Below are 56,333 nucleotides of genomic sequence, written 5' to 3'. Positions count from 1 at the left end.
GGATTCTTTGTCCATGCGCTGACAGCCTCATGGACTATTCGCCCCTGAGTCAGGGCGCACGTCGCTTTAAAAACCGTATGTCATTGCCGGAGATTGCCAAATGTTAATTTCAACGTTCTCGTACCTGTGGTCGCACTCTGCGATCGATGCGATAGCTGAACTAAGTCAAGCTGGGTACAGCGAATTTGAGGTGCCCATCAGCTCGCCGCATTGCTGGCCGGCGGACATGTCGCCCTCCGTGCGGTCCGAAGCAAAGCGACGATTGCAGGACTACGGTGCCAGAGTGAGGTCGCTCAACGCAGGTGGATATGACATTAATTTGGCAAGTCCCGCAGAAAATATGAGGCGCAAGAGCATAGATCACATCAAGGATGTGATGGATCTCGCCTTCGAATGGGGTTCGACCGAAGTGGTGATTTCGCCGGGAACCCGACGTCCAATGATCTCGCCGCCGCTTTCGAAAGCGCATGACTGGCTGAACGAGAGTTTGGAAGTCCTACTGCCTAGAGCGGAGCAGGCCGGTGTTCGATTGCTGCTCGAAAATACGCCGTACTGCTTCCTGCCAACCTTGGATGAGATGATGGGCGTCGTCAAGCGGTTCCGTAGTGACAAGCTGAAGATTGTCTACGACGTGGCCAACGCGGCATACATCAACGAAGATCCTGTTAAGGCTTTGTTGGCAGGGAGCTCGGAAATAGTACTCGTGCACATCTCAGACACGGGCCGCGAAGAATGGGGCCATGATCCGATTGGCACGGGGGTGATCGATTTCGAAGCGCTCGGCAAGGCAGTCGACGCTACGTGCAAGACAGAGAATGCCGTCCTCGAAATTATTCGAGAAAAGGACCCTTTGAAGGAAATGCACAATGGTATTCTTGAGCTCAAGAAGCGAGGGTGGAGCATCAACTCCTAACTTTGACGGGTGGTTGTCCACTACAGTGCAGTCCACCGCGTCAAAATAGTAGTCGCCGCAATGAAGGGCAGCCTCAACTTTGAGGCGCAACACCTTCACCCGTGTAAGGTGCTGCGACGGAATAACAACGAACAACGTACAAGCAACTCAAGCCTGAGGAGCGAATGGTGATCGCGGGCATGAGGCTTTAGGGCGCGCGACGCATGGCCGCCAAGCCGCCGGCCAAGCTCGAAGTGGGCGGCGTCACCTGGGGCGTCATGCTGACCCTACTGAGCGGGAAGTGGTCGCCGCAGCAGATTGCCGCTACGCTCAAGCGCGTGTACCCCGACCGGCCCGAACACCACGTCTCACACGAGACGATCTACACGGCCATCTACGCTCAGCCACGAGGCGAGCTGCGCCGCCAGCTCATCGCCTGTCTTCGCCAGGGCCGCAGCACGCGCATCCGTGCAGCCGCGGCATGGATCGGCGCGGGCAGATTCCCGACATGGTCAGCATCCACGTGCGACCGCCCGAGGTCGACGTCCGGCGGCCAGCGCCAACGTGTCGCGATGGGCCGCGCCATCGTGCGCGACCCGCAGGTCTTCCTGTTCGACGAGCCGCTATCCAATCTGGATGCCAAGCTGCGCGTGGCGATTCGAGCCGAGATTCGCGAGCTGCACCAGCGCTTGAAGGCCACCACCGTCTACGTCACGCATGACCAGATCGAGGCGATGACGATGGCGGACAAGATTGTGGCGATGCACGACGGAATCGTGGAACAGGTGGGCACCAGTAGCTTTGCACTACATGATGTATGCCATGACGCAAAGATGAGTACTAATTAGCGATTGCCTTCTCGTCATCGGCCCGGAGCTCGCTCAATGATGAGCGCACCGGACGCGGTGCACCGAGATGCAGATAACGTAGTTCATCCATCAGGGCACTCCAAAGTGGAGGGCCGCCCTTTTCCAGCAGTTCCGCGCGCAAAGACGCCTCCTTACTCGGATGTGTATGCCGAAGACCCCAGGCAGCCATATAGGCGAGCAGAGGCACAAGCTGTATGGCCGCTTCGGTGAGGCTGTAGATGCCTTTCTGCTGATGATTCGGATCCGGACATCGTGTCAGCAGGCCAGACGCGGTCAAGTGCTTTAGCCGGCTTGCGAGGATGTTCGAGGCGATGCCTTCCTTGTTTTGGTCCAGCAGTGCGCCATAGCTGCGCCTGTTCTCGAACACGACATCGCGGATAACGATCAGGCTCCAGCGGTCGCCGATCTGCTCAAGCGTCAGGTTGATCGGGCAGCCCGATCGTTTTGTTTGCGTCACAGTCATGCTCCTTAAATTTCCACTTGCATTATGCAAGCAGTATAGGTATTATTGGACCACTTGCAAAATGCAAGTGCTATAGAGGTCTTGGCAGATCAACAGAGGAATCGAACATGCGTGCGGCTTTCATCACGGGTTACGGTGGCAATTCAGTAGTGCAGGTGACCGAAAAGATGGCAACAACAACATGACCCGATGGGCTGCGTTCGGCTAAAGATCATTACGTATGTATGTACATACCCCATCACACACACATTGGTTAGGAAACACTATGAAATTCTCCACCTTCACTTCGCGCACCGTGCTCGCGGTATCGTTAGCATTCGCCAGCACCTTCGTTGCTGTAGCCCCGGCCCAAGCTGAAGCGCCGATGCAGCTCAAGCAAGTTCCTGGCTTCTATCGCACGATGATTGGCGACTATGAAGTCACCGCTCTGCATGACGGCAGCGCCGGCATTGACTCCAGCCTCCTGCATGGCGATCCGGCGCTCATCCAGTCCCTCCTGGCGCGCTCCTTCCAAAACGATCCCAAGAATGTCTCGGCCACCGTCCAAGGCTACCTCGTCAACACCGGCTCCAAGCTCGTTCTCATCGATACGGGTGCGGGCGGCCACTGGGGCCCACCCGCGCTGGGCAAGCTCGTGCAGAACTTGAAGGCCTCCGGCTACAAGCCGGAGCAGGTTGACCTGGTGCTGGTGACCCATCTTCACGCTGACCATGTCGGTGGAATCTACAAAGACGGGAAACGCGTCTTCCCGAACGCGACCGTGATGATGAAGAAGGCAGACGCCGACTTCTGGCTGTCGAAGGAAATCACCGCCAAGGCCCCGGAAGAGGCAAAAATCTTCTTCACGGTGGCACAGGATGCCGCCGCGCCTTACATCGCTGCAGGCAAATGGAAGCCGTTCGAAGGCATGGACGAAATCGTCCCCGGCATCGCACCGTATGCCATTCCCGGCCATACGCCCGGTCACACCGGCTACATGATTTCTTCCAAGGGTCAGTCGCTGCTGGTCTGGGGTGACACAGCCCACGTCCTCGCCGTCCAGATGCCGCATCCGGAAATCGGCATCGCCTTCGACTCCGACGGCCCGATGGCCATCAAAACGCGTGAAGACCTTCTGGTGAAGCTCGCTGCGGACAAGACGATGATCGCCGCCGCCCACATGCCGTTTCCTGGCTTGGGCCGTGTTCGCAAGGTGGACACTGGCGCTGGCTACGACTGGGTACCGGCGACCTTCCTCAACCTGAAGTGAGCTGAAGCATCACTTGCGCGGTAGCGACTACCGCGCACATCCGACAAAGCGCAGCGGCGCTTTTTAGTCCGCGCCATCGGGCACGCCCTCTGCGAAGACGCAGACATTAGATAGGAGACTGCAATGACTACTGACACCAACCCGCCGGGAACGGCATGGATGCAAATCGTCAAGAAAAAGGGAACGAGCGACTTCGCGACGTCGTTCACCTCTGACGCCAGCCTTCAGACCACAGCCCTCAGCAAGGCCGTGGTCGGCCCGACACTCATCGGGGCATTCTTTGCCGCGACGAGCACGATGTACGAACACTTCGTGTTCACTGCGGAGACGGTTGACGGTGTGAAGACTTACCTTGAGTGGGATGCCATCCACGGTGGTAAGCCAATCGCCGGCACCACCATCATCACCCGGAATGCGTCTGGCCTGATCAACAACATCAAGCTCTTCCAGAGCCCGTTTCCCGTCGTTCGTGAGTTCTCGTCTGGCCTCAAGGAGCGGCTCGCAGGAACACTCGGCCAGGACTTCTTTAGCTAAGCCGGGAAGACAACCAACGTTATCGCCTCGTTCAACCTGAACAATACAACCGAGCAACTACTTATGCCAATATTTCACGCCCATATTCCGGCTCAAAAGTTCTCCAGCGAAGAGAAGCGGGCTCTGGCGGATGCCTTAAATCTCGCTCTTCATGAAGCCATGGATACGCCTATGGATGATCGTTTCATCATCATCAGTGAGCACAAGGAGGATGAATTCTTCATCCATCCGACTTTTCCTGACTTGACGAGATCCGACAAACGCATGGTCGTAACGGTGACGTTCGGTACGAGCAGGACGGTGGAGCAGAAACGCAAGCTGGCGGAGTTGATCACCCGATACGCAGTCGAAAAGGTTGGCGTCAGCCAGGACGATGTCACCCTGATGATGTATGTCCTTCCCTTGGAGAACATGAGCTTCGGTGGTGGAAAGCTGGTCTCTGACATCGACCTTTCTATGCCTTGGGTAAACAAGTAAGAACGACGAAGCTGCTCTGTTCTTGGAAACGGGGCAGCGAAATTGACTTGAAACGGATGTCTCGTTCGTTTCTCAGGCGTGGGGCTGATATGGCTCCGATCCGACACCATTCTCTGGACGGGTATCGGGATGAATACAGCCACCACTCCGGCCCCGGTGCTGCGGACGCACACCAAGCTGAAGACGTTGGAGGCTGCGTTCCTTGCGCCCGTACCAAAAAAGGTAAAGCTATGACCGACTGGCATTTCTACGAACCGGCGCAGGGGCATTCCCTGCGCCACGATCCGCTCAACGCCATCGTCGCTCCGCGACCGATCGGCTGGATCAGCACAGTCTCTAACGACGGCGTGCGCAACCTTGCGCCCTACAGCTTCTTTAACCTGTTCAGCTACAAGCCGCCGATCGTCGGCTTTTGCTCGCTTGGTGCGAAGGACTCGCTCGCCAACGCGCGTGACACCGGCGAGTTCGTATGGAATCTGGCGACGCGAGAGCTCGCCGAGGCGATGAACGCCTCCGCGGCGATGGTGCCAGCGCACGTCGATGAGTTCGAGTTGGCCAGGCTGGAGACGCTGCCCTCTGCCAAGGTGCGGCCATCGCGCGTTGCGGCCAGCCCGGTGCAGTTCGAGTGCGTGGTCACCCAGATCGTGCAGCTTGAGGCGCAGCGCGGCGCGGCGCTCCCAGCGTGGCTGGTGTTGGGCGAAGCAGTAGCGATCCACATTGACCGGCAGCTGATCAAGGACGGCGTATACCAGACTGCGCAGGCGCGCCCGATCCTGCGCGGCGGTGGGCCGGCCGACTACTTCGAAATCGGCGCGAGGCAGCTCTTCACGCTTGAGCGACCGGGCGATTGACCGCGGCAAGGTCGATGCCTGTCACTTTTACGGCACCGCCTGACATCTTTCTACAAGGAGAACTTCCATGTTTCAACGTACCGATATCGCATTCGAAGCAGAAGGCGGCGTCACGCTGCGCGGCTGTCTCTATGTGCCCACCGGCGGCACCGGCCCCTATCCCGCCATCACCATGGCGCATGGCTATGCCGGTGTGAAGGAGCACGGCCTGGAGCCATTCGCCGAGAAATTCGCCTCCAGCGGCTTTGTCGTCCTCCTGCACGATCACCGCAACTTCGGCGCCAGCGACGGCACGCCGCGCCAGGATATCGACCCATGGCGTCAGGTTGCCGATTGGCGGCGCGCGATCAGCTTCCTCGAACGCCAGGACGTCGTCGACGCAAAGCGCATCGGATTGTGGGGCACGAGCTATTCCGGCGGCCACGCGCTGGTGCTTGGCGCAACCGAACGCCGCTTGCGCGCAGTCGTCGCGCAGGTGCCGACCATCAGCGGCTTCGAGCAAGGACTGCGCCGCATTCCACCCGACGCCGTCGCCGCCATCGAGGAGGCCTTCTCGGCGGACGAACGCGCGCAGGCGCGCGGCGAGCCACCACGCAGGCAGACGATCGTCAGCGCCGATCCGGCCATCCCTGCTTCATACCGCGCCAAGGACGCCATCGAGTTCTATCTGCAGCCCGTGCCCGACGGCGCCTGGGACAACAGCGTCACAGTGCGCTCGACGCGCGCCGCGCGCATGTACGAACCGGGCGCGTGGATTGCGCGCGTGTCTCCCACGCCGCTGCTGATGGTCGTCGCGCTGCAGGACACCATCACACTGACCGATCTCGAGTTGGCCGCCTACGAGCGCGCCCTTGAGCCGAAGCGCCTCGTGACGATCCCCGGCGGTCATTTCGATCCGTACATCACCAGATTCGATCAATCCAGTGCCGCCGCGCTGGACTGGTTCAAGGAACACCTCGCGTAACCTCAACTTGCGACAACACAGGAGCACGACATGCCTCATCTCACCCATACCATCGAGCATGGCATTGCCACGATCATTCTCGATCGCTCGCCGCAAAACCGCATCGACGACCAGATGGTTGACGAACTGGCCACGGCGATCAACGCGATCGAACGCAGTGACGCGCGCGTCGTGCTGGTGCGCGCCGAAGGCGAGAACTTCAGCTTTGGCGGCGACATCGGGCCCTGGCCCGACGACACCCCTCGCCAGTTGCGTTCGCGCTTCGAGGGTTACATGGACGCCTTCAATCGCTTCGAACGCCTGCCCTTGCCTGTCATCGCGGTGGTGCACGGCTTGTGCGCCGGCGGCGGTTTCGAACTGGCGTTGCGCGCGGATGTCATCTTTGCCGCTGAAAGCGCAACGTTCTGCCATCCGGAACAGTCGCTTGCCCTCGTGACCCTGCTGGGCGGCATCTACCGCGTCGCCGAACGCGCAGGGCGCGCACGTGCCATGGAATGGGCACTGACTTCCGAGCGCGTCCCCGCCGTGACGATGGAGCGCTTCGGCGTGATCAACCGCGTCGTCGCCGATGCCGAGCTGCTTGCAGAGGCGCATGCCTTCGCCGCGAAGTTCGTGCACGGCCCGACACGCGCCCACGCCGCGCACAAGGCCTTGCTGCGCACCTGGGCCAACGGCGGTGTCCAAGCGGCCGACGATGTGATGTTCAACATTGCCATGCCCTTGTTCGAGACCGAAGACGTGAAGGCCGGGCTTGCTTCGGCCACCCAGGCCTTGAAGGCCGGCACGCCGCGCCCGGTGCTCGAATTCAAGGGCCGTTGATCCGCCGCGCAAGCCTTGTCACGGAGCGGAACATGCACGAATTGCGGGGCGAGTAGTCGAGGCGCATGGGGGATGGGCGCGCTGGAAGTGGGATGAAACGCTCAGCGGCACTATCGTGACGGGTGACTTCCGAAACTCGTGCCGTTCCCATCCTGGGTGCTCCTTAACGTAGGCTAAACAACGTCGCCGGTATTCCGCAGCATGTTGCGGCGGGCTCAGCATGTGCGTGCCTATGTTTTCTCGGGTTGCAGGAGAATCGAGCGTGCAATCAACCGCACTGAAACGTGACCATTCGTTCGAGAGGGACCTCACGAGAAAAGCCCCCCAAGACACCTCAACGCGACGGTGAACGTCCGCTTTTCGAGTAGCGGGGGCAGCTAAGGGCACGGACCGGGCGTAGCGATCAACGAGCCGAATTTCCGCTTCTGGCCGGTAGTACCTATTCGGCATGACGCGTGCCAACGTCTGCAAGCAGCCTATTGCGGAATTCGGCCTCGGTGAGGCGGACCGCCGGAAAGCGGACGTTCAACGCTCGACGTAAGGAGCGCCTTACCCCACCAAGAAAGTTTTGAAGGGCTGGTGCCGCGCGTATCAGCAGCGGCGCGACCTGCCGGTGGGGTATGCACGCCGGGAACCCAAGTTCCCGTACCGAGAACAGGGTACAACCAGTCCTGGCGTCGTAAGGGGGAACGCCCAGCGCGGCGGACTGAAGATCAGGTGCGCCGTGCCAAATGGTCCGACGCGGTGGCCGGCGGCAGGCGCTCGCGCAAGAACTCTGCAAACGTAGCGACACTTTCGGGCAGCGTGCGTCCCGCCAGCGTCTGCAATTCGACGGATCGGCTTCTCATGCCAGGATCGCGGATTTGCGCGGCACGCAGCTCGCCACGTTCGAGCCGGCCACGTACGGTCAGTTCGCCGGAGATCGACAGCCCACCACCATGCAGCACGAAGTTCGTGAGCGTTTCGAATTGGTTGCTGCTGAGCACCGGCTGGAAGACCAGACTTCGTTCGCTGCAGCCAATGTCGAAGAGCTGTCGCACCGTGTTCTCCGGCCCCGGCAGTGCGATGGGGTAACCGTGCATCTGTGCTAGCGTCACAGTAGCGTGGTGCGCCAACGGATGGTCGGGTCGCATGATGGCCATCACGGGCGCGTTCTGCCGGTGCAAGACATGCAGGTCCTGCTCAGCCGAGCGACTGTAGGTCAACCCCAGGTCGACCTCGCCGTGCACGACCAGCGTGCCAACGGCTGCTGGGCTGGCTGTCTGCAAATTGAACTGCAGACCCGGATAACGTCCATGGAACTCGGCGATCACGCGTGGGAGGAACTCGAGCGCGAAACCTGCGGAACTACCGATACGCACACGACCACGCCTGAGGCCCCGTAGCCCCTGGATGTCGGAGACCACGCGGTCCGCCTCCAGTTCGCCGCGGCGCACGTGCGCGGCCAGCAGTTCGCCTGCTGCACTGGGCACCATGCCGCGCGGCCTGCGCTCGAACAGCGGTACGTCCAGCAGTTCCTCCAACGTCGCCACCTGTCGACTGACGGCGGACGGTGTGACGTTCAACTGCACGGCTGCGTCACTGAGCGAGCCGGTGCGAACGACAGCAAGAAAGTAGCGCAGGGCGGCGCCTTGCAGGCCGCGAGAGATCAGAGGAGAGTCGCGTCTGGTTTGCATAAAGCGCAAAGGTATCACAATAAATCGTCGATGGTGGAAAGGGTGATGGCTGCATATGCTTAGGCCATGCCGACATCTCAAAACTATGCTAAGGGCCAAGACATCGTCGAGCTTGACGCTGTTTCGCTGTCCCAGGCCATTGCCAGCCGCGCCCTTTCCTGCGTGGAGGTCCTACAGGCCTACCTCGCCCAAGTTGGGCGTTTCAATCCTCTCGTCAATGCCATCGTGGCTCCCCTGGAGGCCTCGGACCTGTTGAAACAGGCTCGAGGCCTCGATGAGGAACTGGCGCGTGGACACTGGCGGGGGCCGCTGCATGGTTTTCCGCAGGCACCCAAGGACATCATGCCCGCCGCCGGCATGGTTACCACACGGGGCTCCCCGATCTTCGCCGGACAGGTATCGGGCACGGACGCGGTGGTCTTCGAGCGCATGCGCGCAGGCGGTTCGATCTTCATAGGGCGCAGCAATTCACCCGAGTTCGGTCTTGGGGGGCACACCTACAACACCGTTTACGGCGTGACGCGCAATGCGTTCGATCCCAGCCGAACAGCCGGTGGAAGCAGCGGCGGGGCGGCAGTGGCCGTTGCGCTGCACCTGCTGCCGGTGGCAGACGGCTCGGACATGATGGGTTCGCTGCGCACGCCGGCCGCATTCAACAACGTTTACGGCTTTCGTACCTCGTTCGGGCTGGTGCCGCACGGGCCCACCGAGGAGGTCTTCTTCCAGCAGTTCAGCGTGGCCGGGCCGATGGCACGCAACGTTCCGGACCTGGCGCTACTGTTGGGAGTGCAAGCGGGCTTCGATGCTCGCCTGCCGCTGACGCGCCGCGGAGAGGGGACGGGCACCTCGTTCGCACCGACGCCGCGCGACTGGCGTGGCGTGCGCATCGGCTGGCTGGGCGACTTGAACGGCCACCTGCCGATGGAAGATGGCTTGCTGGACGTCTGCCGCTCGGCACTCATGCATTTCGAAACGCTTGGCTGCCAAGTGGAGGTAGTCTCGCCGAAGTTTGACTTCGAGCGTCTCTGGCGGTCCTGGATCGACCTGCGCAGCTTTAGCGTGAGCGGCGCGAACGCGGCCCTGCATGCAGAGGCGCGCACGCGTGCGCTTCTCAAGCCCGAGGCGGTCTGGGAAATCGAGCGCGGTCTGCAACTGACCGGGCCGCAGGTGTACGACGCCATGAGAACCCGCAGCGCCTGGTATCAGTGCTTGCGAGGACTTTTCGAACAGGTCGACTTCCTTGTGATGCCCACCGCGCAGGTCTTCCCCTTCGACGCCGAGCTGGACTGGCCCCACGCCGTTGCCGGCCGCGAGATGGACACGTACCACCGTTGGATGCAGGCCGTGATTCCTGCGAGTCTGGCCGGGCTGCCAGCGCTCGCGGCGCCAGCGGGATTTGATCCGCAGGGGTTGCCCTCCGGTATCCAGATCATCGGTCCAGCGCAGGCTGATGCGGCCGTCTTGCAAATTGGTCAGGCGTATGACCAAGCCAGCGGCTATTCGCGTGTTCGTAGCCCGCTGCTCGGCTGAGTAACCACCTTCCGTATCGCGTCCCTTATCCCCACTCACCTCAGGAACTATCGCCATGACCACACTCTCCCGCAAACACTTCCTCCATTGCCTCGCTCTGAGCGCGCTGACCCTGTCTGCCACCGGAGCCTGGGCTCAGTCGGCCTGGCCGGATCGCCCCCTGAAGCTAGTCGTGCCGTTTGCGCCGGGCGGCGCCACCGATGTGCTGGGACGCCTGTTGGCGACCGGATTGAGTGAGAAGTTGGGCCAGCCCGTGATCGTTGAAAACCGCCCCGGTGCGGGCACGGTGGTGGGAGCCTCGATGGTGGCCAAGGCGCCGCCCGATGGCTATACCCTGATGCTGGGGTCGAACTCCACATTCACGCTCAACGCCGCTATTCGTTCCAACCTGCCATACGACTCGCTCAAGAGCTTCGTCGCGCTGGGCACGGTGGCCGACATGAGCCTGCTGCTCCTGGCGAACAACGATAGCGGGGTGCGCAGTGTGGCCGACCTGGTGCAGCAAGCAAAAGCCAAGCCGGAGAAGTTCTCATACGCATCTTTTGGCACGGGTTCGTCGGTGCATTTCGGTGGCGAGATGCTCAAAAGCGCTGCCGGCATTCACATGGTGCACGTTCCTTTCAACGGCAGCGCTCCTAGCCTCACGGCGCTGATGGGTGGCCAGGTTCAAGTGTCTGTGGACACCGTCGTCGCAAGCTTGCCGCAGATCAAGGCCGGCAAGGTGCGTGCGCTGGCCACACTCTCGAGCCACCGCCTGCCCAGCCTACCGGACGTTCCGACCGTGGCAGAAAGCGGCTATCCGGGATTCGAGGCGGGCTCCTGGTTCGGCCTAGTCGCTCCGACCGGACTGCCAGCACCCGTGGCGCAGAAGATCGAAAGGACGCTCGCTGAGGTGCTGAAGCCCGAGGCCATGAGGAAACGCTTGGTCGATCTAGGCCTGACACCCGCTTACGCCGACTCTGCCGCAATGCGAGCGCGTATCGAGCACGAACTGCCGGCAATGAGGGCGGTGGCGGCGCGCGCGGACATTCGAGCGGATTGATCAAGGCGGCGATGCTTCAGTCGCCGGTCGAGCTCCGCCCGGGCGAAAAACGCGCTTGCCAGTTTCAGTATCTCGTTGGCTCGACGCAGTTCCTTGACCTCGCGCTCCAGTTCCTTCATTCGTTGCGCTTCAGTGGTCGTGACGCCCTCACGCACGCCTGCATCCACCTCAGCGCGCTTGACCCATTCGTTCAACGTCTGCGGCACACAACCAGTCTTGGGGGCTACGGACTCGATGGCGTCCCACAGAGATGGATACTCGCCTCGGTGCTCTTGCACCATGCGTACGGCACGCTCGCGCACCTCAGGTAAAAACTTGTTCGACTTCGTCATGGCTCAATCCTCTCAGAGTGTTGAGCCTCCTCAAAACCCGGGGCGATTCACTTGCTAGTCCCAGTCTTTGTCCGCATTCTCAACTGGTCAAGATTGCATCGGCACTAGCAGCACCCAGTGACTGGACCCGGCTCTGCTGCATGCGCCGACATCAGCGAGGCACACAGGAGTGAGAGCGTCATATCAATGCGGAGCAGCAGCGTTCTCAGGAGTTGAACATCGAGTTCCTCCGAGATAAAACGTTGGGATCATGGCCGGCGGATTTGGAACGCGGCGTTCGCACCCCACGTCGCCACCATCAGGCTACCATCCGGAGCAACCGCCAGGCCCACCGGGCTGCTCAGACCATCCGCAATCACCGTGCGAACGCCTTGGCGGTCGACGCGACTGACCGTGGTGCCGCCATAGTCCACGACATAGACGGCGTCCGCGCCGGCAGTAACGATGCCGGGGCCAGGACTGCCCAGCTCGGTATTGACCATCCTGGACTTCTTCCCACCCGACACCAGGGAGATGCCACCTGCGATGTTGCTCACGAGTAAATCGCCATTGGCCAGTTCGACTGCACCTACCGGTGTTTGCAAGCCCTCCGCTGCGATCTCAACCTTTCCGTCTGGAGACGCGGCGAGAATTTGATTGGTCCTGCGATTCGCGATCAGCAAGCGACCGCGCGCATCGAAGAACAGCCCAGCAGGTGTTGCCAACCCCCGGACGAAAACAGTTTTGTCGCCATTCGGCGTGAAACGCCACACGAGGTCTTCGTTGTAAGAGGTGACGTAGACATCTCCTTTTGCCGAGACGGCCAGCCCTGATGGTCCGCTGAGGCCGCTGGCAAAGACCGTCCGCTCGCCCGTGGGGGTGAAGCGCATCACGGTGCCCGCAGACCAGTTCGCTACGTAGAGGTTGCCGCCTGCGTCGTAGGCCATACCGACCGGCGAGCTGAGTCCTTCATGGCTTGCTGTGCGATTCAGCTTCCACATGCCCGCCGACTGCTGCTGGGCAAAGACAGGCTGATCCAGCCAACCTGCCATCAGGAGCACCAAGCACATGGAGTAGCAAAGTTTCTTCATGCTGCGGCCTCTTGAGAGAAGATTTCTTTGGCCACGAACAGCCCGTTGAGCGCCACGGGGAAGCCGGCATAAACGGCCATCTGCATGATGACTTCGACTATCTCTTGCCGGGAGCAGCCGACATTGCGGGCGCCTTGGATGTGCACCTTGAGTTGCGGCGCGGCATTTCCCATGGCGGTGAGTGCCGCCACCACGGCAAGTTCCCGCATCTTGAGGTCGAGACCCGGCCTTGAATAGATATCGCCGAACGGAAACTCGATCAGCAGCCGCGCAAAGTCAGGCGCGATGTCTTGCAAGCTTTCGATAACGTTCTCGCCAGCCTGACCATCGATTTCCTTGAGCTTGGCCCAACCTCGAACATACCTGTCGTCATTCATATATTTACCTTCGCATGAGTTAGTCAGGTGACTGTATGAGGGGCCTGAAGATTCATCCAATACCTTTTTTGTGATACCTTTTAAGTATGAATGGAACCATCGACCTGCGACAATTCCGGTATTTCGTAGCCGTCAGTGAGGAGCTCAACTTCGGGCGGGCGGCGGAGCGCCTCTACATTTCTCAACCCCCATTAAGCCGGCAGATTCGTCAGTTGGAAGAGCAGCTTGGCGTCGAGTTGTTCGTACGGACCAAGGTGGGCGTAACGCTGACAAATGCAGGGGCGGCATTCCTGCCGGAGGTCAGGCGGACACTGGCTCAAGCGGGTAAGGCCGTGGCGGCCGCGCAGGCAGCACGACCTGCCGAGAGCGGTCAGTTCGTCCTCGGCTACACGACGGTGTTCGACCGAAGTGCCATTCCCGATGTGTCTGAGCCCCTGCAGAAGTGCTTTCCGAACTGGCGGATCGTCACCAAGGGCAAGCATTCGATCAGTCTCGTCCGAGACATCAAGAATGGAACGATGGACGTTGCCTTCATCGGCTTGCACACCGAGGCCAGAGGCCTAAAGGTGGAGACGCTGCTGGAGGAGCCGCTCATGGTTGCCTTGCCTGCAAACCATGCGCTTGCTCGCAAGCGGAGAATTGGCTTTGATGAACTCCGCGAAGAATCTGTATTCCGGTTTGAACGGAGGCTGAATCCGGGCTTCTACGACTACTGCCAGGCGTTCTTCGAAGGGATCGACTTTAAGCCTCGCACGGTTCCGGAACCCGACGACCACCACATCCTGCTCGGGCTCATCGCCGAAGGACAAGGCATCGGGTTGATCTCTGCCTCCCTGCAGAACGTCAAGCGGCAGGGCGTTGTCTTTCGACCGCTCAAGGAAGAGACTCGAAAGCTAACCAGCGGCATCGCCATGGCTTACTCGGAAAGCAACCCGTCAGCCGTTTTGGCTCAGTTTCTTGAGCTTGCGAGGTCGCAGGCGCGACAACCTGGACGGATTCGGTGAGAGAAGCTCCGCGCCTATCGAGCAATACGAGCACCATTTCGATGCGTATGCCACGTCTGCTTCTGGCCGACTGTAGCCTATTGGGCGAGCTGCTCAATTGGGAAAGTTAGGTCGAGAAAGTTCGGGCCGGGAGGCTGTCAGTTTGGATACGGGTTGCTATCTGAAGACTGGTGCCGTCGTGCCAAGGCCGCTCGCTGCAGCTCAGCAGCGTAACGTGTCTGCAGCGCCATACATCGCTGGTTGTCGAGCGCCCCTCTATTGTGAATATCGTGGAGCCGCTGCACAAAAAGAGGTACAGGGCTGCTAGTTCCTCAAGTCGGACGGATGCCGACTCCACCTCAAAGAGTGCGAGGTCGTTTTGTGGGGCGGTGATGGGGTTGGTGCCTCCCAGTTCGTCACGGAAATCCTGCCTCGCGTCGCCAAGACTTTTGACTTCAACCGGTTTGGCTACGATTCATTTACCGCAGACGAATCGACCGTGAACGCCTTCGTTTACGCGGGTTTATCTGGTCAGGAGGACGTGACTCGCTTGGCAGAAACCTGGACGGTTCAAGACGGAAGATTGACCAGTCTGCGGGTCTTCTACTATGACCCGCTGCTGGTTATCAACGCTGTTCGCCGGCGCGAAGCACTGTCAGCATGAGTCTCATTGAACTCTTACTCGCCATGTTCTGGCGCTGGGAATTGTCCGATTTCAGGGCATCCATCGCGCTGTCCGTCCAGAACATGGTCGCCATCTCCAGCGCAAACCCCGATCAAAAAACCCACTAACCTCTACCTCGTTATGGCACATATAGGAAACGGAACTGAGTACGGCTTGCACTGCCTGCTCCTGCTGGCGCGCCCCGACGCCAAACCTGCAAGCAGCCGCGATTTGGCGGAGCTGCAGGGTATCTCTACAACGTTCCTCGCGAAGATTTTTCCGAAATTGGAGCGCGCCGGCCTGGTCAAGGCCACCGCCGGAATTCGGGGTGGGTACCAGCTCGCGCGCCTGCCTGAGCAGATCTCTGTGCTGGATGTCGTCGACGCGATTGAAGGCGCCAAGCCGCTGTTCGACTGCCAGCAGATTCGTGGCAAGTGCACGATTTTTGAGGGAAACCCACCGCCGTGGATGACGCGCGGCATTTGTGGCATTCACGCCGTCATGCTGAAGGCTGAGAAAGCCATGCGCGACGAATTGGCGCGCACCAGCATCCGGGACTTGGTCGACGGTGTGGCGAACAAAGCACCACCCGACTTCGGGGTCAAGTTAGACAGCTGGTTTTCCAACCGCATCGGCGTCCGAACGGAAGCGCAGATCGCTGCCGTGACCGGCCCCAAGTCCCGGCGAAAAACGAGCGGCTAGTCGCCGACCAATCCCCCATTCACTTCAGCGTAATTCCGGCGCCATTTTGCACCGGCGGATTCGCTCGTCCCTGCATTTTTCAAGGAGAACCCAAATGCAACATCCCACCCCCCAACGGATACTCGTTATCGGCGCCGGCTTCGCCGGTATGTGGAGTGCACTCGCCGCTGCTCGCAGAATTGCCCTGGAGGCAAGTCCAAACCGGCCCGTCGAGGTCGCGCTCATTGCACCGCAGCCCGTATTGACCATTCGCCCAAGGCTTTACGAAGCCGCGCCTGCGGGCATGGCAGTTTCGCTCCGCGACCTCTTTGATGCGACAGGCGTGCGTTTCATCCCTGGCTCTGTCCGTGCGATCCGCACCGACACCGACGAGGTGGACCTCATCGATGGGAACGGTCACAGTTCGACTGTTCACTATGACCGCCTGGTCCTCGCAGCGGGAAGCAGCCTGTTTCGCCCAGACATTCCTGGACTGCGCGAACACGCATTCAGCGTTGACGAAGGCAATGACGCTGCAGACCTTGAAACGCATCTGCATGCGCTTACCAATGAGCCATCGTCGATGGCGCGAAACACGGTGATCGTAGCCGGCGGGGGCTTCACCGGACTCGAGATAGCGACCGAATTGCCTACTCGGCTGAGAGTCATCCTCGGTGAGAGCGCCACCATCCGCGTGATCATTGTGGAGCGGGCGGATACCATTGGACCAGACCTTGGACCGGGTCCGCGTCCCGAGATTCTTCAGGCCCTGGCTGACCTCGGCATTGAATGCCACTTAGGTTCAGCCGTCGCCTCAATTGACGCCGGAGGGCTGACCACCGTAAACGGTGAGCGCATCGAGGGTGCAACCGTGATTTGGACTGCAGGCGTTCGCGCCAGCGAACTTACCCAGCAGATTCCAGCGGAGCGTGATGCCTCGGGACGGTTGCGCGTAGACCACGATCTTCGGATTCCAACGGCACGCAAAGTATTTGTCGCTGGCGACGCGGCGGTCGCGCCGACGGACAACCAAGGCAATCACACCCTGATGTCTTGCCAGCACGCCATCCCGTCGGGTAAGTCGGCCGGCGACAACGCGGCGGCAGACTTGCTTGCTCTGGCCACCACCCCCTACAGCCAGCCGGATTACGTTACCTGCCTCGACCTTGGCGGCTATGGGGCTGTGGTAACCAAAGGATGGGACCGCAAGATATGGCTAACGGGCGCAGAGGCCAAGCAAATGAAAGTCATGATCAACAGCAAGTTGATTTACCCGCCGGTAGGTCGAGAAGCCGCCTTCGCCGCCGCCAATCCCGCCCAAGCGCTGGCTCTCTAAGCGAACAAAGTCCCCCCATGACACAAAGACTCGACTACATCAAGGGGTGCACCTACTGCATCGACTCACATTAAAGATCTGAACCCAAATGAACATGAACCAAGCCCAATTTCCCAGGCCGAAGATCGTCGTCATCGGCGCCGGTTTCGGCGGCATGGCGGCGGTCAAGGCGCTGGCAGGCTGCGACGCCGACATCACCTTGGTTGATCGCACCAACCACCATCTCTTTCAACCCTTGCTCTACCAGGTCGCAACCGCCGTGCTGTCGCCGGCTGACATAGCGACCGCCAGCCGGGTCTTGCTGCGGGACCAGAAGAACGCACAGGTGTTGATGTCGGAAGTGGTGGGCGTGGATGCCGACCGGCAGCGCGTCCACCTCGCCGAGGGGGAGGATCTGCCCTACGACCATCTGGTGCTGGCGACGGGTGCAGCCTACAGCTTCTTCGGACACGACGAATGGGCGAAGCACACCCAGGTCTTGAAGACGCTCGATGATGCCCTGGCGATCCGCACCCATCTTCTGGCCGCCTTCGAACAAGCCGAGCAATCCAACGATGCCGACACGGTCCGGCGCCTGCTGACCTTCGTCGTCATCGGTGCGGGTCCCACGGGCGTGGAGCTGGCAGGCACCATCGCCGAGCTGGCGCGCACGACCCTTGCCAAGGACTTCAAGCACATCGATCCGAGAATGGCGCGCGTCGTCCTTTGCGAATCCGGCGACCGGGTCTTGAAGGCGTTTCCGGAGAAGCTGTCTGCCTATGCGAAGGGCGCGCTTGAACGACTCGGCATCGACGTGTTGCTCGACCAGCCTGTCAGCGAGATCGATGCCACCGGACTGAAGGTGGGCGATCTCCGGATCGACACCGGGAACATCCTCTGGTGTGCCGGCACTGCGGCGCGCCCCGCCGCAGGCTGGGTCGGGGCCGAAGCCGCTAGCAACGGTGCGATCAAGGTGTTGCCAGACTGCTCGGTGCCCGGGCGACCCGAGGTCTTCGCGATCGGGGATGTTTCCCGCTTCGAAGATGTGTCGGCCGTACCGCTGCCCAGCTTGGCGGCTGTGGCAAAGCAGCAAGGCGCCTACGTGGGGCATCTGCTGAAGGCGCGCATCGCCGGTGCCGCCGCGCCGGCAGCGTTTCGCTATAACGACCTCGGAACCATGGCCGTGATCGGCCGTGCGCACGCGATCACACACCTTGGCCGCCTCGATCTCACGGGCTTCATCGCCTGGCTCGCCTGGTCGCTGGTGCACCTGATGTTGCTGGTGGACTTTCGCAGTCGGCTCATGGTCTACGTCAACTGGTCGTGGGCCTGGTTCACCCGTGGTCGCGGTGCTCGCTTGCTAGCAGCGGCGCCGGTCAGTCCGGCCATCGTCGCCAGAAAGTTACCAGGTCACCCATGAAAAGCGCACTTGAAGAACCAACCACAACCACTCCGCGCGACTTTCCGGCCGTAACCCTTCCGGATATTCTTGGTATTGCGCTCACGATCTGGGCATGGCGGGCGCGGCGGAAACCGACATTCGCAGAGGCAGCTTGATCGATGGACCAGATCCAGGCCATGCGGACCTTTGCCCGGGTTGTGGAGTCCGGCAGCTTCACGCGCGCCGCGGATTCGCTGGCAGTCCCGAAGGGCACGGTCACCAAGCACATCCAAGCACTGGAAGCCCTTGTGCACACCAAGCTGCTCAACCGCACCACGCGCCGCGTGACGGTGACGTTGGACGGCGCCGCCTACTACGAGCGCACGTCGAGCCTGCTCGCTGACCTCGACCATCTCGGCTCCAGCATGGTCGATGCACAGGCGACACCGCGAGGACGCCTGCGCATCCATGTCGGATCGGCCACAGCAAGTCTGGTAATCATTCCTGCACTACCGGCCTTCTACGAGCTTTACCCCGACATCCAGATCGATATCGGCGTGAGTGACCATATGGTCGATCTGATGGCCGACAACGTCGACTGCATGATTCACGTCGGCGAAATCGCCGACCAGTCTCTGGTCGCGCGCCGCATTGCCAATCTTCCCTTCGTGACGGTAGCTTCGCCCGCCTACCTGGAGCGCCATGGCACGCCGTTGCATCCGCTTGACCTGGGGGCAAAGGGCCATTCGATGGTGAACCAGTTTTCGGGCCGCACGCGTCGCATGGACGCGCACGAGTTCAGCAAGGACGGCAAGCGCGTTGACGTCGCAGCGCCCTACAAAGTCGCGGTCAACGAGAGCCATGCACTCACCACCGCCGTGCTCGCAGGACTCGGCATTTCGCAGATGATCGGCTTCATTGCGCACCCATTTCTCGAGTATGGCCAATTGGTGGAGGTGTTGCCAGACTGGACCCGCGAGCCCCTGTCGGTGTACGCCGTCTACCCGCCGAACCGACATCTCAGCGCCAAGGTTCGCGTCTTCGTCGACTGGGCAGCGCAGCTTTGCGGCAAGCACCCGCAGCGGAAGCTTCGGAGCGACCGCAGATCGTCTTCTTGAGCTTGGACGTTGTCTCGCGCCGATGCCGCGCCAAGATGCGCTATCGCAGTCGTGCAGTAATAGAGGTTAACTGGTGGCCGGCTTGGACTCAGTCCAGAGGATTGGTGTTCGTTCAGGCAATGCCTGCAAACTGCTCTTGAGCAGTCGTAGCCGGCGTCTGAGCGACCGGCCGCTCCTGGCCGCATTCTGCCGCATGTCAGCTGCATCAAATAGGGACTACACCGACACTCCACGACTGTGGGGGCGAAGTTCGGGACGGACTGCCAATTGCGCCAACACATCACGGAATTCATCGCGGCCCCCATCGGGTCCACCTCCGTAACCCATTTCGAAAATATCGAGGGTGGCGTCCAACCTGGAAAAGGTTAACTGAAGGTCTTCGCTTTGCTCGGTGGACCGGGCGATTTGGACAGCCTGTCGCGAGATGGTTCTGTGAGCATCCACTTCCAAAGTGGTGGTCAACAGGTGGAGTAGGTCCCAGAGAAGCCACCGGCCCGCGAGCTGCAGGTTTCCATTCCCGCTAGCGATGTCCTTCAAATTCGCGTGCAAGTTCGCGGTTCCCCGACTGGCTAGAAGTTCAACGACCTCTGACGGAGGCATGTTGAAGGAATCGACTATCTCAAGTGCCCAGTCTCGCACCTGCGCTTCGGTCAAAACACTAGCTTCCAAACCAAAACGAAAGTAGAGCGCTACGGTAGCGAAGTCTGGCTCGTTCATACTTTTTGAACGATCAAGGTAGTTGAACAGATGTCAGCTTCTGGCCGACTGTAGCCGAAAGGCTGGCTGGTCCATTCGGGCCCAAAGCTGCCGCCCACGGGTTTCACTGAGCAGTCACCAGAAGTCCGCATACTCAACTCAAATATGACCATCCCGCAGCCCCAAGGCACCCGCCTGCTAGAACCACAAAGACCCAGTAGAGTCCAGGAATCCCGCCCACAGCGGTGAACTTATTGCTTTGCAGTGCCTGCTGTTCACGCAAGGAAAGAGGGTCTGTGCCAACGGCTCGTCCCGAAGTTGACGGTACAGCCCATATTTGGTGCCGGGAAGTACGTTCGAATTGATGTGCATCTATGGCCAACAATGCGAAAAACCCAGCTAGAAGAAGAAATCCCAACGTAGTCATAAAAATCTAATGCCCTGCTTCTGGCCGACTGTAGCCGAAAGGCTGGCTGGTCCATTCGGGCCCACAGCGGAAGTTCACCATCCTCCGAAGCTGACGGTCAAGTCATCAGCAGTTCCGACCATGGAGAACTCTTTATCTCCGAAATTGCTTCGTTTGCTCCATCTTGCCGGTAGACCGCAACTATGGCGTCTTTCGCTAGGTTTAGCTGAACTAACTTTTCGCCAGTAGGCCACTCTCGGAGGCGAATATGTTCACATGGGTAAGCCGGAAGCGTTGCTCCAATTGCCCTAATCAGTGATTGATGGCCGCCCGATTCGGGGGCTGCACAACCTTCGATTTCACGAAGCGCCAAATCAACCAACCATTGATTGTGGGGGACGCCATCCCTGGCTATTCGCAGGTAGGCGGCGAATTGCGCCATGGGACGGAATGCAGCGAGAAAGGCCGCATAGACCACTCCTCGCCAACCGAAGTTAGAGGTTAGGTCGGATATCAACTTTTCATTCACTGCTGCGATGGCCTTAGAAATCGCGTAGTGCATCTCCAGTGGTTCATACTGAACGTCCGGAAACTGGCTCAAGACACTCCTCAATTCCTGTCCATCGCGATGCACCTTTTGGAGGAACCATAGTGCATTGTTTTCACGTGCGAGGTGCACGCAAGGAATCGGCTCCAGCAAAGCCCAAACATCCGATTCGACGTAAAAAGGAATTGGCATTATTTGGAATGAGACGGTAAATCGAAAGTCTGCAGTTGGCCGACAGTACCTATTCGCCAAACACCTGCCAACGGCAGCAACCAGCCTGAAGCCGCCGTCGGAAGGGACGACTTTGCAACGAAGGCAGTCACCTGGCCTGCCGTCGCCACAAACCACTCTTCTCCGTGTCTTGCCGCAAGCACCCCGGTTTTTTCGCCCAAGCTTTTAACCTACTTAGCGCTACCCACAGGTCTGTCAAATCTGCATGGCGTGGTGACCAGTTGTACTCAGCACACGCGAGTAAAGGCTCACCGGCGCCACGACGAGTTGCATCTTGCATCAGCGCTAAACTGCGCGCCGCATGATCAAGAAGAAGCCTCGTAAGCATCGCAGCGCCAAAGCCCATCCTCGTTACAACCAGAATCTCCCTTCGGCCACCGTACGGCGCTTCGGTATCGCGCTGATCACCGCCGGAATTGAGGCATTCCAGACCACCAGCTGCAGCCTGCAGCCTGCAGCCAACGGCCACGGGATCCTGTACCAAGCACAGCAAGTCCATAGCATCCTCGCGATTTGCCGCCTGCCCCCCTTCGCAGTCCACTCAGGGCTCCGCCCCGAGACCCTAAGCGGGGCGCACGGCAAGTTCAGTTGTCAGTTCAAAAGGACAAATCCGGCCGTTTCAACGCTTGAGCGCCCGACATTTAGATATATCTAAATTTTCAAATTGACCTCTATTGGGTCTCGGGGCGGAGCCCTGAGTGGACTGCGACGAGCGCGAAGCGATCTAGCTGGCGAAAACCTAGATTACGGCGTCAGCCGTACATCTGGCATCCTGCCCTGGACTTTGGTCGACTTGCGACACAGGTCTGGCACAGGTTTGGCAATGGTCTGGCAGTTGTTTGGCAGTGGTTCAGATATAGATCTCCAACAGATTTCAGGCACATGTGGAAAGCTCTGGCAGTGGATTTGCAGCTTTTCGACAGCGATTCCAAAGCAGGTTGACCGCCCTATGGTTGAGATTGCCCAATCAGCAAGGGGCAGTGAGATGGGGCTGATAATCCATGCAGAAAATCGGAACAATCCCCCTGAGAAACTGCGACTGAATGCTCGACGACATCAAAAAAACCTTGTGGGCCACCGCCGACAAGCTTCGCGCCAACATGGACGCCGCCGAATACAAGCACCTGGTGCTCGGCCTCATCTTCGTCAAATACATCTCTGACACCTTTGCCGCCCATAACGCCAGCCTGGCCCTGCGCCTGGTAGACCCGGACGACGAATACTTCTACGGCCAGGCCAGCGCCGAAGACGTGGCCGCCGAGCTGGAAGACCGCGACTACTACAGCGAGGCCAACATCTTCTGGGTGCCCGAAGCCGCCCGCTGGGAGGCGCTGCGCGCTGCCGCCAAGCAAGCCACCATCGGCAAGCACATCGACGATGCGCTGACCCTGATCGAAGCCGAAAACCCGCGCCTCAAAAACATCCTCGACAAGCGCTACGCCCGCGCCCAGCTGCCCGACGGCAAGTTGGGCGAGCTGGTCGATCTGGTGTCCACCATCGGCTTTGGCGACACGCCCGATGTGGCCCGCGACACCCTGGGCCAGGTGTACGAGTACTTTCTGGGCATGTTTGCCAGCGCCGAGGGCAAGCGCGGCGGCCAGTTCTACACCCCGGCCAGCATCGTCAAAACCCTGGTCGCCATCCTCAACCCGCACACCGGCAAGGTCTACGACCCCTGCTGCGGCTCGGGCGGTATGTTTGTGCAAAGTGAAAAATTCATAGCAGCCCACGAAGGCAGGACGGGCGACGTGGCCATTTACGGCCAAGAATCCAACCCCACCACCTGGCGCCTGGCCGCCATGAACCTGGCCATCCGCGGCATCGACTTCAACCTGGGCAAAGAGCCCGGCGACAGCTTCACCCGCAACCAGCACCGCGACCTGCGCGCCGACTTCATTTTGGCGAACCCGCCCTTCAACATCAGCGACTGGTGGCACGCCAGCCTCAGCGGCGACCCGCGCTGGGCCTATGGCGAGCCGCCCGCCGGCAACGCCAACTACGCCTGGCTGCAGCACATGCTGTACCACCTCAAGCCCACGGGCCGCGCCGGCATTGTGCTGGCCAACGGCAGCATGAGCAGCAGCCAGAACAGCGAGGGCGAAATCCGCGCCGCGATGGTCGATGCCGACGTGGTCGAAGTCATGGTCGCCTTGCCCGGCCAGCTGTTCTTCAACACCCAAATCCCCGCCTGCCTGTGGTTTCTGGTGAAGCAGAAAAAGCAGCGTAAAGGCGAGGTGCTGTTCATCGATGCCCGCAAGCTCGCCAGCATGATCAGCCGCGTGCAGAGCGAGTTCACCGACGCGGTGATAGATCGCATCGCCGCCACCGTCGCCGCCTGGCGCGGTGAAACCGGTGCCGAGACGTACGCCGACCAGCCTGGCTACTGCCGTAGCGTGAAGCTGGCCGAAATCGCCCAGCACGGCCACGTGCTCACCCCGGGCCGTTACGTGGGCGCCGAAGAGGTGGAAGACAACGACGCGGACTTCGCGACCAAGATGCAGCTGCTGACCGAGAAGCTGGGCGAGCAGATGGCCAAGGGCGCGGAGCTGGACCAGTTGATCCGTCGGAAGCTGGGGGGGCTGGGGTATGAGTTTTGATTGGACGACTACCACCCTCGGTCAAATTTGTGACGCCCAGGGCGGCGCAATTCAGACCGGCCCTTTTGGCAGCCAACTGCACACGTCGGACTACACCGAAACAGGTATTCCGGTGGTTATGCCAACCAACATTGGTGACGGTGGCATCGTGGAAGATGGCATTGCACGCATTGCCCAAGCCGACGTAGATCGTTTGTCGCAGCACATTCTGCGGTTGGATGACATCGTGTTTAGTCGTCGAGGCGATGTGACCAAAAACGCGTTGATCCGCCCGCATGAAGTAGGATGGTTTTGTGGCACAGGTTGCCTGAAGGTAAGGTTGGGCAGCGGGGCTGTTGCGGATGCCAAATTCATTTCGCATTGTTTGCGTTTGCCCGAAACCAAGGACTGGCTGATTCGCCATGCCGTGGGGGCAACGATGCCGAACCTGAACACCGGCATTTTGTCGGCGGTTCCTATCTTCTTGCCACCGTTGCATGTTCAGCTTGACATTGCAGCCATGCTGGGAGCCTTCGACGACCGCATCACCCTCCTGCGCGAAACCAATGCCACGCTGGAGGGTATCGCCCAGGCGCTGTTCAAGTCGTGGTTCGTCGATTTCGACCCCGTGCGCGCCAAGATGGAAGGCCGCACCCCTGAAGGCATGGATGAGGCCACGGCGGCGCTGTTTCCCGATGGCTTGGAGGATTCGGAGCTGGGGTTGGTGCCGAAGGGGTGGCAAGCCGTGCGGTTGGACGACTTATGCAAAAGATACGGTGGCAGTATTCAAACGGGTCCGTTTGGGAGCCAGTTGCACGCGTCCGACTATGTTGAAACAGGTATTCCTGTTGTCATGCCGAAAGACATCCAAAACCGAAGAGCCATGACCGATTCAATTGCGAGAATTGGTGTCGCCGATGCCGATAGGTTGTCTCGACATAAGGTGATGGCTGGCGATATTGTGTTCAGCCGACGGGGTGACGTTGAAAAACATGCCTTGATGACCGAACGCGAAGTAGGCTGGATTTGTGGCACCGGATGTTTGCTTTTGCGGCCCGGAAAAGCATGGCCATCTGCGACATTTCTTTCCATGACCCTGGATGCACCTAGGGCACGAGTTTGGTTAGTCCAGCATGCTGTTGGTGCGACCATGCCAAATATCAACACGGGCATTTTGGGTTCTGTGCCCGTGATTCTTCCGTCGGAGGCTGTTTTGATGGTGTTCGAGGATGTCATTGCTGCATGCGAGCTGCAAAGAAGTCACAACGCATCAACTGCGGAAACCCTCGCCACCCTCCGCGACACCCTGCTCCCGCGTCTGATCTCCGGCCAGTTGCGGCTGCCTCAGGTGCATCAAGAATTGGAAGCTGCTTTGCCATGACTACCAAACCGGGCACGCAGTACGCACTTTTCGAGGTGGCAGAAGCCACTCCGCTGGAGACACCATTGGCCTCCACCGCGGAAAAGCGGTTCAGCGATTACGTGGTGTATGTCGATGAAAGCGGTGACCATTCGTTGGTCAGTATTGATCCGAGCTACCCGGTGTTTGTATTAGCACTGTGTGTGTTTCACAAGCGGCATTACAGCGAGCAAATCATTCCGGCTGTCGAAAAGCTGAAGTTCAACTACTTCGGACACGACAGCGTGGTTCTGCATGAAAACGAGATCAGCAAGCAAAAGGGTGCTTTTGCCTTCTTGAGCCATCGGCCTACGCGCATCGGGTTCATGGAGCAGCTGAATTCGATCATGGAAGCGAGCAATTTCATTTTGATCACTTGCGTGGTGGACAAGGCGCGGCTGTCGCGTAGCGGCGGCACCAGCTCCAACCCGTATCACATTGCACTCAGTATTTGCTTGAATGCGCTGCACGGCTTTTTAACCGAGAAGGGCCAGGAGAACCTGCGAACCCATGTGGTAGTGGAGTGCCGTGGCAAAAAAGAAGACAGCGAGTTAGAGCTGGAGTTCAGGCGGCTGCTGGATGGCAGCAACTCTGGCGGTCAACGCCTGCCATTTGAAATCGTTTTTGCAGACAAGAAGACCAACCTGACCGGCTTGCAACTTGCTGATCTGGTTGCGCGACCTGTGGGTGTGAACTACCTACGGCCTGCTCAGGCGAATCAGGCATTTGAATTGCTGAAGCGCAAGTTTTACTGCGATGGCGGTCGAGCCGGTGTTGGTATGGGTTACGAGAACGTGGGGTTGATGGTGTATCCGCCCCAGAAAGCGAAAAGCCCCGATGAACCCACCGAGGCTATAACGCCGACCAGGAACCCCCAATCCACTTGACCATTAGTTTAACCTAATGAAGCTTTGCGATGGGTTGAATGGCGCCCGACGCGCAAAAATGATGCGGGCTTTGCATCTTATCGGCAGTTACAAGGGGGGCATGGCAGGTGAAGGGGAGTAAAACCCGGATCGCTATTATTTCAATAGCTTATAGTGCAATGAATATATGCTCTAGAGCCTATTTTCACACATGATTTCCCAACGAATATCTCATGCTTTTGGCGTAGAGGACATGTATAGAAATCAGCGTTTTCTATACATGTCACGGCTAACATGCATAGAAAGTTACATTTCTTGAACATGTCGCCACCATCTGCTGAGGGCGCCTCTATGTCTTAAAACCGGGCTGCTGCCTCCACCCATGACCGAAGACCAGCTCGAACGCGAAACCCTGGCCTGGCTGCAAGACGTGGGCTACACCCACGCCTACGGCCCCGATATCGCCCCCGATGGCCCCGCACCCGAGCGGAGTAATCACCGGCAGGTGCTGCTGGTGGGCCGTTTGCGCTCGGCGATTGACCGGCTGAACCCTGCTGTGCCTGCGGGTGCCAAGGAAGACGCGCTGGCCCAACTGCTGGACCTGGGCCTGCCGGTGCTGCTGGCGGCCAACCGGCAGTTCCACCGCCTGCTGGTGACCGGCGTGCCGGTGCAGTACCAACTCAACGGCGACACGCGGGGCGACTTTGTGCGGCTGGTGGACTGGGCAGACCCTGCGCAGAACGACTGGCTGGCGGTCAACCAGTTCAGCATCCGAGGGAAGAATCGTCCGCGCCGGCCGGACATCATCCTGTTCGTCAACGGCCTGCCGTTGGTGCTAATGGAGTTGAAGAACCCCGCCGACCTGAACGCCGATGTGTGGAAGGCCTACGAGCAGATCCAGACCTACAAAGAGCAGATCCCGGATGTGTTCCAGACCAATGAGATTTTGGTCATTTCCGACGGTACCGAGGCGTTGCTGGGCTCGCTGAGCGCCGACCCCGAGCGCTTTATGGCCTGGCGGACTATCGACGGCGCCACGCTGGACCCGCTGGGCGAATTCAACGAGCTACAAACCCTGGTGCGCGGCGTGCTGGCGCCGGCCTATCTGCTGGACTATCTGCGTTACTTCGTGCTGTTTGAAGACGACGGCGCGCTGGTGAAGAAGATTGCGGGCTACCACCAGTTCCACGCGGTCCGCGCCGCCATCGGGCAGGTGGTGGCCGCATCCCAGCCGGGCGGCAGCCAAAAAGGTGGCGTGGTCTGGCACACCCAGGGCAGCGGCAAGAGCATCACCATGACCTGCTTCGCCGCCCGGGTGATGCAAGAGCCCGCCATGCAGAACCCGACCATCGTGGTCATCACCGACCGCAACGACCTGGACGGCCAGCTGTTCGGCGTGTTCAGCCTGGCGCAGGACCTGTTGCGCGAGCAGCCGGTGCAGGCCCGCACCCGGCAGGAGTTGCGGGCGCTGCTGGGCAACCGGCCGTCGGGCGGCATCGTGTTTGCCACCATCCAGAAGTTCATGCCTGGGGAAGACGAAGACACCTTTCCGGTGCTGTCCGACCGGCACAACATCGTGGTGATTGCCGACGAGGCGCACCGTACGCAGTATGGTTTTGAGGCTAAATTAAAAGAACGAAAAGTGCCTCTGGCGCAGGTTCTATCTGCGCAAGAAGCTGCGAATGTTATAGCAACGGGCGATGGCGCTCGGTCTGCCCATCACGCTGCATTCGAGCCCCCGCCCTTTACCACCCAGCATTACCAGGTTGGGTATGCCCAGCACCTGCGCGACGCACTGCCGCACGCCACCTTCGTGGCCTTTACCGGCACACCGGTCAGCAGCACCGACCGCGACACGCGTGCCGTGTTCGGCGACTACATCCACGTCTATGACATGCAGCAGGCCAAGGAAGACGGCGCCACGGTGGCCATCTATTTTGAAGCCCGCCTGGCCAAGCTGCGCCTGAAAGAAGGCGAGCTGCTGCAGATAGACGACGAGGTAGACGAGCTGACCGAGGACGAAGAAGACAGCCAGCAAGCCGCCCTGAAAAGCCGTTGGGCTGCGTTGGAGAAAGTGGTAGGCGCAGAGCCGCGTGTGGCCAGCGTGGCGGCAGACCTGGTGGCGCACTTCGAAGCCCGCAACACGGCGCAGCCAGGCAAAGCCATGGTGGTGGCCATGAGCCGTGACATCTGCGTGCACCTGTACAACGAGATCGTGCGCCTGCGCCCCAGCTGGCACGATGCCGACCCCGAGAAGGGTGCCATCAAGATCGTAATGACTGGATCTGCCAGCGACCGCGCCCTGCTGCGCCCGCACATCTACAGCCCGCAAACCAAGAAGCGGCTGGAGAAACGCTTCAAAGACCCGGCCGACCCGCTGCAGATCGTCATCGTGCGCGACATGTGGCTCACCGGCTTTGACGCGCCCTGTGTACACACCCTGTACGTGGACAAACCCATGAAGGGGCACAACCTGATGCAGGCGATTGCCCGCGTCAACCGGGTGTTCAAAGACAAGCCCGGCGGCCTGGTTGTGGACTACATCGGCATCGGCAACGAGCTCAAAGCCGCCATGAAGGAATACACCCAGGCCCAAGGCCGGGGCCGCCCCACGGTGGATGCGCACGAGGCGTACAGCTTGCTGATGGAGAAGATCGACGTGCTGCGCAGCCTGCTGCACGGCTTTGACTACAGCGGCTTTTTGACCGGTGGGCATAAAACCCTGGCCGGGGCCGCCAACCATGTGCTGGGCCTGCAGACCGGGCCGACCCGCGACGGCAAGAAGCGCTTTGCCGACAACGCCGTGGCCATGGCCCGCGCCTTCACCCTGTGCTGCACGCTCGATGAGGCCAAGCTAGTACGTGAGGAAGTGGCTTTCTTGCAGGGCGTGAAGGTCATCCTGACCAAGAAGGACGCCACGGCCCAGAAGCGCAGCGACGAGGCCCGCGACCTGGCGGTACGGCAGATCATCAACCAGGCGGTGGTGTCGGATGCGGTGGTCGATATCTTCGATGCCGTGGGCCTGGACAAGCCCAACATCGGCCTGCTGGACGACGCGTTTCTGTCCCAGGTGCGCAACCTGCCCGAGCGCAACCTGGCGGTGGAGCTGCTTCAGCGCCTGCTGGAGGGCGAGGTCAAAAGCCGCTTTGCCAGCAACGTGGTGCAAGACCGCAAGTTCTCCGAAATGCTGGCGAATGTGATTACCCGCTACCAGAACCGATCCATTGAAACCGCGCAGGTGATGGAAGAGCTGGTGCAGATGGCCAAGGAGTTTCGCGCAGCGTCGTCGCGCGGCGAGACCTTGGGCCTGACGGAAGACGAGCTGCGCTTTTACGACGCCCTGGCGGCCAACGAGTCTGCAGTGCGCGAGCTGAGCGACGAAACCCTGAAGAAGATCGCCCATGAGCTGACCGAGAACCTGCGCCAGAACCTCAGCGTGGACTGGTCCGAGCGCGAGAGCGTGCGGGCCAAGCTGCGACTGATGGTGAAGCGCATTCTGCGCAAGTACAAATACCCGCCTGACTTGCAAGACAGCGCGGTGGAGCTGGTCTTGCTGCAGATGCAGAACATCGGCGAGGAATGGGCCGGGTGAACTAAAGGCGCCGACCCGCTGGCGCGCTAGGTGATTGACGGTCAACCACCCGGTTCTACGAGCCAGCGAGCTCCTGCTTAATCTGGATTTGCTCAATCAGCTTGGCGTACGCCTCGAGCAGCAGCCGCTCCACCACGCTTTTGTTGGTGACGCCGTAATAGTGGGCAATCGCGTCCAGCGCCTGCTTAGCAGGCTGTTCCAGAATCACGTTCAGACGCTGGTCTGACCCTTCTTTGAGGCGGCGCTTGCGGTAAGCCGCTTGCCGCCTGGCATTGTCTTTTTTCTTTTCTTCATTTTCCATGCGCTTTTCCGTATTCACTGCGTTACATTGTAACGCAGTGAATGGGAGAGAGAAATGTCCGAAGCTTTGGTCAATCGTTCGATATATCCGCCAGAAGTCGCCCTCCAGATCGAGGCCATGGGGTCGATGGCCGTGACCATCGCGAATCGTTGGGTGCTGGGTTGGCCGGATCGAGTTCAGGTGCTTTTGACCGCGCGCGTCTATCTTTCCAACCTGGCAGAGCAGCTGGACCAGGAGAAAGAGATGCTGGTGAACGAAGCCAATTTCCGGCACCTGGCTCCCCGCGAGGTCCTGCAGTTGTATGAAATCAACCCTGCACCACCGTTCTTGAGCGCTGCAGAGAGAGCGGTTGCCCCGCCGGCAGTGGACGAAGCCTACAAACCTGTGACTGACTTCTTCAAGGCGCACCCGTCCCGGGGACGTGCGGAGTTAAACCATATGGAAATGCGAGCGCTGGCCGGGATTGGTGCGGGCCTTTTGATGCGGCACCAGGGCGACCCAGCAGCAATCAGAAAGCTGTGTCGTTTGGCTGTGCCCATCGACTCGGCCCATTCCAACTGGAGTGCAAAAGTAATGGGAATGCTGCGAGAAGATGCTGAGCATGGCCCCTACGTCCATTCGCACCAGGAGCGATGCTGATGCTCATTTTTCTCGACACTGAATTTACGAAATTTGGGCGATCCGATCTCATCAGCTTGGCGCTGGTGGCTGAGGATGGGCGCGAGTTTTACGCCGAGCGTACAGATTTTTATCCCAAGCAATGTAGCGATTTTGTGCACCAAAACGTGCTGCCTCTGCTGGGTCGTGTGCCGGATGCGGCCTGTAGTCGTTCAGAACTGACAAACCGCGTGCGGGATTGGTTCGCGCAGTTTCCGGAACTTCCAACCGTCGTGTATGACTACGAGACCGACTTTTGGTTGCTAGCGGTGGCCATGCTGGGACGCCCCAAATTGCAGCCGCCTGGCGATTTCTGCAAGCAGCTGCTTATAGACAGTGCCGCCTTCGCGCACCCTGCGTTTGAAAAGGCCGCCGACGCGGTTTACACCGCAGCGATGCCCAGGCACCATGCCTTGGCCGATGCGCGGGCGCTGATGGACGGTTACCGTGCCTGGCGCACGGCACGGGGAGAACGATGAAGGTCGCGACCGAAGGGAAAGGGATGCCCTTGCCGGTCTGGGTGAGCGAGGCGGAGCAGCAAGTCGCCGCCGCGCTGGCCCATCCCAAAATCATCGAAGAAGATTTGCTGTTAAGTTTTGGATCGGTACAAACAGGCCGCACAGTTCGAATTGCCGCAACGCGCCCCTTGAGTTTTTTCGCTTGCACTTTGTGAAGCCGACCTAGTTAACCCACTTGTTGAGACGCTTTATTCGCCAGCGCGCGGACCAGCTCAGGGTCCATACCGGCCGCGTACGCCATTTCCACTTGTCGAACTTGAGCGCGGGTCGCGGACCTCTTTTTTCGACTGAACGACGGTTTTCTATTCACGATCAGCTTGGTCGCAATCATGGGTTCAGTCGCCGAAAAAATCTCATGTTTGTTCCGACCGGCTTTGAGTCCTACCCGGCGCAGCATTCCGTAGCCTTGAGCAATGACCTAGGTCTGCGTTTCCTTGCTGACGCATGTACCGCGCGGCCCGTTTGCTCTTTTTCGACCTTTTGGCGCTCATTTTCTCTAATTCCCGGTAGCTGGAAAACAGGCATGCAGGGGGAATTCACCCGAAGGCCTCCCCTACGCACGAGGTGTGAATTTTGGAGAGGATTTCACCCCTCTAGAAACCATCGCGATCGAAAATGGCCACGCGCTCGGTGCGAATCTCAAAATTGAAATTTTCGCGCAATTCTTTGATCAGTGTGCGGCACTGGTAGCAACCGATGCGACGCAGGTCATAGGAGGTTTCGGTCGCCGGCGCAGCACCTGAATAATCCGCTTGTGCTGGGCATTGGCGCTGGCAGACTTCGCGCTGTTGAGTGCTTTTCTAGATTCCTTGGAGGCAGTACAAGAAATTTTTCATTTCCGGGGTTGGCTTCTGGATGGCTCATTCGACACCTCCAGCACACGGCCCAGGTTGATCAATACCGCCTTGACGAAGGCATAGGCTTCATGGTGGTTTGCCGCACCGTGCATTGCCCTGGTGGCCAGATCCTGCGCCACAACCATCAGAGACTGCTTCGGGGCTGTCAGGTCACCACGTTGCCCCGAGCCGATGCCCACCACGCGGTTAACCAGCTTGTTCAGATTCATGTGCACGAAACGCTCATTCGGCGAACCAACGGCCAGGGCGTGGAATTGATCGTGCAGCTCGTGGTAGCCGGGCAGGTATTCCGTGGTGTGCACCTGGGCGGCGCGGCGGGCCTCGGCGAATGCCTTCACCAGCTTGCCTTTCAACTCCACCACGCGTGGGGTATTGCGGGACAATGCCACAAGGAAGAACGCCTGGTCCTCGTTGAGCAGAGCAACGCGTTCTTTCTGCCCGGTCTTGCCGTCGGCCGAAGGTGCGATTTGAAATAGCACCTTACCGAATGCAGCAAGGTTTGGTTGGTATTTGTCGATCAACGCCACCGTGGTTCGGTGCTGGTTGTGCATGTTGGCAGCCAGCAAGCGGCTATCGACGCGGGGCATGTCCTTGATGACCAGCGGTAGGGGTTGGATGGTGATCGCGTTCATGCTGCTACGCCCAGCAAAATGCGGAGCTCGGCCACAGGCCATGCAAGACGACCATGGATACGCATCGGGCGCAATGGACCATCTTCACGCATTGCCCACAATCTAAGCGTTTGCTGCGCTCTGCTTAAGTGGAATGCGGCCTCTGGTGTAGGTAATGCGGAGCGGGTCTCATGCTCCAGCGCAGTGGGTTTAAAAGTGATTGCGGCCATGGCGTAAACCTCTCGGTTTGTTGAACATGGTTGCATTTCGAAGTCAGGGTTTTTTAGTGCGTCAATACCCAGTCGAGACGGTCCCCCCTACCATTGGGAAAACCCTGTCCGATAGCTTGCGTCCGGGTTTGTGTCACCCGGTCAGTTCTCAGTTAACCCCTGGTCCGGTCGCGAGGGTCGTGGTTTTCAAATGTTGCGTAGACCTTTGGAAATTTGTGCTCTAGCGTTCGCCACGCTGTATCTGGTTGCAGGCGCTTTTCTTTACGGACTTTTCTAATCAATCCATTCATCACCTCAAACGGGCAAAACAAAGGTTCGATGGTGTGTCCACGTTGGCCTTGGCCAGTTCGGCGGCGCGAGTCGTGTAGCCATTTACGGCTGTTAAGGTCACTAAACCAGGCGGCTTGCATTCCCCATTTTCCAAATGCGTCTAATAATTCGGCCGGGGTTGCCAGTAGCGAATAGTCAAGCCCCACCGCAGGCGCGGGCGCTGCGGAGCTCTGTGCTGACGCGGGTATCGTCCCAACTTCCAACGTAAACCCAGCTTGCTCCAGGTAGGCTTTGGCCTCTGCAACTGGCAGTAACACACCTGGTCCCATCTGACGCGTCTCCACACGGTCTTCCGAAATCCCTCGGGTCTCGCCAGACTTAAGCCTGCCATCCAATACCCAATAATGAGTATTGAACACGTTACTACGCTTAATTTGGTCTGTTCCAACTTGGTCTACGAAGATAGCCGCAGGTCTCCAAGGCGGTGCATCTTCCGGGTTGGCCTGCTTCCATCGCTCAAAGGCACCTTTGTATGCCGGCCATTCCAACTGATCGACGCTGAGCACGTCTGGCAAGCCCTTCCATACGCGATCCAATATCGCCCAGTCCTCAAGCGCCAGCGGCTGGTCCTGCCAATGGTCCAAGCCCTGATCATTTCTTCCGAGAAGCATCTGTTTTGTCAGATCCCCCAGGCTTGAAGGCACTTCAACTACAGGTATCACTTGTTCGGCAATCCATTGCAGCAGTTTGCCTACAGAAATAACTGTCGTACCAACAGGAACCGTATATACCGACATCCGCACCCCTTCAAGGTGTCACTTCAAATAGAAGCCCCAGCAGGCGGGTGAAGGTTCCCGCTTTTCAGCCGCTAAACCTAGCTGGGGCAAAACATTAAGCTACAGCACGCAGTTTGCCCGGCTCAGCGCCGGCCACAAATGCCACCCCTGCCTGTTCAAGAATGTGCGATTCGATACAAGCCAGGAACGGGCGCAGAGCATCCACACTACGCGGGCGGTAGCCCTCGGCGGTGGCGCTTGGCTTGTGCCCCATGACCTGGGCAATAGCGCCAGCCGGCGCACCCGCGGCTTCGCCGAGCAGCGAGAACGACCGACGCAACCCGTGGATGGTCAAACTTTCAATACCAGCGCTTTGCAACGCCTTGGCATGGCTGGCGCGAGTATCGGTCAACCTACCGGACTTGCTGGCACTGGCGAAGACATACGGCCCGACCTTGGGCAGGCTGGCCAGCAGCCACGCCAGATAGTCGGTCAACGGAATCGTCCGGGTCGCATCGACCTTGTCGGCAATAGTCAGTTTGCGCCACTGAAAATCCACGTCTGCCCATTTCAACGCGGCCATTTCCTCGCGGCGCGCGCCGGTGAGCAGCATGGCACGCAGATAGGCGCTGGCTGTAACGTTGCTCAGCTGGGTCACACCCGACCACCAGCCCGGCAACTGAGCAGCCTCAAGAGCATCAGTACGGCGAGTGTTACCAGGTAGCACTTCGACAATGGCAGCAGCTTTGCCCGCATCGCGATCCACCATGGCGCGATATTCAGGCCGGGCAGAGGCCCAGCGCAGGAAACCGCGGAACATCATCAGTGCACGGGCAGCTTGGTGCTTGCCGGCCAGGGCCTCACGGTCATACCAACTTTTCAGCGCGTCCTCGTCCACCTGGGCCAGCGCCAACGCCAACAGCGGGAATAGCGGCCCCGGACGCGTTAAGCCTTTGCCTCGCTTTTTCCTTTGACCACCGGGCGAAGCCATCGCTTCAAGGTCGGCACGGTAACCAGGCTTGAATGCGTCTTTGCGCTTGGGCTTGCCCTCTGCCAGGTAACGCGGCCAAACGTCGCCCACAGTCACCGCCTGGGCAGCGGTAGCGGCTTTCGTCGCGGCCAGGTCTGCCAACTGTTGGCGCTCCACCTCGCGGGGGTCTGTACCTCCGTCCAACGTGACGCGCAATCGGTTCGCCTCGGTACGGGCAGCCTCAATGCTCCAGGCGCGCACGTCGCCAATGGTGCGGCGGATGGTCTGTCGGTTCAGCTTGGCCTCGAACACAAACGATTTGGCGCCCGCTGCCGTAACGCGCACACGCAAGCCGGGGGACTTGGCATCACGTAGGAACGCCTGGGCTTTGTCAGCCGGGCAGGTCAGCCGCTCGATTAACCCAGCCGTAAGCTCATGCGCATCTCGCAGATCGACTACTGCGTCCTTCTTTGGTCTTGCCATCACTTGCCCCTTTGTCGATCCATGTAGCCACCATGTAGCCACCATGTAGCCACCATGTAGCCACTTTTGCACTATTTTGACGAATATCGATCAACACCTAGACTGTTAATTTGACCAGTTAAAAGTCTATAAGCTGTTGATTTATATTGATTGTAGCAACATCAATCAACAAGGGAGAATATGCGTATCCCATCATTCGTAATGAGAAGGTCGGGTGTTCGATTCATCTCTCCGGCACCACATACCAAGAAGCCCGTTACCCCAAAAGTAGCGGGCTTTTTCATGCCAAAAATCATGCCCCCAAGCCAGTTCAGCAAGAATTTCCCGGACAAGGCTATAATCGTGGGCTTTACTGAATTTGGCTGGTGCTTTCGGGCGCCAATTGGGCTCGGTAAATTACTTTTACCGCCACCGCTTAGGTGGCGAGGTGCGGCGATTCGCCGTTAATTGGCCGGGGTAGCTTTCACGCCACCACGGCTCTGATTGGAGTGTCCTCATGGCACGCGTATGTGAAGTCACGGGCAAAGGCCCAATGGTTGGGAACAATGTCTCCCACGCCAACAACAAAACCAAACGTCGGTTCCTGCCGAACCTGCAATACCGCCGCTTCTGGGTCGAAACAGAAAACCGTTGGATCCGCTTGCGCATCTCCAACGCCGGTCTGCGTTTGATCGACAAAAATGGCATCGACTCTGTGCTCGCCGATTTGCGCGCACGTGGCCAAGCATAAGGAGCTGAATCATGGCAACCAAAGGCGGACGCGAAAAAATCAAGCTGGAATCCACAGCAGGTACGGGGCACTTCTACACCACGACCAAAAACAAGAAAACCATGCCCGAGAAAATGTTGATCAGCAAGTTTGATCCCAAAGCTCGCAAGCATGTGGACTACAAGGAAATCAAGCTGAAGTAATTCAGCCTGGTCTTCCAGTCGCACGAAAAAACCCGCTCTTACCCGGCGGGTTTTTTTATGGCCCGCAGATTTGGCGCCACCGGGGGCAGGGAAAACCCATAGCGCCTAAAATCAGATTGTGACCTCCATACTCAACGCCGACCTCCATTGCCACTCGGTCGTCTCCGACGGCACCTTGACGCCCGAACAACTCGCCGCCCGCGCCAGCGCCAACGGAGTCGAGCTCTGGGCTTTGACCGACCACGACGAAGTGGGTGGCCAGCAACGCGCTGCCGCCGCCGCCAAGGCCCACGGCATGAAGTACCTGACCGGCGCCGAGATTTCCGTCACTTTTGCCGGTGAAACCGTGCACATTGTTGGCCTGGGCTTTGACGCCAGCAGCCCGTTGATGCAGCAAGGCCTGGAAGCCACGCGCGGCGGCCGTGGCGCGCGGGCCATGGAAATGGCCGCCGGCCTGGCAACGGTGGGCATTCGCGATGCCTATGAAGGCGCACTCAAATTTGTAGGCAACCCCGCGTTGATTTCGCGCACCCATTTCGCCCGCTTTTTGGTGGAGTCCGGTGTCTGCAAAGACACCTACGAGGTGTTTCGCAAATACCTGACCGAAGGCAAACCCGGCTACGTGCCGCACCGCTGGGCTACCCTCAAGGATGCGGTCGGCTGGATCACCCAGACGGGTGGCCTGGCAGTGATCGCCCACCCGGGCCGTTATAAATTTTCCGCCAACGAAGAGTACGCGCTGTTCAGCGAATTCAAGGCCCATGGCGGCACAGGGGTCGAAGTCGTCACCGGCAGCCATACCGTAGCCGAATACGTGGAATACGCCGACATGGCGCGGGAATTCGGCCTGGCCGCATCGCGCGGCAGCGACTTCCACAGCCCGGATGAGAGCCATACCGACCTGGGCACCCTGCCCTACCTGCCGGGCGATCTGACGCCGGTATGGGAGTTGCTCGCGGACCGCATCCAGTGAGCCGCCCGGCATCTGCACTGGCCGGCATTGCGCTGGTCACAGTGGCGGTCGCGTGCTTTGCCACCTTGGATACCACCACCAAATGGACCAGCGCCAGCGTGCCCTTGCTGATGGCGCTGTGGGTACGCTATCTCTTCCAGGCCTCGGTCACCACCGCGGCCATGCTGCCGCTGCGCGGTATGGCGCTGCTGCGCACCGCGCACCCCAGGTTCCAATGCCTGCGTGGCGTGCTGCTGCTGACCAGCAGTCTGCTGTCGTTCCTGAGCCTGAAGCACATGCCGGTAGGCGAATTCACCGCCATCGTGATGATCACCCCACTGGTGATCACCCTGGTGGCAGCCCTCCTGGGCGACCGCGTATCGGCCCTGCGCTGGATGCTGGTCGTGGGCGGCTTTGTGGGTACGCTGATCATCATCCGCCCCGGTGGCGATACCTTCCGCTGGGCCACCCTGCTGCCGCTGGGCCTGGTAGCCACCAATGCCTGGTTCCAGGTGCTGACCAGCCGTCTCGCCAAAACCGAAGACCCGTTCACCATGCACTTCTACACCGGCTGGATCGGCACCGTGGTGGCGTCCATCGCGGTACCGTTCTTCTGGGTTCCCATCCACGATTGGCGCCTATGGGGCGGCATGCTGCTGATGGGTTTGATGGCCACGGTGGGCCACTTCCTGCTGATCCTGGCCTATGCCCGCACCCCGGCTGCCACCCTGACCCCGTTTTTGTACGGGCAGATCGGCTTTGCCATGCTCGGCGGCTGGCTGGTGTTTTCCCATGTGCCCGACCAATGGGCGACCCTGGGCATACTGCTGGTAGCGGTCTGCGGCGCTGCCGGCGCCTGGCTGACCGTGCGGGAAAGCCGCATTTCTGTCCAACCGGCTGAATCCTGATAATCGACCCATGGCACAGTACTTCGAAATCCACCCCGACAATCCCCAGGCCCGCCTGCTCAAACAAACCGTGGCCCTGCTGGGGCAAGGCAAGCTGGTGGCGGTGCCGACCGACTCCAGCTATGCCTTGGTCTGCCATCTGGACGACAAGGCCGCGGCCGATCTGCTGCGCCGCACCCGGGGAGTGGACGACAAGCACCACCTGACCCTGCTGTGCCGCGACCTCAGCGAGCTGGCCAACTACGCCCGGGTCGACAACAAGCAGTACCGCCTGCTCAAGGCCGCCACGCCTGGCCCCTACACCTTCATTCTGGAAGCCAGCAAGGAAGTGCCACGCCGCCTGAGCCACCCCTCGCGCAAAACCATAGGCCTGCGCGTGCCCGACCACAAAACCCTGCAAGCCCTGCTGGAGATGCATGGCGCGCCCCTGCTGGCGACCACCCTGATTCCTCCGGGTGAAACCGATCCGCTGAACGACGCCGAAGCCATACGCGAACGCTTCGAACACCAGATCGCCGCCGTGCTGGATGCCGGTGCCTGCCCCCTGGAGCCCACCACCGTCATCGACCTGACCGACATGGGCACCGGCGGCGACCCGGTGCTGGTGCGCCAGGGCCGGGGCGACCTGGCTGCTATTGGCCTCTAAACCCTAAGCCCTGAGACATACGCTCCGTGGATATCCAATACCTGATCCAAACCGTCCTCATCTACGCCCTGCCCGTGCTGTTTGCCATCACGGTGCACGAGGCCGCTCATGGGTACATCGCCCACCATTTTGGCGACAACACCGCCTACCGCATGGGGCGCATCACCCTGAACCCGGTCAAGCACATCGACCCGGTGGGCACGATTCTGATGCCGCTGCTGCTGTACTTCGCCACCTCCGGCGCCTTCCTGTTCGGCTATGCCAAGCCGGTGCCAGTCAACTTCGGCAACCTGCGCAATCCCAAGCGCGACATGGTCTGGGTGGCCTTGGCCGGCCCGGGCGCCAATCTGATCCAGGCCTTTTTGTGGGGCGTGCTGCTGTATCTGCTGGTCGGTGCGGGCATCACCGAGCCATTTTTCCTCAGGATGTGCAAGGCCGGCATGCTGGTCAATGTGGTGATGTTCGCCTTCAACCTGTTCCCGCTGCCGCCGCTGGACGGTGGCCGCATTCTGGTCGGCCTGCTGCCCTACCGCCAGGCCGCCCTGGTGTCACGCATCGAACCCTGGGGTTTCTTCATCGTGATGGCCCTGGTGATTTCGGGCATCGTCAGCAGCCTGTGGCTGCAGCCGGTGATGGGCCTGACTTTCGGCCTGCTGGATATCCTGCTCAGCCCCCTGACCTTCTTGATCCGTTGATTAATTGTTTATGACTTCCTCACGTGTTTTAACTGGCATCACCACCTCGGGCACGCCCCACCTGGGCAATTACGTGGGCTCCATCCGCCCTTCGGTACGCGCCAGCCTGGCGCCGGGGGTGGAGAGCTTCTACTTCCTGGCCGACTACCACGCGCTGATCAAGATCGACGACCCGGCACGCATCCAGCGCTCGACGCTGGAGATCGCCGCCAGCTGGCTGGCCGCCGGGCTGGACCCGAACCGCGTGGCCTTCTACCGCCAGTCCGACATCCCGGAAATCCCCGAGCTGACCTGGCTGCTGACCTGCATGAGCGCCAAGGGCATGCTGAACCGTGCCCATGCCTACAAGGCCTCGGTCGACAAGAACCTGGCCGCGCAAGCCGACCCGGATGCCGACATCAGCGCCGGCCTGTTCATGTACCCGGTGCTGATGGCGGCTGACATCGTGATGTTCAACGCCCACAAGGTACCCGTGGGCCGCGACCAGATCCAGCACATCGAGATGGCGCGCGACATCGCCCAGCGCTTCAACCATGTGTATGGCGAACATTTCGTGCTGCCCGAGGCGCTGATTGAAGAATCCGTGGCCACCCTGCCCGGCCTGGACGGCCGTAAGATGAGCAAGAGCTACGACAACACGATTCCGCTGTTCACCCCGCGGGCCGAGTTGCGCAAGCTGATTGCCGGCATCCTCACCGATTCGCGCGCACCCGGCGAGCCCAAGGACACCGAGGGCTCGGCCCTGTTCCAGATCTACCAGGCCTTCGCCAGCGAAGCAGAGACCACCAGCCTGCGCCAGGCCTACGCCGACGGCATTGCCTGGGGCGACGCCAAGCAGGTGTTGTTCGAGCGCATAGACCGCGAGATCGCGCCCATGCGCCAGGCCTACCAGTCCTACATGGACAACCCTGGCCAGGTGGAAGACATCTTGCTGGCCGGTGCCGCCAAGGCCCGCCAGACCGCCACCCCGTTCATCGCCAAGCTGCGCCACGCGGTGGGCCTGCGCGACCTGCGGGCCCAGGCGGTGCAAAAGTCGGCCAAGGTGGCCAAAGCGGCACTGCCCAGCTTCAAGCAGTACCGCGAAGCCGACGGCAAGTTCCACTTCAAGCTGGTCGATGCGCACGGCCACCTGCTCTTGCTCAGCGCCGGCTTCGAGGCGCCCAAGGACGCCGGCCGGGCGATTGCCCAGCTGCAAGCCGAAGGCCTGGCCGCCCTGGGTAGCCTGCAGCCTGCCGAGGGCGTGGGCCTGGATGAAGTCACCCAGGCGCTGGAAGCCCTGAAGAACGCTCAGTAAGTGCCGGGGTAGGCGCCGCCATCGACCAGTACGTTCTGGCCGGTGATGTAACCGGCCTGGGCGCTGCACAGGAACGCGCAGACCGCGCCAAACTCTTCCGGCGTGCCAAAGCGCTGGGCCGGAATCGTCTTGCGCCGGGCGTCGGCGACCGCGTCCACGCTGCTGCCGGTTTTGGCCGCCGCGCCCTGCATATTGCCGCGCAGGCGGTCGGTGTCGAACGCGCCCGGCAGCAGGTTGTTGATGGTCACGCCCTGGCCGGCCAACGGGCTGCGCGCCACGCCGGCCACAAAGCCCGTCAGGCCGCTGCGCGCGCCATTGCTCAGGCCCAGCACGTCGATCGGCGCCTTCACCGCGCTGCTGGTGATGTTGACGATGCGGCCAAAGCCACGCGCCGCCATGCCGTCCACCGTGGCCTTGATCAGTTCGATCGGCGTCAGCATGTTGGCGTCCACCGCTTTCAGCCAGGCTTCGCGGTCCCAGCTGCGGAAGTCGCCGGTGGGCGGGCCGCCCGCGTTGGTGACGACGATATCGAAATCCTGGCGGATCGCGAACACCGCCGCCCGGCCTTCGGGCGTGGTGATATCTGCAGCACAAAAAAGCACGCTAGCGCTGCTAGTACCTTCGTTGTCAGCTACCAATTTCGCAGCAGCCGTGGCCAAGACTTCGGCACCGCGGGCGACGATCAGCACGTTCACCCCCTCGCGCACCAGCGCCTGTGCGCAGCCCCAGCCCAGGCCTTTGCTGGCCCCACACACCAAGGCCCAACGGCCAGAAATTCCCAAGTCCATGATTACTCCTTTGATCAACGCCCACTGCGGGTAAATACATAAATCCCGGACACCACCAGCACGGTGCCGGCGGCCACCCAGGCGGTGAACGGCTCGCCCAAAATCAGCACACCCATCAGGATAGTGGACATCGGGCCCACCATGCCGATCTGGGCCGCCAGGCCAGCGCCCAGGCGTTCGATAGCCATCATCACCATCAGCACCGGGGCGGCAGTACAGGCGGTAGCGTTCAGCACCGACAGCCAGATGACTTCAGGCGCCACCTGGGCGGCCGACATGGGCCGTAGCAGCACGAATTGCAGCAGGCACAGCACGCAGGCCACGGTGGTCGCCAGGCCGACCAGGCGCAGGGAGCCCAGGCGCTGCACCATCTGCCCGCTGTATACCAGGTAGATCGCATAGCTGACGGCACTGCCGAACACCAGCAAGGCGCCCAGGCCAGCGTTCGCGCCCTGCAGGTTGATCTCGTGGCCAAACACCAGCACCACGCCGCAGTAGCAGACCGCCATGCCCAGCACCTGGACACGGGTGATGGGCTTGCGGTACAGCAGCCAGCCCATCACCACCACCAGGGTCGGGTTCAGGTACAGGATCAGGCGCTCCAGGGATGCACTGATGTAACCCAGCCCGGCAAAGTCCAGAAAGCTCGCCAGGTAGTAGCCGGTGAAGCCCAGGCCCAGCACGCCCCACCAGTCCTTGGCGGTCAGCGCCGCTTTGCCGCGGCTGGACCACCAGGCCATGACGGCGAAGATGGGCAGCGCAAACAGCATACGGTACATGATGAGGGTGACGGCATCAACGCCGTAGCGGTAGGCCAGCTTGACGATGATGGCCTTGCCGCTGAAGGCGATCGAGCCCACGAGTGCGAGCAGCAGGCCGCCCGCTATGTTTTTTGTAGCCACTGGTGCAGATAGGATGTGCGTTGGAAGCCTATTCTAGGTTGATCGCCGATTCCCGAGCATCGTGTTTGGCGCATCCCGCCGTCGCCAAAAAAAACGGCACCCGAAGGTGCCGTCTTGCGAGAGCAGGAAAAGCTTTAGTCTTCCACGAAGGCTTCTTCGCGCTTGCTCTTCACCGAAGGCAGCAGCACGATGATGACCATCAGGGCCGCCACCGCCAACAGGCTGGCAGACAGGCCACGGGTTACAAACACGCTCCAGTCGCCGCGCGACAACAGCAGGGCGCGGCGCAGGTTTTCTTCCATCATCGGGCCGAGGATCAGGCCCAGCAGCAAGGGGGCCGGTTCGCAACCCAGCTTGTTGAACAGGTAGCCGATGAAGCCGAAGCCCGCCACCAGCCAGATGTCGAAGGTGTTGTTGTTAGTGGAGTACACGCCAATCGCACAGAACAGCACGATGGACGGGAACAGGAAGCGGTAAGGCACCGACAGCAGCTTGATCCACATGCCGATCAGCGGCAGGTTCAGAATCACCAGCATCAGGTTGCCGATCCACATGGAGGCAATCAGGCCCCAGAACAGCTCGGGGTTGCTGGTCATCACCTGGGGACCAGGCTGGATATTGTGGATGGTCATCGCACCCACCATCAGCGCCATCACCGCATTGGGTGGAATACCCAGCGTCAGCAGCGGAATGAAAGAGGTTTGCGCACCCGCATTGTTGGCCGACTCAGGGCCTGCCACACCGCGGATATTGCCCTTGCCGAAAGCGATTTCGCCGGGTTTCATCTTCATCTTCTTTTCCAGCGCATAGCTGGCGAAAGAAGCCAACAGCGCACCGCCGCCAGGCAAGATGCCCAGGGCCGAGCCCAGTGTGGTACCGCGCAGCATGGCCGGCAGCATGTCCTTGAAATCCTGCTTGGTCGGGAACATGCCGCTGATCTTGGCGGTGAACACCTCGCGGTCGTCCTCTGGCTGGGCCAGGTTGCTGATGATTTCGCCGTAGCCGAACACACCCATGGCGATGGCCACGAAGCCCAGGCCGTCGGTCAGCTCGGGGATATCGAAGCTGAAACGCGCCACACCCGAGTTCACGTCGGTACCCACCAGGCCGATCAACAGACCCAGCAGAATCATGGCCACAGCCTTGAGCAGGGAGCCCGAGGCCAGCACCACGGCGCCAATCAGGCCCAGAATCATCAGCGAGAAGTATTCGGCCGGGCCGAACTTGAAGGCGATTTCGGTCAGCGGCGGTGCAAAGGCCGCCAGAATCAGCGTACCCACCGAACCGGCGAAGAACGAGCCTATACCCGCAGCCGCCAACGCCGGCCCCGCCCGCCCCTGCCGGGCCATCTGGTAGCCGTCAATCGCAGTCACCACCGAGGACGACTCCCCTGGCAGGTTGACCAGAATAGCGGTGGTGGAGCCACCGTATTGCGCGCCGTAGTAGATACCGGCCAGCATGATCAGCGCCGACACGGGTGGCAGCGCATAGGTGGCGGGCAACAGCATGGCGATGGTGGCCACCGGGCCAATGCCGGGCAGCACGCCGATCAGCGTGCCCAAGATACAGCCGATCAACGCGTACAGCAGGTTGATCGGGGTGAACGCGACGCCGAAGCCCAGCGCCAAATTACTTAGCAAATCCATGGGAATCCCTTAACCGGTAATGAATGTGGGCCAGACCTGGATCTGCAGCTTCAACAGCAAGATAAAGGCGAGGTAGCTGCCGATGGCGAGCACGGTGGCCAGAATCAACACGTCGCGCAAGACGAACTTCTCGCCGGCCTTGGCCGAGATCAGGGTCAGCGCATAGATGGCGATGATCAAGCCCATGGCGGGCAAGCCGATGCTGGGCAAGCCGCCCAGCAGCACCCCGAAGGCCAGATTGGCGCCCAGGATGAAGAACAGCGGGCGCCAGGCCCACTTGCCGATCTTGTCACCGCCTTCGGTCTCGGTGACCAGCGCCTTGAAGGTGATGATCGCGCCCAGAATCGCCATCACCACACCCAGTACCAGAGGGAAATACCCTGGCCCCATCCGGGCGCCGCTGCCCACGGTGTAGGTGGTAGCGCCCCAAGCGAACGCCACACCCACGCCCATGAACATCAGTCCGGAGAAAAAATCCTTCTGACTTTTGATTAACACGTACGGATCTCCCAAAAATAACCAACCAGCGACAAAAATATCAGTGGGGCGATTATGGTTGGAAGCTCTTGCGCGACTGGCACGGGTTCACCCTAGGAAAAGAGTGAGGGATTCCACGTACGGACCGCCGCTTGCCCCTGGGTTACCAAGGGCAACTGTTCACTCCAGCGGCGGGGTGGTGGACAGCACTTCGTCCAGCGTGGTCAGGCCTTCGGCCACCCGCAAAGCACCGGCCAGGCGCAGCGGGCGCATGCCATCGGCCACGGCCTGGCGGCGCAATTCGTCGATGCTCGGGCTCTGGTTCACCTTCTTCTTGAAAGCCTCGGACACGGTGAGCAGCTCGTACACGCCCATGCGGCCCAGAAAGCCGGTCATGCGGCAGTCCACACAGCCCACCGGCTTGTACGGCGTGTAGCTGGCGCTGATCTTCCAGGGCTTGATGGCCTCGCCCAGGGTTTCGCGGGCCAGGGCCTCGTCGGGCGCGCGGCACTGCTTGCACAGGGTCCGCACCAGGCGCTGGGCCAGCACGCCGAGCACGGTGGCGTTCAGCAGATAGGCAGGCACCCCCAGCTCCATCATCCGCGTCAGCGCCGAGGGTGCGTCGTTGGTGTGCAGGGTGGAGAACACCAGGTGCCCGGTCAGCGCCGCCTGGATCGCCATCTCGGCAGTGGCCAGGTCGCGGATTTCGCCGACCATGATGATGTCCGGGTCCTGCCGCATCAGCGCGCGCAGGCCTTCGGTGAAGCCGAAGTCGAGCTGCGGCTGCACCTGGGTCTGGTTGAAGCTGGGCTCGATCATTTCGATCGGGTCCTCCACCGTGCTGACGTTGACCTCTTCGGTGGCCACGCGCTTCAGCGTCGAGTACAGCGTGGTGGTCTTGCCCGAACCGGTCGGCCCGGTCACCAGGATGATGCCGTGCGGCCGTTTCACCAGCGCCTCCCAGCGCTGCGCATCGTGCGGGGTGAAGCCCAGCGCGTCCAGGTCTTTCACGGCGGTGTCGGGGTCGAAGATCCGCATCACCATCTTCTCGCCGAAGGCGGTGGGCAAGGTGGACAAACGCATTTCCACCTCGTCGCCGCGCGGATTGCGGGTCTTGATGCGACCGTCCAGTGGGCGGCGCTTTTCCACCACGTCCATGCGGCCCAACAGCTTGATGCGCGCCACCATGGCGTTCATCACGCCCATGGGCATCTGGTAGACCGGGTGCAGCACACCGTCGATGCGGAAGCGGATCACGCCCTGCTCGCGCCGCGGCTCCAGGTGGATGTCGCTGGCGCGCTGGTTGAAGGCGTACTGCCACAGCCAATCCACCACCTGCACCACGCCCTGGTCATTTGCGTCCAGCTGCTTGTTGGTGCGGCCCAGCTCGACCAGTTGCTCGAAGCTGCCGGCGCCGATATTGCCGCCGGCCTTTTGCACCGCCTTGACCGACTTGGCCAAGGCATAGAACTCGGCGGTGAAGCGGTGGATCTCCAGCGGGCTGGCCACGACACGGCGCACGCTGCGGCGCGACTGGCGCTCCACCTCGCCCATCCAGTCGGTCAGGAAGGGCTCGCTGGTCGCCACCACCACCTCGGAGCTGGTGACCTGCACCGGCAGTACCTTGTGGCGCTCGGCGTAGACGGCGCTCATGGTGTCGGCCACCTTGCCGACCTCGACCTTCAGCGGGTCGATGCGCAAATACGCCAGGCCGGCGCGGCCCGCCAGCCACTGGGTCAGCATCTCGATGTCCAGCGGCTTGCCGTCGCTGGCGCGCTGCATGGCCACGCTAGCCAGGCGCACCAGGGCCGGCTGGGCGCTCTCGGCCTGGGAGCAGCGGGCGATGGTGCGCTGCTGCTCGGCGGCGGCGATCACACCGTCCTCGGCCAGCCATTCGACCAGCAAACGCCAGTGGACCGGGCCCTGGTAGGCCGTCTTGGCCAGCGCGGGTGTGGCAACTTTCATGGCGGGCGCCCTTCTCGGTAAATCAGGCTACAACGGGTTTGAAGACTTTCAGCCATTTGGCTGCCGGCAGGCCCCAGCGGGTCTGGATGGCGTCGGCCCGCTCCAGCAGGTCCTCGCGCGACGGCCGGCTGGCCGTGCGCTGGGCCAGCACCACGGTATTGCCCTCGCGCGTGGGCTTGAAGGCCCAGACCGCATCGGCACCGAAGGCGGCGGTGATCTTCTCCACGCTGGCCGGGTAGCTGCTGGCCTCGCCAAACAGGTTCACCGTCATGCAGCCCTCGTCGGTCAACAGCTTGCGGCAGTCGGCATAGAAGTCGGCGCTGTCGAGCACCGGCGCGGCCGCGTCCTGGTCGTACAGGTCGACCTGCAGCGCGTCCACGGTAGCGGCCCAGTCGCTGTTCTGGATCTTCAGCGCGGCGTCGCCCAACACGATGTGCAGGCGCTCGTCATCGGGCGGCAGCTTGAACCAGAAGCGGCAGGCCGACACCACCTGCGGGTTCAGCTCCACCGCGGTGGTTTTCATGCGCAGCTTCTTGCGGCAAAACTTGGTCAGCGCCGCCGCCCCCAGGCCGAGCTGCATCGCATGCCGCTTGGCCACGCTGCTGGGCGGCACAAACAGCAGCCAGGCCATCATGCGCTGCACATATTCGAGCTCGATGTCGTAAGGCATGTCGAGCAGCATCGAGCCCTGGACCCATTCGGTGCCCAGGTGCAGGGTGCGCACATCGCCGTAGTCGCAAAAGTTGACTTCGGGCAGGGCGGAGGTTGCCGTGGCGGCAGATTTACGGGCCATCAAATCATTCCATATTGTTCAAACACTTCCCGCCACGCGGCCAGCTTGCGCGCAAAACTCCAGCTGGCATTGGCCGGGCTGGTGGATGGCAGGCGGACGGTGGGCAGGCCCAGCTCGGCCAGTTGGCCGGCGTGGCGAAAACTCTCGGCCCCATTGTGCGCGACGGCCTGCAGCCCGGGGCAGCGCTGGCGCAGGGCGACAAAATCATTTACTTCGGCTTTACGGATCTGCGCGTCCAGGCTGCCCTCGCGTTCGCAGCTGGCATACACATCCCACAGGCCAACGCCCTTGGAAAGCATCCAGTTGCTACGGAATGCATAGCTGCTTGCGCAGATAGTATCTGCGTCAGCGGCATAAATGGCACTTAATATGCGCCAGAACTGGTTCTGCTTGTGGCCGTAGTACTGCTGGGCCGCCAGCGAGGCCGCGCCCGGAAAGCTGCCCAGCACCACCAGCCGGGTGTCGGCCGATACCAGCGGCGGCAAGCCGACCAGCCGGGTCATACGGCCAAGGCCTGCAAACGCGGCAAGGCGGCCAGCGCATTGCGCGTGGTCGCCGCCTCGATCTCGCCCACCGCCACACCGCGCAGCCCGGCCAGCACCGCGCCAATGCGCGGCAGCTCGACTGGCGAATTGATGCCCTGGGCCTGGCCGGCCGCGCGCTGGGCGGCGGTGGTGTAGAGCCAGTGCGGCGGGATGTCGGGCGCATCGGTCTCCAGCACCAGCGCCTCCAGCGGCAGGCTGCTGGCCAGGCGGCGCAGCTGGTTTGCCGCCTCGAAGGTCATGGCGCCGCCAAAGCCCAGCTTCAACCCCAAATCGATAAAGGCCTGGGCCTGCTGCGGGCTGCCGTTGAAGGCGTGGGCAATGCCCAGCCAGCGGCCGCCCGGCCCGGCCACGGCGCGCAAATGCTTGAGCACATGGTCGGCGCTGCGGCGCACATGCAGGATCACCGGCAGGCCGTGCTTCTTGGCCAGCTTGAGCTGGGCGCGGTAGAACAGCTGCTGGCGCGCCAGCATGGCCGGCTCTTGCAGCGCAGGCACAAAGTAGTCGAGCCCGATCTCGCCCACCGCCACCAGCCGCGGGTCGTCGCGGTGCTGGGCCAGTGCCTGGTCCAGCAGGTCCAGGTCGCCATCCTGGGCGCGCGGCACGAACAGCGGGTGGATGCCCAGCGCATAGGCGTCCTGCGTGCGCTGGGCCAGCAGCCGCACCGTGTCGAAGTTGCTGGCCATCACGCCTTGCAGCACGCAAAGCGCTACATTTTCAATAGCTGCCTGCGCACGCAGATCCAGCGCTAGAGCATGGTTGGGTCCAAATTCCGGAGCATCCAGATGGCAGTGCGTGTCGATCCACATAGTGCGTGGACTTTAACGCCAGCCTCGCCACCGTGGCTAAGGCCGGCGGTCGGTGTCGTCGAACTCGACGCCGTCCAGATACTGCGGCGCGGTGGTGGCGTCGAAGTCGGGCTGGTGGCCCATCAGAAACAAGCTGGCGTTGTCCAGATCTTTGGCGGTGATGCCCGACTGTAGCGCGGTGACGAACTTGCGCCAGGCCAGGTCCGGCTCGGCCAGCTTGAAGCCGTAGTAGTGCTCGTCGCCGCGCGCCTCGCTGCGTACCGCCATCACTTGCAGGCTGGACGCCTCGGAAACCCCCAGCTGGATCTGCGCAGGGGACCAGATGAACAGCGGCAAGCGCGACCGCGAATGGGCCTGGAAACCGTCGTCCGACAGCTCAACCAGCTGCAGCTCCACCGACCGGGCGTCGGCACCGCTGCCCACCGCCAACTGGCCGCGGCACTTGAGCGAATAGCGCTGGTGCTGGCGCAGGCCGCCCCCCGGCGCGCTCGACGCCGCCACCGGCGGGATCACCGCCTTGTACTCGGGCAGGTTGTAGATCGAGTCGAGCAGGATCTTCTCGCGCTCGCTGAGGTTCTTGAAGACCTGGGTGCGCTGGTTGAAAAAGTAATCCAGCATGGTCGGCGTCATCACCGGATCATTGGTGGTGAAATACCGGCGGGTTGGCAAGATAATATTTTTAATCCGGCTTTTAATAAAATAAAAATACAGATCTTTTTTCTTTTTCTTGCCTGAATATACTTTCTTAAATATCAAAGGCACGGTCGTCAAATTCAAACTCGCACCCACCGCCGGCGCCCCGTTGGCAAAATCGTATTTCTGGATCGCGTGGGCCTGCAACCGCTTGAAGAACAGCAGCGACTCGTACATCTCGATCCGGTCGGGGTTGACCGCGATCACCAGGTGGGCGGTGTCGAAGAAGGTACTGCAATACTGGTACATGAACTTCATCAGCGGGAACAGGATCGCCCCCCCGGTCTTGCGGAAGTTCGGGTGCACCGCCAGCGCCGAGACCTCGGCGATCTTGCCCTTCTCGGCATGGATATCGCTCAGGTCGAAGATGGCCTGCAGCGGGAAGCCGAATGCGCTTTGCCGTATCAGCGAAATCGTGCCCACCACCTCGCCATCGAACTTGGCGCACAGCGTGGTGGTAGTGGGCAGCGCGTGGTAGATGGTGGCACGCAGGCCCGACGGGTCGGGCTTCATGAAGCCGCTGGCCACATAGGCGTCGTGCAGCAGCTTGAAGCAGGCTTCCAGCTCGTCCTGGGTGTCGGCAATCTTCAGCACCAGGCGCTCATCGGGGTGCAAGTCGCAATTTACAAACGAGCGGTAAATCGAGAAACGGATTTTCCGGGGCAGGAATGCAATCGCCTTGCGCAACCCCTGATGCAGCCCCTTGCGCACCCTTTTGCGCAGCGGAATGGCGTGCGTATTCTGCAGGGTGGTCATGGCTTTACGCCTTGACCGTGCCCGGTAGCAACGCCCGTTTTATCTATTAACAATCCCAGCCCCCAAGCCATTTAAAACAAAATAATCGATGATGGCTTTTATTTCAATACCGAACATTATTTTACCAAAGCCGCCCCATACAGCATCCACACAGCAAATACATAATCTCACAAATGAATACCCGCGGCCTGCTTTCATGGTTTCTGAAAATGCTCGGCAGTGCGCTGCTGGCAACCGGGGCGGCCATCCTGCCGGCCTGGGCCGGTGATTGCGGTGGCCCATCCGCCTGCTACCTGGGCTTCACGCCGGCCGGGCAGACCGGCCGCTTGCACTACTTTGCGTCGCAAGACCCCGCCAGCAGCCCCGGCGACCCTAAGGCAGTCTTGGTCGCGGTGCACGGCCACCCGCGCGATGCCCTGACCAGCTTTACGGCCGCCTGGCAGGCGGTGCAGCAGGCCGGCACCGGCGCCCGCACCCTGGTGGTCGCGCCGCTGTTCCAGGTCGCCAGCGCCGACGCAATCCACTGCCGCAGCCCGGGCGTGCCCAGCGCCGAAGCCGGCGACCTGCTGTGGACCTGCGCCTCCTGGATCGCTGGCGAACCAGCCCGCGGCAGCCCGCTGACTTCGTTTGCGGCCATGGATGCGCTGGTGCGCGAGCTGCTGCAGCGCTGGCCCGGCCTGCGCACGGTCACGGTGGCCGGCTTTTCTGCGGGCGCGCAGATGGTGCAGCACTACATTGGCTTTGCCGCCCTGCCACCGGCTGGCGTGGCGCTGCGCTACGTGGTGGCAGCGCCCGGCAGTTGGCTGTACTTCGACCCGGTCTGGCCGGCCGACACGCTGGCCGCCTGCCCCGCGGTGCAGCGCTGGAAGTACGGCACCGGGCAGCTGCCCGCCGGCCTGGGGCGCAGCGCTGCCGAAGCCCGGGCCCGCTATGCCCAGGCCGATATCCACTACCTGGTGGGCGCGTTGGACAGCAGCAATGCCGCCGGCACCTTCTACAAAATCCTGGACAAAAGCTGTGCCGCCCAGGCCCAGGGGCCGTACCGCTTGCAGCGCGCGCAAGCCTATGCCGACTACGAGCGCCGGCTATTGGCTCCAGCGCCGCAGCGCAGCCTGGTCATCGTGCCCGGCTGCGCGCACGACGTGGCCTGCGTATTCCCCTCGGCTGCGGCGCGGGCCGCGCTGGTAGGCGGCTAGCGCAGCCAGCGGCGCAGCACCCAGGCGCCCAGCACCAGCAGGCCCAGCGTGAGCAACACGATGGCAATGGTCAAGGGGCCGGGCTGGCGCAGCGCAGCAATGATCTGCTGCATGAAGAACGCCATCACCAGGGTGCTGGGTGCCATGCCCAGCGCCGTACCCAGCAGCATGTCGCGCAGCCGGATGTGCGTGGCCCCGGCCACCATATTGGCAATGGCAAACGGCGCCACCGGCACCATGCGCACCGCGATCACCGCCAGCACGCCCCGCTCGGCCAGCCGGCGGCTGACCGCATTCACCCGCGCACCGCCCAGGCGCTGCAGCACCTCGCGCCCCAGCAACCGGCCCAGGCCGTAGCTCGCACCGGCCCCCAGCAGCGCCCCGGCCAGGGTGTAGCCCACGCCAGCCCAGGGGCCGAAGGCCACCAGGGTCACCAGGGTCAGAAAAGACAGGGGCACGGCCAGGGTACTGGCCAGCGCAAAGCCGGCCACGGCCGCCACCGGACCAAACGACTGGCCCAGCTGCTGCAGGCCGGCGACGATGCGGTCCACGTCCAGCCAGGCCCGCAGCGGCGACGCGCTCCAGGCAATCGCCAGGCCCAGCACGGCCGCCAGCAGCAGCACCAACCACAGCAGCCGCCAACGCAGAGAGGAGCTCAAGGCGCGATGTCCATGCGATCGGCGATCACCTTGGCCAGCTCGTTGACGTTGCCGGGTTCGAAGATGGAACCGTGCAGGCCAGGAATCTGGTGCTCGTACAAGTGCTTGGGCATGAGCCGGCGCCAGGGCCCGAACAGCCAGCGCCCCCAGCTCGACAGGCCCGAGGACTTGAGCAGCAGGGTCGGCCCGTCGAAGCCCGCGGGACGGTAGCCGTCCAGCGCCATCACCTGGCTGACCAGGCCGGGGTCGTTGAACATCGCCCCCATGCGGCGCCCGTTCAGGCTGAGTTCCTGCACCCGCAGGCGGCGCACCAGCCAGCTGCACAAGCGCCAGAACATAGTGCCGCCCAGGCGCGACGCCGGGTAGGTGGTATCGATCAGGAACAGCCCGCGCAGCGGCACGCCGCGCTGGCGCAGCAGCCGGGCCGCCTCCAACGCCGGGATGCCGCCCACCGAGAAGCCGGCCAGAAAGCCCGGCCGCTTGCCATGCGACTGGATGCACTCGGCATACAGCTCGGCCAACTCATTAATGTTCTTGATCGGGTGGGCGAACGGTGGCTGCAGCATATGCACCTCGCAGGCATTGCCCAGCGCCCGGGCCAGGTTCTGGAAGCGCAGCAGGTCACCATGGCCCGAGGCCGCCAGGTACAAGGGTACACGGCCGGTGTCGGCACCCAGGTTGACCATCACGCTCGGGCCCTTGGCCTTGGCCAGCAGGGCCTGGGCCAGGCCTTCGATGGTCGGGTGCTCAGTCACCAGGTACATCGGCACCTTGCGGCCGACCAGTTGCTCGATGCTGGTCAGCAGGGTGACCGCGGCCAGCGAGTCGCCGCCCAGGTCGAAGAAATTGTCCTGCACGCCCAGCGGCCGGGTGTCCAGCACCTCTTCCCACAGCGCCAGCAGCTCGGTCTCGTAGGTGCGGCTGGGCGCGCGGGCTTCGCGCAAGGCGTTGGCCTGGCCCGGATCGGGCAAGGCGTCGTAGTCGATCTTGCCGGCCGCACTGCTGGGCAGACTGGGCAAGATGCTGATGCCGCCGGGCACCATGTAGTCCGGCAGGCGGGCCCGCAGCACGGCTTGCAGGCGGTCTACGGTGGTATGGCCGACTGCGGCCACCCAGGCCTGGATCTGCGGCTTGCCCTTGCGCTCGACCAGCTTGGCTGCGGCCTGCAGCACGCCGTCGATGGCCGACAGCGCGGACTCGATCTCGCCCAGCTCGATGCGGTAGCCGCGCAGCTTGATCTGCCGGTCCTGCCGGCCCAGGAAGTGCAGATTGCCGTCGCTGCCCAGCCAGCCCCGGTCACCGGTGCGGTACATGCGGGCGCCGGGCCGGTAGGGGTCGGGCAGGAACACCTGGGCGTCCAGCTCCGGGCGGTTCAGGTAGCCGCGCGCGATGGCATCGCCACCGATGAAGATTTCGCCGGGCACGCCCATGGGCATGGGCTGCAGCGTCTGGTCCAGCACGTAGATGCGGGTGTCGTCAATCGGCCGGCCTATCGGCAGTGCGCCATCGGTGCGGGGGTGGTCGCATTCCCAGGCGGTGGCAAAAATCGCCGTTTCGGTGGGGCCGTAGACATTGAACAAACGGGCGCCGGTTTCCTTCAGGAAGCGGCGGGCCAGCTCGGGCGACAGCACCTCGCCGCCGCAGCAGGCAACGCGCAGCTTCAGGTCGCGCCGGTGCCCCGCGGTGTCGAGAAAGCGGCTCATGGTGCTGGGCACAAAGGCCATGATGGTGACCCCGTGCTGCACCGCAAAGTCGGCCAGCGACTCGGGCAGCAAACGCCCGGGCGGCGGCAGGGCCACGCTGGCGCCATGCACCAGCGGCAGCAGCAATTCGATCAGCGAGGGGTCGAAGGTCAGCTGCGTGGCCTGGGCCGAGCGGTCATGCCATTCCACCGCATAGGTGCGCGACAACCAGCCCAGGCGCCGCGCCAGCGTACCGTGCTCGATCATCACGCCCTTGGGACGGCCGGTGGAGCCGGAGGTGAACAGCACATAGGCCAGGTCGCTGGCCGCAGGCCGGGCCGCCAGGCGCGGCACACCGTGCTGCGCCACCTCGACCTGGGCCTCCCGCCAGTCCACCTGCAGGCTGCAGGCGTGCAGGCCGCCCAGCCGCTCTACGGATTGCGGCTGCAGCAGCACGGCGATGGCGCCGCTTTCCTGCAGCACCGCTTCCAGCCGGCCTATCGGCGCATCGGTATCCAGCGGCAGGAACGCGGCACCGGCCTTGGCCACGGCAAGGATGGCCACCACCATGTCGGCCGAGCGCTCCATCAGCACGGCCACGATCTGGTCCTTGCCGGCGCCCAGGGCCCGCAGGCGCCAGGCCAGGTGGGTGCTGACGGCATCCAGCGTGGCGTAGTCCATCGCCCCCTCGTTCCAGACCAGCGCGCTGGCCTCGGGGCGCAGGCCGGCATGGTGCTCGAACAGCGACACAAAGGGTTGGGCGTAAGCCATGGCGGCCACGTCCTTGTGCAGGCCGTCGACCAGCGCCCAACGCTCCTCGGGCGGCAGCAGCGGCAGGCTGTGCGCCAGCGTGTCGGGGGCACCCATGCAGGCCTGCACCAGATGCCAGAGTCGGCGCCCCAGCAGCTCGACCTCGCCCACGGCAAAGCAGGCGGCGCTGGCTTCCAGGGCCAGCTCCACATCCTGCTCGGCATGGAATTCGCACACTGTCACGCCCAGCGGAAACCGGGCCTTGCCGGAAAACAGCTGGCGCAGCTCGACCAGTTCGGCCGCGCCAAAGAACACCGCATAGTCCTGTCGCTCGAACGACAGCAGCACGTCAAACACGCCTTCGCGGCGGTTCCGCGCCAGCTCCAGCGTGCGGCCCAGTTCGCTCAGCGGATAGCGCGGATGGCGCAGCGCCGAACGCATGGCGCTGCCCACGGCAGCCAGCAGCTCGCCCACCGTCATCTGCGGCGTCAGCGGCACCACTACCGGCATCACGCCGACAAACATGCCCAGGGTGTCACTGTAGCGGCGGCCGCCGCGGTTCAGGCTGGGCACGCCGACCACCACCTCCTGGCGGTTGCCGATCCGGCCAAAGTACAGCACCAGCGCAGCCAAGAAGAAATTGAAGGCGCTGGAGCCCTGGGCTGCGGCGACCTGGCAGAGCCGGTCGTAGTCGGCCCGGGCCACGCGCTGCAAGCCCACGCGGGCTTCGGGCAGCTCGTGCTGCTGGCTGCTGGCGTAGCGCCGCTCGATCAGCGGTGCCGGTAGCACCGGGATTTGGGCCTGCCAATAGGCCGCATCGCGGTCAAACGCTGGCGACTGGCGGTAGCCCTGCGATTCGTCGATGAACTGCCGGTAGCCGGGTACCACCCGCACAGCGGGCGCGCGACCGGCTTCCAGCGCGTTGTACAGCTCGCTCCAGCGCCGCCCCACCTGGGTCGTGCCCCAGCCGTCCATCACCAGGTGGTGGAACTGGATGGTCAGCCCGTGCAGGCTGTCGTGGCCGCGCAGCAGCGTGAAGCGCCAAGGGGGTGTGCCGTCCAGCGCAAACGGCAGCTTCATGCGCTGCTGCCACCAGGCGCGCATGGCCTCCTTGGGATGGGCCTCGGCACTCATGTCCAGCAGCTCCAGGTTGGCGCTGCCCTGCGCCAGCAGCACCTGGCGGCCATCGACCAGGGGGGCCAGGCGCAAGGCCTCGCTTTCGGCGACCAGCAGCTCCAGCGACTGCCGGAACCGCGCCAGGTCCAGCGGCCCCTGCAAGAAGCAGCAGCCGCCGATATTCAAATGCGCACTACCCGCCCAGGTGCGCTGGTCCAGCCAGACCTCATGCTGGCTGAGCGAGAGGTTCAGCCCCTCGGCGGACGGCCCGGGGTTCACTCTGTCCATGTGGCAATCTTCTCCATCGCATGGCGGTAACCCACCTCGACAATCTCATCGGCACGACGGTAGGCCATCAGCGAAAAATCGGCCACCGGCGGCTCCAGGTAATGGTCGGCCTGGGCCCGGGTGGCGGCGCGCTGGTTCAGGCCGCCGATGTGGCCGGCGCGGTAGAGGATTTCGGCAATCCCCGGCTGGCTGTGCGCCGCACGCGAAAAATAAGCCTTCAGCTTGCTGCGCACCGACAGCCGCTGCAGCCGCGGGTCGACGCCCATGTCTTCGCGCACATCGACATCGATGGCGATGATGGTGCCGTTGCCGCGCCGCTTCTCCAGCGGCACGCCCAGGCGCATGCGCATCGCGTCGACCGGCACGTTTTCCAGGATCGCACCGTCCACCAGCAACTGGCCCTCGTGCAGCACCGGCGGGAACAGGCCGGCCGGCGAGTTGCTGGCCAGCACTGCGCGCCACAGCGGGCCACTCTCCTGCACCGTGGTGCGGGCGGTGGTCAGGTTGCAGGCCGCGGCAAAGTACGGCATCCACAGCGCATCGACCTGGGTGTCGCCGAACATGCGCTGCAGATCGCGCGCCACGCGGCGG

General features: G+C 61.7%; 54 protein-coding genes and 2 pseudogenes (1 of these 56 cut by a window edge). 33 read left to right on the top strand and 23 right to left on the bottom strand.

Annotated elements, in window-relative coordinates:
• Positions 1–100 precede the first annotated feature (100 nt).
• Complete coding sequence (locus J2X19_RS00525; protein WP_310369680.1) at positions 101–913, top strand: sugar phosphate isomerase/epimerase family protein; 813 nt, start codon at positions 101–103, stop codon at positions 911–913.
• Between the two features lie 440 nt (positions 914–1,353).
• A pseudogene (locus J2X19_RS25895) lies at positions 1,354–1,686 on the top strand (ATP-binding cassette domain-containing protein); the annotation flags it as partial.
• A gap of 46 nt (positions 1,687–1,732) precedes the next feature.
• Here the strand turns inward: J2X19_RS25895 and J2X19_RS00515 are convergent.
• Positions 1,733–2,224 (bottom strand): winged helix-turn-helix transcriptional regulator, encoded by a 492-nt coding sequence (locus tag J2X19_RS00515; RefSeq protein ID WP_310369678.1) that lies wholly within the window; start codon positions 2,222–2,224, stop codon positions 1,733–1,735.
• Between the two features lie 265 nt (positions 2,225–2,489).
• Here J2X19_RS00515 and J2X19_RS00510 point away from each other — a divergent pair, with 265 nt between their 5' ends.
• The 6 genes from J2X19_RS00510 to J2X19_RS00485 all read left to right on the top strand — a co-directional run bounded on the left by J2X19_RS00510 (position 2,490) and on the right by J2X19_RS00485 (position 7,118).
• Entirely contained in the window at positions 2,490–3,473 is a 984-nt protein-coding gene (locus tag J2X19_RS00510; RefSeq protein WP_310369676.1) for an MBL fold metallo-hydrolase, read from the top strand.
• Between the two features lie 123 nt (positions 3,474–3,596).
• On the top strand, positions 3,597–4,007 hold the full coding sequence (locus J2X19_RS00505; RefSeq protein ID WP_310369674.1) for a hypothetical protein: 411 nt from the start codon (positions 3,597–3,599) through the stop codon (positions 4,005–4,007).
• Positions 4,008–4,070: 63 nt separating this feature from the next.
• Positions 4,071–4,484, top strand: coding sequence for a tautomerase family protein (locus J2X19_RS00500; protein WP_310369672.1), 414 nt, complete (start codon positions 4,071–4,073; stop codon positions 4,482–4,484).
• Positions 4,485–4,714: 230 nt separating this feature from the next.
• Entirely contained in the window at positions 4,715–5,335 is a 621-nt protein-coding gene (locus J2X19_RS00495) for a flavin reductase family protein (protein ID WP_310369670.1), read from the top strand.
• Between the two features lie 67 nt (positions 5,336–5,402).
• Complete coding sequence (locus J2X19_RS00490; RefSeq protein WP_310369668.1) at positions 5,403–6,299, top strand: alpha/beta hydrolase; 897 nt, start codon at positions 5,403–5,405, stop codon at positions 6,297–6,299.
• Between the two features lie 30 nt (positions 6,300–6,329).
• Positions 6,330–7,118, top strand: a complete 789-nt coding sequence (locus J2X19_RS00485; RefSeq protein ID WP_310369666.1) for an enoyl-CoA hydratase/isomerase family protein — start codon at positions 6,330–6,332, stop codon at positions 7,116–7,118.
• Positions 7,119–7,831: 713 nt separating this feature from the next.
• On the opposite strand, the gene J2X19_RS00480 is transcribed toward J2X19_RS00485, so the two are convergent.
• Complete coding sequence (locus J2X19_RS00480; protein ID WP_310372604.1) at positions 7,832–8,770, bottom strand: LysR family transcriptional regulator; 939 nt, start codon at positions 8,768–8,770, stop codon at positions 7,832–7,834.
• A gap of 90 nt (positions 8,771–8,860) precedes the next feature.
• Between J2X19_RS00480 and J2X19_RS00475 the strand changes: the two genes are divergently transcribed.
• Complete coding sequence (locus J2X19_RS00475; protein ID WP_310369663.1) at positions 8,861–10,324, top strand: amidase; 1,464 nt, start codon at positions 8,861–8,863, stop codon at positions 10,322–10,324.
• 55 nt (positions 10,325–10,379) lie between these two features.
• Positions 10,380–11,366, top strand: a complete 987-nt coding sequence (locus J2X19_RS00470) for a Bug family tripartite tricarboxylate transporter substrate binding protein (RefSeq protein WP_310369661.1) — start codon at positions 10,380–10,382, stop codon at positions 11,364–11,366.
• Between the two features lie 15 nt (positions 11,367–11,381).
• Here the strand turns inward: J2X19_RS00470 and J2X19_RS00465 are convergent.
• The 3 genes and pseudogenes from J2X19_RS00465 to J2X19_RS00455 all read right to left on the bottom strand — a co-directional run.
• Positions 11,382–11,698: pseudogene (locus J2X19_RS00465) on the bottom strand (transposase); the annotation flags it as partial.
• Positions 11,699–11,946: 248 nt separating this feature from the next.
• Positions 11,947–12,768, bottom strand: coding sequence for an NHL repeat-containing protein (locus J2X19_RS00460; protein WP_310369659.1), 822 nt, complete (start codon positions 12,766–12,768; stop codon positions 11,947–11,949).
• Positions 12,765–13,145 carry a carboxymuconolactone decarboxylase family protein gene (locus J2X19_RS00455; protein WP_310369657.1) on the bottom strand — a complete coding sequence of 127 codons (381 nt, stop codon included), beginning with the start codon at positions 13,143–13,145 and terminating at the stop codon, positions 12,765–12,767. The genes J2X19_RS00460 and J2X19_RS00455 overlap by 4 nt, the downstream gene beginning before the upstream one ends.
• A gap of 86 nt (positions 13,146–13,231) precedes the next feature.
• On the opposite strand from J2X19_RS00455, the gene J2X19_RS00450 reads away from it, so the two are divergent.
• The 7 genes from J2X19_RS00450 (at position 13,232) to J2X19_RS00420 (ending at position 19,287) form a co-directional block, all read left to right on the top strand.
• A complete protein-coding gene (locus J2X19_RS00450; RefSeq protein WP_310369655.1) occupies positions 13,232–14,149 on the top strand; it encodes a LysR family transcriptional regulator in 918 nt (305 codons plus the stop codon).
• Between the two features lie 358 nt (positions 14,150–14,507).
• Entirely contained in the window at positions 14,508–14,792 is a 285-nt protein-coding gene (locus tag J2X19_RS00445) for a nuclear transport factor 2-like protein (protein ID WP_310369653.1), read from the top strand.
• A complete protein-coding gene (locus tag J2X19_RS00440) occupies positions 14,789–14,920 on the top strand; it encodes a hypothetical protein (RefSeq protein ID WP_310369651.1) in 132 nt (43 codons plus the stop codon). The genes J2X19_RS00445 and J2X19_RS00440 overlap by 4 nt, the downstream gene beginning before the upstream one ends.
• A gap of 13 nt (positions 14,921–14,933) precedes the next feature.
• On the top strand, positions 14,934–15,494 hold the full coding sequence (locus tag J2X19_RS00435) for an RrF2 family transcriptional regulator (RefSeq protein WP_310369649.1): 561 nt from the start codon (positions 14,934–14,936) through the stop codon (positions 15,492–15,494).
• Positions 15,495–15,588: 94 nt separating this feature from the next.
• Complete coding sequence (locus J2X19_RS00430) at positions 15,589–16,809, top strand: NAD(P)/FAD-dependent oxidoreductase (protein ID WP_310369647.1); 1,221 nt, start codon at positions 15,589–15,591, stop codon at positions 16,807–16,809.
• Positions 16,810–16,903: 94 nt separating this feature from the next.
• Entirely contained in the window at positions 16,904–18,208 is a 1,305-nt protein-coding gene (locus J2X19_RS00425; protein ID WP_310369645.1) for an NAD(P)/FAD-dependent oxidoreductase, read from the top strand.
• A 140-nt stretch (positions 18,209–18,348) separates the two neighbouring features.
• The gene (locus tag J2X19_RS00420) at positions 18,349–19,287 is read left to right on the top strand and encodes a LysR family transcriptional regulator (RefSeq protein ID WP_310369643.1); all 939 of its coding nucleotides are present in this window, start codon (positions 18,349–18,351) and stop codon (positions 19,285–19,287) included.
• A 216-nt stretch (positions 19,288–19,503) separates the two neighbouring features.
• On the opposite strand, the gene J2X19_RS00415 is transcribed toward J2X19_RS00420, so the two are convergent.
• Positions 19,504–20,004: a hypothetical protein gene (locus J2X19_RS00415; protein WP_310369641.1), complete on the bottom strand. Its 501-nt coding sequence runs from the start codon at positions 20,002–20,004 to the stop codon at positions 19,504–19,506.
• A gap of 503 nt (positions 20,005–20,507) precedes the next feature.
• Complete coding sequence (locus J2X19_RS00410; RefSeq protein ID WP_310369639.1) at positions 20,508–21,128, bottom strand: hypothetical protein; 621 nt, start codon at positions 21,126–21,128, stop codon at positions 20,508–20,510.
• Between the two features lie 340 nt (positions 21,129–21,468).
• Between J2X19_RS00410 and J2X19_RS00405 the strand changes: the two genes are divergently transcribed.
• The 5 genes from J2X19_RS00405 to J2X19_RS00385 all read left to right on the top strand — a co-directional run bounded on the left by J2X19_RS00405 (position 21,469) and on the right by J2X19_RS00385 (position 29,600).
• Entirely contained in the window at positions 21,469–21,822 is a 354-nt protein-coding gene (locus J2X19_RS00405; protein WP_310369638.1) for a hypothetical protein, read from the top strand.
• A 388-nt stretch (positions 21,823–22,210) separates the two neighbouring features.
• On the top strand, positions 22,211–23,764 hold the full coding sequence (locus J2X19_RS00400; protein WP_310369636.1) for a class I SAM-dependent DNA methyltransferase: 1,554 nt from the start codon (positions 22,211–22,213) through the stop codon (positions 23,762–23,764).
• Positions 23,754–25,124: a restriction endonuclease subunit S gene (locus tag J2X19_RS00395; protein ID WP_310369634.1), complete on the top strand. Its 1,371-nt coding sequence runs from the start codon at positions 23,754–23,756 to the stop codon at positions 25,122–25,124. The genes J2X19_RS00400 and J2X19_RS00395 overlap by 11 nt, the downstream gene beginning before the upstream one ends.
• A complete protein-coding gene (locus J2X19_RS00390; RefSeq protein ID WP_310369632.1) occupies positions 25,121–26,029 on the top strand; it encodes a DUF3800 domain-containing protein in 909 nt (302 codons plus the stop codon). The genes J2X19_RS00395 and J2X19_RS00390 overlap by 4 nt, the downstream gene beginning before the upstream one ends.
• A 361-nt stretch (positions 26,030–26,390) precedes the next feature.
• Complete coding sequence (locus J2X19_RS00385) at positions 26,391–29,600, top strand: type I restriction endonuclease subunit R (protein WP_310369631.1); 3,210 nt, start codon at positions 26,391–26,393, stop codon at positions 29,598–29,600.
• 55 nt (positions 29,601–29,655) lie between these two features.
• Here the strand turns inward: J2X19_RS00385 and J2X19_RS00380 are convergent, their stop codons facing one another.
• Complete coding sequence (locus tag J2X19_RS00380; protein WP_310369629.1) at positions 29,656–29,901, bottom strand: hypothetical protein; 246 nt, start codon at positions 29,899–29,901, stop codon at positions 29,656–29,658.
• 54 nt (positions 29,902–29,955) lie between these two features.
• Here J2X19_RS00380 and J2X19_RS00375 point away from each other — a divergent pair, with 54 nt between their 5' ends.
• Genes J2X19_RS00375 through J2X19_RS00365 form a run of 3 tightly spaced genes read left to right on the top strand, consistent with a single transcriptional unit; the run spans position 29,956 to position 31,231 of the window.
• Complete coding sequence (locus J2X19_RS00375) at positions 29,956–30,540, top strand: hypothetical protein (RefSeq protein WP_310369627.1); 585 nt, start codon at positions 29,956–29,958, stop codon at positions 30,538–30,540.
• Positions 30,540–31,037, top strand: coding sequence for a 3'-5' exonuclease family protein (locus J2X19_RS00370; RefSeq protein ID WP_310369625.1), 498 nt, complete (start codon positions 30,540–30,542; stop codon positions 31,035–31,037). Before J2X19_RS00375 ends, J2X19_RS00370 begins: the two co-directional genes overlap by 1 nt.
• Entirely contained in the window at positions 31,034–31,231 is a 198-nt protein-coding gene (locus J2X19_RS00365) for a hypothetical protein (protein ID WP_310369623.1), read from the top strand. The genes J2X19_RS00370 and J2X19_RS00365 overlap by 4 nt, the downstream gene beginning before the upstream one ends.
• Positions 31,232–31,908: 677 nt before the next feature.
• On the opposite strand, the gene J2X19_RS00360 is transcribed toward J2X19_RS00365, so the two are convergent.
• The 3 genes from J2X19_RS00360 to J2X19_RS00350 form a co-directional block, all read right to left on the bottom strand.
• The gene (locus tag J2X19_RS00360; protein ID WP_310369621.1) at positions 31,909–32,565 is read right to left on the bottom strand and encodes a Rha family transcriptional regulator; all 657 of its coding nucleotides are present in this window, start codon (positions 32,563–32,565) and stop codon (positions 31,909–31,911) included.
• A 361-nt stretch (positions 32,566–32,926) separates the two neighbouring features.
• The gene (locus J2X19_RS00355; protein WP_310369619.1) at positions 32,927–33,841 is read right to left on the bottom strand and encodes a hypothetical protein; all 915 of its coding nucleotides are present in this window, start codon (positions 33,839–33,841) and stop codon (positions 32,927–32,929) included.
• Between the two features lie 94 nt (positions 33,842–33,935).
• Positions 33,936–35,273, bottom strand: coding sequence for an integrase family protein (locus J2X19_RS00350; RefSeq protein ID WP_310369616.1), 1,338 nt, complete (start codon positions 35,271–35,273; stop codon positions 33,936–33,938).
• 496 nt (positions 35,274–35,769) lie between these two features.
• Here J2X19_RS00350 and rpmB point away from each other — a divergent pair, with 496 nt between their 5' ends.
• The 7 genes from rpmB (at position 35,770) to J2X19_RS00315 (ending at position 40,680) form a co-directional block, all read left to right on the top strand.
• Entirely contained in the window at positions 35,770–36,003 is a 234-nt protein-coding gene (rpmB, locus tag J2X19_RS00345) for a 50S ribosomal protein L28 (RefSeq protein WP_077560348.1), read from the top strand.
• Between the two features lie 11 nt (positions 36,004–36,014).
• Complete coding sequence (rpmG, locus tag J2X19_RS00340; RefSeq protein ID WP_076198758.1) at positions 36,015–36,185, top strand: 50S ribosomal protein L33; 171 nt, start codon at positions 36,015–36,017, stop codon at positions 36,183–36,185.
• A gap of 118 nt (positions 36,186–36,303) precedes the next feature.
• Positions 36,304–37,158 (top strand): 3',5'-nucleoside bisphosphate phosphatase, encoded by an 855-nt coding sequence (locus J2X19_RS00335; RefSeq protein ID WP_310369608.1) that lies wholly within the window; start codon positions 36,304–36,306, stop codon positions 37,156–37,158.
• Complete coding sequence (locus J2X19_RS00330; RefSeq protein WP_310369606.1) at positions 37,128–38,045, top strand: DMT family transporter; 918 nt, start codon at positions 37,128–37,130, stop codon at positions 38,043–38,045. The genes J2X19_RS00335 and J2X19_RS00330 overlap by 31 nt, the downstream gene beginning before the upstream one ends.
• Positions 38,046–38,055: 10 nt before the next feature.
• Positions 38,056–38,691, top strand: coding sequence for an L-threonylcarbamoyladenylate synthase (locus tag J2X19_RS00325; RefSeq protein ID WP_092758241.1), 636 nt, complete (start codon positions 38,056–38,058; stop codon positions 38,689–38,691).
• A gap of 26 nt (positions 38,692–38,717) precedes the next feature.
• Positions 38,718–39,386 (top strand): site-2 protease family protein, encoded by a 669-nt coding sequence (locus J2X19_RS00320; RefSeq protein WP_310369604.1) that lies wholly within the window; start codon positions 38,718–38,720, stop codon positions 39,384–39,386.
• 10 nt (positions 39,387–39,396) lie between these two features.
• Positions 39,397–40,680 carry a tryptophan--tRNA ligase gene (locus tag J2X19_RS00315; protein ID WP_310369601.1) on the top strand — a complete coding sequence of 428 codons (1,284 nt, stop codon included), beginning with the start codon at positions 39,397–39,399 and terminating at the stop codon, positions 40,678–40,680.
• Here J2X19_RS00315 and J2X19_RS00310 read toward each other — a convergent pair.
• From J2X19_RS00310 to J2X19_RS00270, 9 genes are all read right to left on the bottom strand, one after another.
• Positions 40,674–41,468 (bottom strand): SDR family oxidoreductase, encoded by a 795-nt coding sequence (locus J2X19_RS00310; RefSeq protein WP_310369599.1) that lies wholly within the window; start codon positions 41,466–41,468, stop codon positions 40,674–40,676. The genes J2X19_RS00315 and J2X19_RS00310 overlap by 7 nt on opposite strands.
• 14 nt (positions 41,469–41,482) lie before the next feature.
• Complete coding sequence (locus tag J2X19_RS00305) at positions 41,483–42,370, bottom strand: DMT family transporter (RefSeq protein ID WP_310369597.1); 888 nt, start codon at positions 42,368–42,370, stop codon at positions 41,483–41,485.
• A 134-nt stretch (positions 42,371–42,504) separates the two neighbouring features.
• Positions 42,505–44,016 carry a tripartite tricarboxylate transporter permease gene (locus J2X19_RS00300; protein ID WP_092758246.1) on the bottom strand — a complete coding sequence of 504 codons (1,512 nt, stop codon included), beginning with the start codon at positions 44,014–44,016 and terminating at the stop codon, positions 42,505–42,507.
• Positions 44,017–44,025: 9 nt separating this feature from the next.
• Positions 44,026–44,514 (bottom strand): tripartite tricarboxylate transporter TctB family protein, encoded by a 489-nt coding sequence (locus tag J2X19_RS00295; RefSeq protein WP_310369594.1) that lies wholly within the window; start codon positions 44,512–44,514, stop codon positions 44,026–44,028.
• Between the two features lie 159 nt (positions 44,515–44,673).
• Entirely contained in the window at positions 44,674–46,458 is a 1,785-nt protein-coding gene (gene tfpB, locus J2X19_RS00290) for a type IV pilus assembly ATPase TfpB (protein ID WP_310369592.1), read from the bottom strand.
• Positions 46,459–46,480: 22 nt separating this feature from the next.
• Positions 46,481–47,251 (bottom strand): class I SAM-dependent methyltransferase, encoded by a 771-nt coding sequence (locus J2X19_RS00285; RefSeq protein WP_310369590.1) that lies wholly within the window; start codon positions 47,249–47,251, stop codon positions 46,481–46,483.
• On the bottom strand, positions 47,251–47,754 hold the full coding sequence (locus J2X19_RS00280; RefSeq protein WP_310369588.1) for a DNA-deoxyinosine glycosylase: 504 nt from the start codon (positions 47,752–47,754) through the stop codon (positions 47,251–47,253). The genes J2X19_RS00285 and J2X19_RS00280 overlap by 1 nt, the downstream gene beginning before the upstream one ends.
• On the bottom strand, positions 47,751–48,602 hold the full coding sequence (locus J2X19_RS00275; protein ID WP_310369586.1) for a TatD family hydrolase: 852 nt from the start codon (positions 48,600–48,602) through the stop codon (positions 47,751–47,753). The genes J2X19_RS00280 and J2X19_RS00275 overlap by 4 nt, the downstream gene beginning before the upstream one ends.
• A gap of 36 nt (positions 48,603–48,638) precedes the next feature.
• Positions 48,639–50,051, bottom strand: a complete 1,413-nt coding sequence (locus J2X19_RS00270) for a GNAT family N-acetyltransferase (protein ID WP_116605776.1) — start codon at positions 50,049–50,051, stop codon at positions 48,639–48,641.
• Positions 50,052–50,224: 173 nt separating this feature from the next.
• On the opposite strand from J2X19_RS00270, the gene J2X19_RS00265 reads away from it, so the two are divergent.
• Complete coding sequence (locus J2X19_RS00265) at positions 50,225–51,247, top strand: hypothetical protein (protein ID WP_310369583.1); 1,023 nt, start codon at positions 50,225–50,227, stop codon at positions 51,245–51,247.
• On the opposite strand, the gene J2X19_RS00260 is transcribed toward J2X19_RS00265, so the two are convergent.
• The 3 genes in view from J2X19_RS00260 to J2X19_RS00250 are tightly spaced (each overlapping or abutting the next) and all read right to left on the bottom strand, a layout consistent with a single transcriptional unit that may run on beyond the window.
• On the bottom strand, positions 51,244–51,906 hold the full coding sequence (locus J2X19_RS00260; protein ID WP_165830812.1) for a TVP38/TMEM64 family protein: 663 nt from the start codon (positions 51,904–51,906) through the stop codon (positions 51,244–51,246). The genes J2X19_RS00265 and J2X19_RS00260 overlap by 4 nt on opposite strands.
• A complete protein-coding gene (locus J2X19_RS00255; RefSeq protein ID WP_310369579.1) occupies positions 51,903–55,742 on the bottom strand; it encodes a non-ribosomal peptide synthetase in 3,840 nt (1,279 codons plus the stop codon). The genes J2X19_RS00260 and J2X19_RS00255 overlap by 4 nt, the downstream gene beginning before the upstream one ends.
• Positions 55,730–56,333 carry the 3' end of a cyclic nucleotide-binding and patatin-like phospholipase domain-containing protein gene (locus tag J2X19_RS00250; RefSeq protein ID WP_310369577.1) on the bottom strand. 1,175 nt of this gene lie beyond the right edge of the window, so the window shows 604 of its 1,779 coding nt (coding positions 1,176–1,779); its start codon lies beyond the right edge, outside the window — the gene reads right to left on this strand; its stop codon occupies positions 55,730–55,732. Before J2X19_RS00250 ends, J2X19_RS00255 begins: the two co-directional genes overlap by 13 nt.

Source organism: Rhodoferax ferrireducens (assembly GCF_031458075.1).
GTDB classification, from domain to species: domain Bacteria; phylum Pseudomonadota; class Gammaproteobacteria; order Burkholderiales; family Burkholderiaceae_C; genus Rhodoferax_B; species Rhodoferax_B ferrireducens_A.
This window is presented reverse-complemented; position numbering and strand designations above follow the sequence as displayed.

Excerpts from the sequence above, each read along its gene's own strand:
- J2X19_RS00525 (WP_310369680.1), top strand. The coding sequence starts at position 101 with ATGTTAATTTCAACGTTCTCGTACCTGTGGTCGCACTCTGCGATCGAT.
- J2X19_RS00515 (WP_310369678.1), bottom strand. The coding sequence starts at position 2,224 with ATGACTGTGACGCAAACAAAACGATCGGGCTGCCCGATCAACCTGACG.
- J2X19_RS00510 (WP_310369676.1), top strand. The coding sequence starts at position 2,490 with ATGAAATTCTCCACCTTCACTTCGCGCACCGTGCTCGCGGTATCGTTA.
- J2X19_RS00505 (WP_310369674.1), top strand. The coding sequence starts at position 3,597 with ATGACTACTGACACCAACCCGCCGGGAACGGCATGGATGCAAATCGTC.
- J2X19_RS00500 (WP_310369672.1), top strand. The coding sequence starts at position 4,071 with ATGCCAATATTTCACGCCCATATTCCGGCTCAAAAGTTCTCCAGCGAA.
- J2X19_RS00495 (WP_310369670.1), top strand. The coding sequence starts at position 4,715 with ATGACCGACTGGCATTTCTACGAACCGGCGCAGGGGCATTCCCTGCGC.
- J2X19_RS00490 (WP_310369668.1), top strand. The coding sequence starts at position 5,403 with ATGTTTCAACGTACCGATATCGCATTCGAAGCAGAAGGCGGCGTCACG.
- J2X19_RS00485 (WP_310369666.1), top strand. The coding sequence starts at position 6,330 with ATGCCTCATCTCACCCATACCATCGAGCATGGCATTGCCACGATCATT.
- J2X19_RS00475 (WP_310369663.1), top strand. The coding sequence starts at position 8,861 with ATGCCGACATCTCAAAACTATGCTAAGGGCCAAGACATCGTCGAGCTT.
- J2X19_RS00470 (WP_310369661.1), top strand. The coding sequence starts at position 10,380 with ATGACCACACTCTCCCGCAAACACTTCCTCCATTGCCTCGCTCTGAGC.
- J2X19_RS00460 (WP_310369659.1), bottom strand. The coding sequence starts at position 12,768 with ATGAAGAAACTTTGCTACTCCATGTGCTTGGTGCTCCTGATGGCAGGT.
- J2X19_RS00455 (WP_310369657.1), bottom strand. The coding sequence starts at position 13,145 with ATGAATGACGACAGGTATGTTCGAGGTTGGGCCAAGCTCAAGGAAATC.
- J2X19_RS00450 (WP_310369655.1), top strand. The coding sequence starts at position 13,232 with ATGAATGGAACCATCGACCTGCGACAATTCCGGTATTTCGTAGCCGTC.
- J2X19_RS00440 (WP_310369651.1), top strand. The coding sequence starts at position 14,789 with ATGAGTCTCATTGAACTCTTACTCGCCATGTTCTGGCGCTGGGAATTG.
- J2X19_RS00435 (WP_310369649.1), top strand. The coding sequence starts at position 14,934 with ATGGCACATATAGGAAACGGAACTGAGTACGGCTTGCACTGCCTGCTC.
- J2X19_RS00430 (WP_310369647.1), top strand. The coding sequence starts at position 15,589 with ATGCAACATCCCACCCCCCAACGGATACTCGTTATCGGCGCCGGCTTC.
- J2X19_RS00425 (WP_310369645.1), top strand. The coding sequence starts at position 16,904 with ATGAACCAAGCCCAATTTCCCAGGCCGAAGATCGTCGTCATCGGCGCC.
- J2X19_RS00420 (WP_310369643.1), top strand. The coding sequence starts at position 18,349 with ATGGACCAGATCCAGGCCATGCGGACCTTTGCCCGGGTTGTGGAGTCC.
- J2X19_RS00415 (WP_310369641.1), bottom strand. The coding sequence starts at position 20,004 with ATGAACGAGCCAGACTTCGCTACCGTAGCGCTCTACTTTCGTTTTGGT.
- J2X19_RS00410 (WP_310369639.1), bottom strand. The coding sequence starts at position 21,128 with ATGCCAATTCCTTTTTACGTCGAATCGGATGTTTGGGCTTTGCTGGAG.
- J2X19_RS00405 (WP_310369638.1), top strand. The coding sequence starts at position 21,469 with ATGATCAAGAAGAAGCCTCGTAAGCATCGCAGCGCCAAAGCCCATCCT.
- J2X19_RS00400 (WP_310369636.1), top strand. The coding sequence starts at position 22,211 with ATGCTCGACGACATCAAAAAAACCTTGTGGGCCACCGCCGACAAGCTT.
- J2X19_RS00395 (WP_310369634.1), top strand. The coding sequence starts at position 23,754 with ATGAGTTTTGATTGGACGACTACCACCCTCGGTCAAATTTGTGACGCC.
- J2X19_RS00390 (WP_310369632.1), top strand. The coding sequence starts at position 25,121 with ATGACTACCAAACCGGGCACGCAGTACGCACTTTTCGAGGTGGCAGAA.
- J2X19_RS00385 (WP_310369631.1), top strand. The coding sequence starts at position 26,391 with ATGACCGAAGACCAGCTCGAACGCGAAACCCTGGCCTGGCTGCAAGAC.
- J2X19_RS00380 (WP_310369629.1), bottom strand. The coding sequence starts at position 29,901 with ATGGAAAATGAAGAAAAGAAAAAAGACAATGCCAGGCGGCAAGCGGCT.
- J2X19_RS00375 (WP_310369627.1), top strand. The coding sequence starts at position 29,956 with ATGTCCGAAGCTTTGGTCAATCGTTCGATATATCCGCCAGAAGTCGCC.
- J2X19_RS00370 (WP_310369625.1), top strand. The coding sequence starts at position 30,540 with ATGCTCATTTTTCTCGACACTGAATTTACGAAATTTGGGCGATCCGAT.
- J2X19_RS00365 (WP_310369623.1), top strand. The coding sequence starts at position 31,034 with ATGAAGGTCGCGACCGAAGGGAAAGGGATGCCCTTGCCGGTCTGGGTG.
- J2X19_RS00360 (WP_310369621.1), bottom strand. The coding sequence starts at position 32,565 with ATGAACGCGATCACCATCCAACCCCTACCGCTGGTCATCAAGGACATG.
- J2X19_RS00355 (WP_310369619.1), bottom strand. The coding sequence starts at position 33,841 with ATGTCGGTATATACGGTTCCTGTTGGTACGACAGTTATTTCTGTAGGC.
- J2X19_RS00350 (WP_310369616.1), bottom strand. The coding sequence starts at position 35,273 with ATGGCAAGACCAAAGAAGGACGCAGTAGTCGATCTGCGAGATGCGCAT.
- rpmB (WP_077560348.1), top strand. The coding sequence starts at position 35,770 with ATGGCACGCGTATGTGAAGTCACGGGCAAAGGCCCAATGGTTGGGAAC.
- rpmG (WP_076198758.1), top strand. The coding sequence starts at position 36,015 with ATGGCAACCAAAGGCGGACGCGAAAAAATCAAGCTGGAATCCACAGCA.
- J2X19_RS00330 (WP_310369606.1), top strand. The coding sequence starts at position 37,128 with ATGGGAGTTGCTCGCGGACCGCATCCAGTGAGCCGCCCGGCATCTGCA.
- J2X19_RS00325 (WP_092758241.1), top strand. The coding sequence starts at position 38,056 with ATGGCACAGTACTTCGAAATCCACCCCGACAATCCCCAGGCCCGCCTG.
- J2X19_RS00315 (WP_310369601.1), top strand. The coding sequence starts at position 39,397 with ATGACTTCCTCACGTGTTTTAACTGGCATCACCACCTCGGGCACGCCC.
- J2X19_RS00310 (WP_310369599.1), bottom strand. The coding sequence starts at position 41,468 with ATGGACTTGGGAATTTCTGGCCGTTGGGCCTTGGTGTGTGGGGCCAGC.
- J2X19_RS00300 (WP_092758246.1), bottom strand. The coding sequence starts at position 44,016 with ATGGATTTGCTAAGTAATTTGGCGCTGGGCTTCGGCGTCGCGTTCACC.
- tfpB (WP_310369592.1), bottom strand. The coding sequence starts at position 46,458 with ATGAAAGTTGCCACACCCGCGCTGGCCAAGACGGCCTACCAGGGCCCG.
- J2X19_RS00285 (WP_310369590.1), bottom strand. The coding sequence starts at position 47,251 with ATGGCCCGTAAATCTGCCGCCACGGCAACCTCCGCCCTGCCCGAAGTC.
- J2X19_RS00280 (WP_310369588.1), bottom strand. The coding sequence starts at position 47,754 with ATGACCCGGCTGGTCGGCTTGCCGCCGCTGGTATCGGCCGACACCCGG.
- J2X19_RS00275 (WP_310369586.1), bottom strand. The coding sequence starts at position 48,602 with ATGTGGATCGACACGCACTGCCATCTGGATGCTCCGGAATTTGGACCC.
- J2X19_RS00270 (WP_116605776.1), bottom strand. The coding sequence starts at position 50,051 with ATGACCACCCTGCAGAATACGCACGCCATTCCGCTGCGCAAAAGGGTG.
- J2X19_RS00265 (WP_310369583.1), top strand. The coding sequence starts at position 50,225 with ATGAATACCCGCGGCCTGCTTTCATGGTTTCTGAAAATGCTCGGCAGT.
- J2X19_RS00255 (WP_310369579.1), bottom strand. The coding sequence starts at position 55,742 with ATGGACAGAGTGAACCCCGGGCCGTCCGCCGAGGGGCTGAACCTCTCG.